The organism is Carboxylicivirga linearis (genome assembly GCF_018271995.1).
Taxonomy (GTDB): domain Bacteria; phylum Bacteroidota; class Bacteroidia; order Bacteroidales; family Marinilabiliaceae; genus Carboxylicivirga; species Carboxylicivirga linearis.
In genome coordinates this window covers 57,672-109,653 of sequence record NZ_JAGUCO010000018.1, presented here as the reverse complement: position 1 = coordinate 109,653, position 51,982 = coordinate 57,672, and the positions used below count along the sequence as shown (strand labels likewise).

The window sequence follows — 51,982 nt, the reverse complement described above, 5'->3', positions numbered from 1 at the left end:
TGAACTCGCTACGCTCAAACAGCACCGATTTTAACGGCAACTTCACCTTGCTTTATGGCTCACCAGACAAGGCCGATCTAGGGCTAACTTTTACCTGAGAATTTTCACCCATTCAATTTCATATTGAACCATTTTTTAGTAATAATAACAGATAGTGGAGTGTTAAAAAAATGTAATGTGAGAGGCATTTATTAATTGAATGGAGGAGGGCAAGTGTCAGAAATATAATGGTTGAGGCTGATATTGTTGTTTTGCTTTGAGTAGTGGTGATATTAAAAGATATGGCTCGGAGCGTGGGGTTTGTTACCTTTGTATGGTCAATACTATTGTGTATTAGTAGTAGAACTTACTCAGCGTTTATTAAAGAAAATCTATTTGTGGTTGTTAAATATGCATTATAATAATAACTTACCTAAATGTTGTTATAATTGTATGTTCTAGTATTAGCATATCATTTTATCATGAATAAATATACATATCCTTTATTGTTTGCATTCATCATCTTCAATGGATTTAAAGCTAAATCGCAAGAGTTGAATTTAGAATTAAGAGATTCGCTTAAGTTAACACCTTACGATTTAATGTCGAATTACTATACCAATGATTTTAGTCCGTTTCAAAGAAAAAACATCTATATAGGTCTGGACTTTACGGTTAAAGATAGGCAACAAACCAATGTAGATCAGATTTTACAGCGCGTAATAGATGGTCAGCAGCTCGACTTTAGTATTCGTGTTAAAGGTGGGTATTACATTGGTGATTATGCAATGGTGGGGCTTGATTTTGAATACTATCAGGAAAAGTTTGAGGGAAAGATATTTCGTGATCCCGATACGCTGATGTCTAATAGTATTAAGCGAGGTTATGAATTTACCCCTAATATACGCTCTTCGGTGCCGCTTACGCGTAACGAAAGATTGAGTTTTTATACACAGGTAGGTATAACGGCTGGTGTGGCTAATTCATTAAGTCGTGAGATAAAAAACAATGATGAGATTAGTAAAGTGTATACTACCGACTATAACTTTCGGGTTGGTATTAGTCCGGGTATGACATTTTTTGTAATGGAGAACTTTGCTTTTGAAGTACAGTTAGATGTGTTGGGGTACGAAATGAAAGTAAGAGATAAAACAGTTGATGGGGAAGATGAATCGCGGGTTGTGAGGCAGAATGTAAACTTTAATATCGATCTGCTTTCATTAAACCTGGGCTTATCGTATTACATTGGAAGGGGTAAATAATAGAAAAAGATTTAGAAATGAAACGATTCATATATATCATTGCCATTTTATTATTCGCATCATGTGTGGAGGAAGATTTTTTCGGACTGTCGGATTACGGCCGTATCAAAAATATTGTTGTGAGTAATCAGGCCAGCAACGCAGTAATCGATAACAGTAACTTTCATATCACCCTTGAAATACCCGGTGGTATTGATTTATCAGCGATTACTATACAGGAGATGAGTTTGTCGTCTTTTGCCGTTGCAGATAAAAAAGTGGGTGATATTCTCGATTTAACTGCGGAAGAGCAAATTAAAGTAACTTCAGAAAGTGGAAAGGAATATATTTGGACTGTAGAATCGTATGTGGCATCTGCAACTCCGCAAATTACTAATTGGCAATTAAACGATTGGTATCAAACCTCAAAGGGATACTACGAACCCGGAGCGGATGCTGCCAGCACAGTGTGGGGAACCGGTAATCCGGGATCGGCATTGGTAGGCAAATATGCAACTGTTCCCGAGGATTTTGGGAATGATAACTACGGAGCCCGTATGGAAACACTCGATAACGGATGGGCAGGAATACCATTGAATACACCCATTTCGGCGGGTGCTATCTTTACAGGTTATTTCGATACGGATAAACTTGACCCTACTAATCCTGCTGCTGCCACCATTTTTGGAACTTCCTTTTCAGGAAGACCCGATATGCTTCGTTTTAAATATAGTTATAAGGCTGGTGAAGTAAATAAAGACCGACAAGGGAATGTATTGGATTACCCGGATGGATGCGACATATATGCTTTGCTTGAAATAAGAAAAGACGGAAAGAAAGAGCGACTGGCTACTGCCTGGTTCCGAAGCAGTGATACACAAGAAGAAATGAAGACAGTGGAAATGCCGTTTTACTATGGAGAACTGGATAATTCATTTCCGGATTATATGATGCCTGTTGATCATGACTTTGTGAGTGCTGATTCATCCAGCTATGCTTTGCCAACACACATCTCACTAATTGCCACATCGAGCTTTGGTGGCGATGCCTTTGAAGGAGCCATAGGCAGTACTCTAATTATCGATGATTTGGAAATGGTTTACGAGGAAGAATAGGACAAGGCAAAAGTATCAAGCCCAAAGTCCAAAGTCCGCAAATTGCAATGTTAGAGCTACCAGTATTTCCAATGCTGCCTCGCGAATCTTTCGCGAGGTTATACTAACAATAAAAAGCCACGCAAAAAGTACGTGGCTTTGTTATTGAGTGTCTGTAAAGCTAATTGCCTGCTGCAGTTAGCAAACTTTATTTTACTTGCAATATAAATGCAATTAGTGCTTAGTTGGAACGCGATTGCACCTAAAATTAGACATGCGAATTTTAGGTGCAATCGCGCACTAGCGTGTGAGCTGGGAATCGTAATATTATAAACCTTCAACATAAATTATAAGTTGAATGATTAATGTCAAGTCTATCAATAAGACAGTAGCTAATAGTGTATTAAATACTTTTTGATAGATACCTAACCTTTGACTTCCATACATTTTAATCAATTTAGTTTCCATAACATTGACACTAAATTTAGAATAGAAAATCATACAAGAAATAAATAATATTGTAACAAGTACTATATATATTATAAGATACTTAATAAAACCTAATTCCATACTTAAAACATAATCAAACAAACATAACAATAGCACAATAATGTTGATAATTAAATGACTGGCATATGATACGCTACTTGCACCTTTAAATCCAAATTTTAATCTCTTTAATAACTTATAAAATAAATAAATTAACAGCTTCATAGTATTTACATTTTAAAAATTACATACCAGAATAATATAATCCTATACTGATAGTATACCCTGCTCGGCGAAGTTTGTAACTTCGTCGTATCTAAAAAGTAGTCTGAGACTACTTTACCGTAACAACAGGGTAGATACAATCTACGCCGAGCTGTTTGGTGCTTATTAGCTTAGTGGGGTATTAGCGTGGAAGTTCCGTCCATCCATTATAAGGAATACTATCAATAGCAGAGATAATCCCTTTATCTATTAATAATTTACTTATCTTCGGTTTATTAGATTGAAATATAACATAGTAATTTTCTCCTTTCTTAATTTTAGTCTGTTCATATTCCTGCGTGCATATGTATTCTTTACCTTCAACAGAATATTTATAATCAAGAAAGCTCTGGCCAAATCGATTATATGTCCTTCTTACTGTTGTGCCAATGGTATATCGAGAATTTTTATATAATTTTCTATTATTTCTTTCTGTATTTATTGCCATAGCTAAAATGACTAACAGGATTAAAACAACAACAATGTCTGTTTTTGTAATTCTATTCATTTACTTCAAAATTAAGCTCATTTATATAATCAGTTAAAATGACAGTTTCAATTTTAGTAATCTGAGTACCAAGACTTATTCCAAGATAATTGATGCTACTGTCAATAAAATCTGATAATAGGACTTCCTTAAACAACCTATTCATCTGCATTTGATAATATTTACCTCCTCCTTCTTTACCCGTTTGGTGCATACTTAGCTTAGCGGGGGGCTTACATCCCCCTTAAAGTAGATTCTTTAAAATAATACACATGTTCTTTAACTAAAGAATCATTTATCGAATAACTTTGCGTTATTTCACCTGATATTAAATTATTTGTATCACAGATTGCATAAAACTCAGATCTTAAATTCTCATCTAATCTATAAATTAAACAACTATCATTATCATGAGGCAGATGGATCATAATCAACCCCATGTAACTTATGGTGTCATTTGGCACATGAAGACTCAATCTTACTTTTACAGTATCTTTTGGTTCGTTTTCTGGAAATGAAAACTTAAAAAAATAACTTTTAGAATAATCGATTTCTCCATCTTTTTTATAGAATATGATTTGATTTAAATAACTAGTATCTTCAATAATAATATATTGATTTTTTTGATCTATGTAATTGTCCTTATTGTAATATTCTATCCATCCAATAGGTAATCCATTCTTATATTTACCCTTTTCTTTTATACTACCGTTTTTATATAGTAATTTTTAAAATCCATTAAGTGTGTCGTTTTTAAATAAAGCTATACGCATAGTATTTCCTTCTGGATAATATTCTATAAATTCCCCTTCGCGTAATCCTTGAGAATTAATTTCTACCAAACTCCTTATACTACCGTCTTTATAATATTCTATTTCTTTATCATTTGATGAATTTTTACAACTAAAGAGTATGATAGAATAAGTAGTTAATATAACTAATCTAATAAAATGAAATTTGCATTTTTGTAACATAATTTTCTATTCTTGCATTCTTATAATGTTCTACTAAACTATTTTTTGCATTTTCTCCGCCAGGCGAAGTTTATAACTGCGTCGTATCTAAAAAGTAGCCTGAGACTACTTTACCGTAACAGCAGGGTAGATGCAATCTACGCCGAGCTGTTTGGTGCATACTTAGCTTAGCGGGGGTAAAAAACTTCTTTAACCAATTTTTCTGCTTTATACATTTCTTCTAGCAAGGGATTGTTATAGTCATTATAACTATCAGTATATGCTCTTACTCCACCGTTAATATGTAAATTATCTTTATTTGCCATATTGTTTTCAAGGAGTCTTAATGCATTTCTATACCTCATATAAATTAATTCAAGGATTTTGGTTCTTTCTCTTTCTTGATATGTTACTTCAAGATAGTTTATTACAATTTTTATTTGGTTTATTAACTTATTTTTAGCATTCATTTTTTCTTTTATCTTGATGGTACAACTCTAATCTCTTTTATCCATTCTTATGGCCAATTCTCAGATAATAATATTTGGTCAGTATTTACATTTTAAAAATTACATGCCAGGATAATATAATCCTTTACTGATAGTATACCCCCTCGCTCGGCGAAGTTTGTAACTTCGTGGTATCTAAAAAGTAGTCTGAGACTACTTTATCGTAACAACAGGGTAGATGCAATCTACACCGAGCTGTTTGGTTACTTACTCCTCTGCACCATAACATTTAAGAAGTTCTACAATATCATCATAATTCATTGATTTAGCTTTTTGCAAGGCAGTAAAGTTATGTCGATTACAGATATTAGGATCTGCACCATGGCTTAATAATAGTCTTACAACATCAATGTGATTTAAAGCTGATGCTTTAATTAAAGCAGAATCAAAATTTGCTTTATTTTCCTTCTGGTTTGGAGATACATTGCATTCGAGTAAAAACCTTACTGCATCTATTGAGCCTGTTTTACTTGCAATTACCATTAGACCTTCAGAACTTGCATTATTCGAGATACAAAATTCTAACACATTTACTTTATTTTTTAAAGCAGCTATTTCTGCCAAAGGTTGATCATACTCATTAGTTATTAAATTAATGTCACCTAGCTCATTAAGAATTCTTCTAAAATATTTAACATTCTGAATGTTCAATGCAATATCAAATTCAGAGAAGTCTTTTTCAGGTTCAAATAATGATCCCATAAATTCCTTAAAGCTACCACTTAAATAAAATAAATCCTTTTTAAGTTCACCAGCATCATGGCTCCAAAACATTATTTGATTATAATTATCTTTTCCGACACCAACTCCTATTATATTTCCTCCTGAATCACAGGCGATAGGTAAAATATTTTCGGGTATTCTATTTTTAAAAGCTAATTTTACTTGCTCTATATCATAATTCGTATGTTCAGTAAATCCAAATAAAAATTGAATATCAGAGGAGATCTCTCCATTTCGAGACATAAATACATTTGGAATAACACGTCCTCCATTATTATTCACTAAAAAATCTCTATAATCTTTCGGTAATCTGAGTGTATATCTACTTTCAAACTCTTCAATTGTTTTGGAACTAAGTGTTCCAAAACCTTCATAAATTTTAGTAATCTTCATAAAAGTATTTCTTATTTATTAGTTGCTATTCCTCCCGTATGTCTAACTGCATTGTGTAAATCCCCCCCGCTCGGCTATGTTCCAACTTCGTCGTATCAAAAAAGTAGTCTAAGACTACTTTACCGTAACAGCAGGGTAGATGCAATCTACGCCGAGCTGTTTGATTCATACTAAGCTTAGCGGGGTATACTAATTTTAGCTTCTGATTTAGATAAGGGGTTAATCATTGAAAAACCAATAGTCTCATTAAATTCCCTGGTGATGTTGAGGATTTTTAAGCTCCTTGTTTTTAGCCATATCAAACTTGTTTATTAGGTTAGCATAATAAATGTAATTAAATAATTTATATATAGTGATGATAATGGATGTTTTTAATGATAAGTAAGTATTTGGGGCTTTATAAATAATGAGATTAAATGAAAGGTTTTCTGTGTATATTGCACACTAGATAGCGTATTTAAATAAAATAGTCCTTGCTTTATCTTATGAATACTAAAAAAAGAAATTTTTGGAGCATGCTAGTGCTTGCTTTTATTTTTTCGTCATGCTTGCCTCAGACTCATTTTACTGTTAAAGAAGGTTTGTTTGATCAAGAGCAAACCAACGATTTAGGATTGCCCGAGGTGATTGAAGCCGAAACTTTTACCATTTATACAGCTACTGATTCAACCGATAAATATGTGAATGGTGCTGTAATGACTTCTTTTAAAGGGAAATTGTATTGTATGTGGCAAAGCTCTGAGAAGGATGAAGATTCAACCGATACCTGGGTGGCATACAGCAGTAGTAATGATGGAATTAATTGGGAAACACCTAAAGTGTTTGAGACTAGTCCCGAAAATGCATATTGTACTTCAGGTGGTTGGTGGGTAAAGGGCGATACTATTATAGCTTTTATCAATGAGTGGAGTTATGATGAGAGTCCTCGGTTTTGTAAGGTAAAATACAGGATGTCTACTGATGGTGTATTATGGTCAGATAAAGAATCTGTCACATGGGCCGATGGCAGTGAGATGATAGGAGCATTTGAACAAGATCCTCATCAGATTACTTCAGGTAGAATTATTAATGCTGTGCATATTTCTCCGGGATTGCATGTAACTCCTGTTTTTACCGATGATGCTTATGCAATAAGCGGCTGGCAAAAAGGCGACATGATTAATATGGAATATAGTGGTGATGTAACGCGTGAGATTGAACCCAGCACTTATCAGCGTAAAGATGGAGCTTCGGTAATGGTTTTTCGCGATCAGAAAAGTTCGTTCTGCAAATTGGCATCTGTAAGTCTGGATGAAGGACGAAGCTGGTCAGAGCCAATGCTAACTAATATGCCCGATGCCCGAACCAAACAAAGTGCAGGTAATTTACCCGATGGATCGGCGTATTTTGTTGGTAATCCGCTCACTAATAAAAGCCGTATGCCTTTGGTGCTTACCTTAAGTGAGGATGGGCATGTATTTAATAAGGCATTTGTGTTGCGTAAAGCCAGCGATTTACCGCAGTTAAAATACGAGGGAAAATACAAACGTCAAGGATATCATTATCCCAAGTCGATGGTTGCTGATGGTTTTTTATACACTTCCTACACAACCAATAAAGAACGTGTTGAGTGTACCCGAATCCCACTTCATACATTGATGAAGTAGGAACAGGAAAACAAGAGTTCTTTGTTATAGTATGTTAAATAGTTTAGGGTTATTATGGTTAATTACTATATTTAGAGGGTAACCTTAACCTTGTAATATGAATAAAACCTCCATTAAAGCGTTCTTCAATTATTACCGCCAAATTGTAACTGTTAATCTGGTAATATCGGGTTTGGGTAGTTTCATTCCCATTGGTTATGCTGGCATCAAAGGACATCTAACCACATTTATGCTTGTGTTTTTTATTGTTGGCTTAATAGGTGCTTTTTACATCTTTGAGTGGCGCCATAAAAAAACATACTTCTTCTATTTTAACCTGGGGCTAAGTCGATGGCATCTTTACATTGGTGCCTTCTTAATTAATACCGGTTTTTATATTCCACTTTTGCTAATCTGGAACACATTATGAGTAAAAGTCATTTATTGGAAATAGATAGTGTTATGATTGATTTTAAAGGTAGATCAATCCTATCTGATATATCCTTGCGCTGCCATACAGGCCAAATAGTTGGATTGTTGGGAAGTAATGGATCTGGTAAATCTACCTTACTGAAGATCATCTTCGGTATTCAACATACATATGATAAAAATATTAGGGTTGATGGTAAAGTTTATCAAAAGCCTTATCTCGAGAATAATCTCATAGGTTATTTGCCTCAAAATGGATTTTTACCTGCTAATCTATCACTCAAAAAAATAGTAAAGCATTATGTGAAAGGTAAAAAAATGAAGGATGATATTTTAGGCCATTCGTGTTTTAAGTATCATCATTCCAGTAAAGTAAAATATTTGTCTGGCGGAGAGCGCAGGTTGTTCGAAGTGATGTTTTTATTAGGGCAGAATTTTAAATTCATACTTCTTGATGAGCCTTTTTCTGGTATTGAACCTAAATACCGTGAGGCTATTATCGAATTGCTTAATGAACACAAAGCCGATAAGGGATTTATTATTACTGATCATTATTACAGGGCTATACTGAAAGCTTCAAATGAATTGTTTTTGCTTCATGGAGGCAGGGTTATTGGCATAAAGGAATGGAAAGAGCTGGAGAACTATCAATATGTACCGGTAGGAACCTTTTCAAAACAAAAAAGTTTAGCAATTGATAATACGGTTCCTTTTGAGGTGGATAATCAAACTCTAAAGGACCTTGAAATTATTGATAAGGGGCATTCCGGGTTGATTATGCAACTTTTTAGTGTTGCCCAGAGCAAGGGTGGTAATACGTTGATAAGATCCTGGTTGAATCAACCGACCAATAATTTGCAAAAACTGACCAGACGAAGAGATGCAATTGATTTTTTTATGAGGAATGATGCTTCTTTTGATATACCGATTAAGCAAATAGATTTTATTCATCATTATCTCGAAGCCGGACTATCTGTTATTGCTGATCATCCTGTTGACGTAGTTTTATGGTCTGTTAAGGCAAGGGTGAAGGATACAAATGATAACTATTTAATAAAGCATGGTGTTTCGTCGGTAATGTATTTGGTTGAAAGCCTTAATAATTTGGCAGATCAGCTTAAGATAAAACAAGTTCCCGATGAATTGAATCGGATTGTTTTTGAAGTAAAGAATTTAGTTCAGAATCCTGTCTTCCAGAAAAGAGGGCACCATTACTCATTGTCAGATATTATTCGAATTCATAATTATTTTAGCCAACGAGGACGAGAACAGGTGGAGCAGATTATGCATCTGTTTTATGAGGTAGATGCTTTGCAGGCAATAGCAAAAGTTTCTTTAGAAAGGAATCTGAATTTTGCTGAATATTTGGAAACTGATGAAATGTACTACGAAGCAAATGGTTTATTTCATCCTTTGGTAGAGAAGGCTGTTCCCAATTCCATTGTAATGGATAAGGATAGTCATTTGTGTTTTCTTACCGGAGCTAATATGTCGGGTAAGTCAACTTTTTTGAAATCAATAGCTTTAAGTACCTATCTGGCACATGTTGGATTTCCGGTTCCGGCTTTATCATTAAAAATATCACTTTTAAATGGTTTGCTTACCACAATTAATCTCACCGATGATTTATCAATGGGGTATAGTCATTTTTACAGCGAAGTTAAAAGGGTAAAAATGGCTGTGGAGAAGATTAAAAATCAAAAGCGCATATTGGTCATTTTTGACGAATTATTCAGAGGTACCAATGTTAAAGATGCTTTTGATGCATCGTTAATGATCACCTCTGAGTTAGCAACCATTTCTGATACCTTTTTTATGGTCTCCACTCATATTGTTGAAATTGCTGAAGAGTTGAAAAAGTATAACAGTATCCAGTTTAATTGTTTTGAAACCCTGTGGGAGAATGAGGCTCCCAAATATAATTATCAAATAAAAAAGGGTGTATCAAAAGAGCGATTAGGTTTGTACATTGTTCAGCAAGAAGGCATTTTTGAGTTGTTAAAAGAGTAGATGATTGATAGTAGTTTCTAGAAATCTATGGTCATTTTGGTGTTTAGCATGTTTATAGGCTTGAAGCTTTGTTTTTGAGAACCATAAATACTGCGAAAGCCAATATCTAATTTTGCATTATTGTATTGGGCTCTTATGCTTATCATTGTCTCAGTCTGCATAAATAGCGGGTTGCCGTAAAATAAGCTGCCATTATTTTTATTGAATTTATAAACAGGGTTGCTTACATATTGTGCATTGGCAAAAGCGCTTAACCAGTTATTTATAGGTTGAGTAATCTCGAGGTTGCTTGTGATTTGATATTGAGTAGAAGTTGGATCCATAAATGAATAGGTTTTTAATAAACCAACACCAAAGGTAGCTGATGTATTATCCCATAGTTCATAGGTTTTTTCGGCATTGGTCCAGTCATAGCCACCTATTGTTACAAAGGTTTCTACTTTTTGTTTATGGTATAACCCTAATTCTTCAATATACCTTCGGCTTTCTTTCTGAATAGTAGGGAAGACATTCAATGTGTCGTTGGCTTTATTAAAAACCAATGGTTTCGATAATTCCAATTCAACCAAGTTTAGCTGAAATACTGGACTAAAATCCATTTCAATAGGTTGAAAATCAAGGTGGATGTTTAAATTGTTTTCTAATTGGGCTTGTAACGAGCTTGTTATAAGAAATATCCCAAAAGAAATAGTAACATACTTTTTAGAGATCATATTGTTAAGGTAAAGGTTGATAAGTAAAAATATGAAAAGTATTTGGTTGGTGGAAAGTTTTTTTAATATTGTTTCATTCAGGATTATAATTCTATTTGATAATTGCTATTTGAATCTTAAAGCATTCTCATTGTTATTGAATATCATAGATGTATAAATAAACAGTTCATAGAAACCATTCGTTAATAGCTTTTTATTTTCTTTTTACTTTCCACTTTAACCTTTATCCTTTTTAAAATCCTTATATTTGCGCCAAATTTTAGAATTCTAATTTAGTCATTGTTGGTTTTTGGTTGATTGGTAATTAACTAATTGCTAACAGCTAAAAACTAATAACTATTTAAAGGTTAAGGTTGATGCAAGAAAAAATCATCATTCTGGATTTTGGATCTCAGTACACGCAGTTGATTGCCCGACGTGTAAGAGAAATAAATGTGTATTGCGAAATTCATCCGTTTAACAACTGTCCCGAATTTGACGATTCCGTAAAAGGAGTCATTTTAAGCGGTAGTCCTTACAGTGTAAGAGATGAAGATGCTCCGGTTCCTGATTTATCAGAAATAAAAGGTAAAATGCCTTTATTGGGAGTTTGTTATGGAGCGCAGTTCTTATCACACAACTATGGTGGCGAGGTGTTACCATCAGCTACACGTGAGTACGGAAGAGCTAACCTGGAGTTTGTAGATTCTGAAAATGTTATGATGAAGGAAGTAAGTCATCATTCACAAGTGTGGATGTCACATGGCGATACCATTGCCAAGCTTCCTGAAAACTATAAAATAATTGCCAGTACCAAAGATGTTAAAGTTGCTGCCTACAAAATAGAAGGCGAAACAACTTTTGGACTGCAATTCCACCCTGAAGTATATCATAGTACCGAAGGAACACAAATATTAAAGAATTTTGTGGTTGATGTTTGTGGGTGTGCTCAGGACTGGACACCTGATTCTTTTGTTGAAACAACTGTAGCCGAATTAAAAGCTAAGTTAGGAAACGATAAAGTTGTGTTAGGCTTATCCGGAGGTGTTGATAGTACAGTAGCCGGTGTGCTTTTACACAAAGCCATTGGCGAAAATCTAACTTGTATTTTCGTTGATAACGGATTACTTCGTAAGAACGAGTTCGAAGCTGTGTTGGATTCATACAAACACATGGGATTAAATGTGATTGGTGTGGATGCCAAAAAAGAATTTTTGGGTGAGTTAGACGGAGTTTCTGATCCTGAAACAAAACGTAAGATTATTGGTCGCGTATTCATCGAAACGTTTGATGTGGAAGCACACAAAATACAAGATGTAAAATGGTTGGCTCAGGGAACTATCTATCCTGATGTGATTGAGTCTGTTTCCGTAAACGGACCGTCAGCAACCATTAAATCACACCACAACGTGGGAGGTCTTCCTGAGAAGATGAACCTTAAAATTGTTGAGCCATTAAATCTGTTATTTAAAGATGAGGTTCGCAGAGTAGGTAAAGCTTTAGGTATTGATGATTCTTTATTAGGTCGTCACCCATTCCCGGGACCAGGTTTAGCTATTCGTATCTTAGGTGATATCACTGCTGAAAAGGTAGCTTTACTTCAGGAAGTGGATTATATTTTCATTCAAGGATTAAAAGATAGCGGATTGTACGATCAGGTATGGCAGGCAGGTGCTATGTTATTACCTATTCAATCGGTGGGTGTAATGGGCGATGAGCGTACTTATGAGCGTGTGGTTGCTCTACGTGCAGTAACATCAACTGACGGTATGACAGCTGATTGGGTACATTTACCATACGATTTCTTAGCTCGTATATCAAACGACATCATTAATAAAGTTAAAGGAGTTAACCGCGTAGTTTACGATATCAGCTCTAAGCCGCCTGCAACTATTGAGTGGGAATAGGCCTTGACTTATAAGATATTAAAAGCCGGAAGAAACTTTTTACTTCCGGCTTTTGTTTGTTTATAACATTAGCATTTATATTTTCGTAAGGGGAATAGGTAAACTTTAAAGCAAATTAATATGAAATTAAAAACCGGAATAAGAAAACTGATAATTGCGTTGATAGTGATTAGTGGAGGATGGGTATCAGTTAGTATTCAGGCTCAATCGTTGGATAAAAACCTTCAGAAACTGCAATTAACTTACCAGCTAATCAATTCGTTATATGTAGATACCGTAAATGATACTAATTTAGCTGAAGAGGCAATTGCTGGTATGCTAAAAAGTTTAGATCCGCATTCTGTATATATATCAGCCGATGAGGTAGCTGCCATGAATGAACCTTTGGATGGTAGTTTTGATGGAATAGGTATTCAATTTAATATTTTGGAAGACACCTTAATGGTGGTTACTCCATTAATTGGTGGTCCATCTGAAAAGGTTGGGATTGTTGCTGGAGATCGTATTGTGACTATTGATGGTGATAATGTTGCCGGTATTGGAATTAAAAATAGCGATGTATTTAAATATCTGAGAGGAAAAAAAGGAACTAAGGTGAAGTTGGCCATCAATCGAAAAGGTCAGGTCTTGGATTTTACTGTGGTACGAGATAAAATTCCAATTCACAGTGTGGAAGCTGCTTATATGGCTGACCCCAAAACAGCCTATATTAAAATTACACGTTTTGCTTTAACTACCCATAAAGAATTTTTGGATGCTTTAAATAAGCTGGAAGATGAGAATTATGAAAATATGATCATTGACCTTCGTGGAAACGGTGGTGGTTATTTAAAAGCAGCTATTGATATTGCTGATGAATTAATCGGTTCAGATAAGCTTATTGTATATACGCAAGGTTTAAATAGTGAACGCAGAGAGCATCATGCGAAAAAAAGAGGTCGATTTGAGAAGGGTAAATTGGTTGTATTGATGGATGAAGGTTCAGCTTCTGCCAGCGAGATTGTTGCTGGTGCTGTTCAGGATTGGGACCGTGGAATTGTTATTGGTCGCCGTAGTTTTGGAAAAGGATTAGTGCAACGTCCGTTTGATTTTCCTGATGGATCGATGATTAGACTTACTATTGCTAAGTATTACACACCCTCAGGTAGATGTATTCAAAAAGATTATAGTGGAGGAGAAGAAGAATATCGATACGAAATAGGAAATCGTTATTTGCATGGTGAGATGGCTAATGTAGATAGTATCCACTTCGACGAAACTCTGAAATACGAAACAAAAGTTAGTCATCGCACAGTATACGGAGGAGGTGGTATTATGCCTGACGTTTTTGTACCAATGGACACAACTATGTATTCCGATTATTATCGCGATTTGGTTGCATCAGGTACGGTTAACAGGGTTATCCTGACTTATGTAGATAACAACAGAGAATTACTAAAGGCAAGTTATAGTAGTTACGATCAATTCAATAGTGACTTTGAAGTGTCAGAAACTTTGGTGGAAGAGCTTATTAAAGAAGGCGAGGAAGAAGAAATTGAGCGAAATGATGAAGAATTGGCTGCGTCGGAAAAGTTAATGATGACACAGTTAAAAGCATTGATTGCACGAGATTTGTTTTCTACCTCAGAATACTTCGAAACTATCAATAGCCTATCAAGCGATTATACTAAAGCATTGGATATTTTATCCACTAAAAAAGATTACGCCCAGCTGTTAAAATAAAATGTTAGAATATATTAAGATGTATGGAATGGGAGCGGCCGGAACTCTGGCTTCTCTCATTTATTTGTATTATTCAATTCGTGAAAAAGTTTGGCTTTGGCCCTGGGGTATAATTGCCTCTGCATTATCTATATGGGTTTTCTTTAGCACTCGACTTTATGCCGATATGAGTCTGCAATTTTATTATTTAATTGTCAGCTTCTATGGGTGGTGGTACTGGACATCTTCTGCCATGCGTAAAAATAAAGAGGAAGTACCTATTAATAAAGTAAGTAAAAAGCAAGTGCTTCATCTATCATTGATTGGCTTGGGTATATACCTGGTTCTTTTGGTAGCTTTGTTAAAAATACCATTAATGTTGGAAATTGCCGGATCGGAAATGCCATACCTTGATGCAGCAACAACGGCAGCTTCATTTATGGCTACCTGGATGCTGGCCCGTAAAATAATTGAGCATTGGTTGATATGGATCGTTGTTGATTTGGTTTCAATGGTCATGTATTTATATAAGGCCAGTGTTTATGGAAGTTCCACAGATTTGTATTTTTATAGTTTCTTGTTTTTGATCTATACAATTGGAGCATATTGGGGCTATAAACAATGGCAAAAAATAATGGTAAGTGAGAAGAAAGCCTGAAGATAAAATATTTGTGGTAATGACAGGTCCGGAGTCATCCGGCAAAACATTTTTGTGCGATGAATTATCAAAACACTATAAAACCTGTTGGAAGCCGGAATTTGCACGTGAATATGTAGAAAACTTAACCAGAAACTATACTTTTAAGGATGTAGAGATAATTGCCAGAAAGCAAATAGATCAATATAATGAAGCCATTGATGAAGGGCAATCCATAATTTTTTTTGATACGTTTTTGATCATTACAAAAATATGGTTTACCTATGTTTATAATCAATGTCCAATGTGGCTGCATCGCAGTATTAAAAATCTTAAAATAGATTTGTATTTATTATGCAGCCCCGATATCCCCTGGATAAAGGATGGAGTAAGAGAAAATGGCCATGTAAGAGAAGAATTATTTCAATTATATAAACAAGAACTGGAGTATTATGGTTTTAATTATGCCATAGTTAATGGGGCAGAAGAAAGTAGAAAAAAATTAGCAATTCAGCATATTAACCGTATTTTAACACAAACCGAGGTATGACAAATAATCAGACATCAGCCATTGTAAAGAGAGCCATTGATGAATTGTCAAAAGAGCAGTCGTATAAATCAGTCTGCCATCAGAAGGTACAAGAGCATCGGATGCCATCTATTAATTCATTGGCTCAGATTGTTAATTTAGCCAGAGAAATTATTTTTCCGGGTTATTTTGATGATACTGCAATGAATTCAAACAGTATTGGGTATTACATTGGTGTGAATACCGAAAAACTGTATGCTTTATTGGCAGATCAAATTATGGCTGGTTTATGTTTTGAGTGTGCAGGGGCTGAGCCTATGGATGAAACAGAGGTGCATAAGATATCTCATCAGCTGGCGGCTGAATTTGTAGCTCAATTGCCAGAAATTCGTCGCATATTGGCCACAGATGTAGAGGCTGCCTTTTTAGGTGATCCTGCCGCTAAAAGCAGGGGTGAGGTTATCTTTTGTTATCCGGCTATCAGGGCTATTTCAAATTATAGAATTGCCAATGCTCTGGTAAATATTGGCGTTCCTCTTATTCCTCGAATTATCTCGGAAATGGCACATAGTGAAACTGGTATCGACATACATCCAAAAGCCGTTATAGGAGAATACTTCTCAATTGATCATGGTACGGGTGTTGTGATTGGTGCTACATCTATTATCGGCAAAAATGTAAAACTTTTCCAGGGGGTTACCTTAGGTGCTAAAAGTTTTCCATTGGATGATGATGGCAATCCAATTAAAGGAGTACCCCGACATCCAATTATTGAAGATGATGTGGTTATTTATGCACAGGCCACAATTCTTGGACGAATTACGGTAGGAGCTAATTCTGTAATCGGAGGTAATGTTTGGGTTACTAATTCTGTAACTCCCAATTCAAAACTGGTGCAGTTTAAACCGCGAGACCTTCTATATTCAGAGGGTGGAGGGATATAGATATGTAAATGAATAAAGCTTTTATCAGTAATATTTGCAGCTTAATCATAAAATAATCACTGCCTCAGGCAAATTGTGTAAGTTTATTAAATTAACAAAGGCGAAGTCTTTGGGTTATTTTTTTATATTTGTAAGGGTAATTGACCAAACAGAATGGGGTTCGAACTGAAAAATTGGTATACAGAAAAAAAACAAGGTGAAGTGGTGCTTGAATATAATGGCAGCATTACCTCCGAGTTGATTTCGGAAGCCTTAGATTCTATTGAGAATAGCCTCAATTTAAAGAATGAGAAGAACAGGGTTCGAAAAAAGGTGTATAATGTGTTTGTAGAGTGTTTGCAAAATCTTTATCACCATGTAGATTACCCGCCATTAACCGCTCCTGTAGAGCAAGAAAGTAATTTTGGGATTATTATATTAAGCAAGGATGGTACTTTTTACAGAATATCAACGGGTAATTTTGTTAAAAAGGAGAAATTAAATTATATTAAAGATCGGATTGATCAAGTTAATTCGCTTTCGGACGAGGAAGTGCGAATGTTGTACCGTGACATCCTTAGCAACGAGGAATTTTCTGACAAAGGAGGTGGAGGTTTAGGAATGTTGGATATTGTTAGAAAAACCGGAAATAAGTTAGAGTATTATTTTTATGAATTTGATGATGAATACATCTTCTTTTCGTTAGATGTATACATTAGTTAAACCGTTTAATTGCCAATATGGAAACAATTATTCGTGAGGGGACACCGAAAACACCTTATGTAAGACTGGATGGAGAGAATGGCTTAGTTGAAATAAAAGGCCGTTCAATTCCTGAGAATTCAGTTGAGTTTTATAAGCCTATTATTGATTGGTTAGAGAAATTTGGAGATGAACCTGCTGAAGAAACAGGGGTGAATATACAATTAGAGTATTTTAATACGAGTTCTTCTAAATGTATACTCGATATTTTTAAGCGCTTGGAATTAATTCATAAAAAAGGCAATAGAGTAGAGATCAACTGGTATTACGAAGAGGATGATGAGGATATGTTTGAAGCTGGTGAAGATTATCAGTCAATAATCAACATACCTTTTAAGATGATTGAAATGGAAGAGTAATTCTTTGAAATGAATAATGTCAAAAGCTGGTGGATAAATTTATTCATCAGCTTTTTTATGCTTCTCAATGTAGGTATTAAACTTGTCTTTAAAATATCCCCCTAATTGAAACAAGCGAGGTAAAGTTCGTACATATAAGCTCATAAACAGTACTACATTAATAAGCCATATGATTATTAAATTGGCATTAAAAGTGTCTATTTTCCAATTGCCTAACTTTTTACTTGGGGCTAAAAAGTGAGCCTTTAATAATGGTTTTTCCGGATCTTGAAATATAGGATCTACCTTTTGCCATAACTCACCTTTATATTCTATAATTTTATTGGCAAAAAACTGGTTGGTGTTACGCACAAAACGTTCCAAATCTTCATTGTGATTTTCATTTTTTAAAGCAATAAACGCGGCTCTTTTCTCAGGATCAGAGTTTAATTGATGCTTTTTTAAATCTTGTTGTTTATCTGCTGTGTTATATAAATTCTTATAAAAGACTTTTAAAGCATCAAGCTGTTTCCGGGCTTGCAGTAAAATTGAATCGTTTAAATTACTTAATTCCGGTATCAGTAATGACTGATTTCTTTTTGGATAAAGACTATTGTGCTTAGTTAGTTCCGTATTTATAATTTCTAACGAGTACTCAGCTTTCTCTTTCTTTTCACTATTGTTTAATGAGCGCTCAATGGTGGATAGGTGGTTGTATAGTGCTGGTAACCAGTATTCTTTTCTGTAATTGGCCTGGCTTTTGAGTTTGTCGGTTGTATAAAAAATACTTTCATAAGCATTATCCTTAAATTGGGCAACAGCAAGGGCCTCAAAGCTCCATCGTGCAGTTATTAATTCACCGTAAAAAGGAATTTTTTCCGGAGTACTCAGATTTGGGTTTAAGCGGTCAAAGCTAATAAAAACACCACTTAAAATAAGTTGTGGAATAATCAGGAAGGGGATGGTAATATATACATTCACGGTTTTCTTAAACGAATCAGATATATTTAACCCCAGTAAGTTTGCAAAGGAGGCGGAACTAAAGAATATCAACCAGTACTCCCAATACATGCCTTTTAACTCAATGATGGTGTTGGCTATTAAAACAAACATTAATGACTGAATAGCTGATAAGCCTCCGAGTAATATGAATTTCGAAAACAGATAACTTGAGCGACTCAGGTTAAGAAAAGATTCACGTTTTAGTAACTTTCTATCGTTGATGATTTCCTCTGCACTTACTGTTAATCCTACAAAAATGGCAATGATAATTGCCATAATGATGTAAATGGTTATGTTGGGATTATTGGCAAAGGTATAACCGCTTGTATTGCTGCTATCAACATTATGGTATTTGATAATGCTTGATAATATTAATGCTAATATCGGTGTTTCAAGTAGGTTTATAATCAAGTATTGTCGATTAGCAAACTTTGACAATAAGTCTCTTTTTAAGAAGATAAAAAGTTGCTTAAGTTTTCCCGGAATCCTGAATGATATGCTTGGTAATGATATTGGTTTTTCAAAATGGTTAGAATGGTTCAATTCTGATCCTTCGTGAAATAGGTGATACCATTCTGAAGGTTCTATTTTTCGGGTTGATGTAAAGTTGCCATATTCATCAAGGATACGTGCATTTACTATGTTTAAAATTTGCTCTGAATTAACATTACCACAGGTTGGGCATTCACTTTCATCGCGATTGACATGGTTAATGCAGGCTTTAAAATAATTGACACTTTCAACCGGATCGCCATCATAAATGAGGTAGCCGCCCGTATCCAATACCAATAATTGGTTGAACATTTTAAAAATGTCGGAAGAGGGTTGATGGATAACTACAAAAACCAGTTTTCCTTTGATGGAAAGTTCTTTTAGCAGATCCATAATGTTATCCGAATCCCTTGATGATAAACCTGAAGTTGGTTCGTCAAGGAATAGAATAGCAGGTTCTCTGATTAATTCCAGAGCTATATTCAATCTTTTACGCTGACCGCCGCTGATTTTCTTGTTGAGAGGGCTGCCAACTTTCATAAAACGAATATCGTATAGGCCTAAGGCTCGTAATAACTTTAGTACTTTTCGTTGAATTTGAAATTCAGGTAAATCATCAAAGCAAAGCTTGGCATTGTAGTATAAGTTCTGATAGACTGTTAACTCCTCAATCAAAAGGTCGTCTTGAGCTACATATCCAATTAAACCTTCTATTTTGGATTTTTCTTTATGTATATCAATGTCATTTATCAGAACCTGACCTTTTGTGGGCTGATTGATTCCACTTAAAACATTAACTAACGTACTTTTCCCGGCTCCACTGGCTCCCATAATTCCAACCAGCTTACCTGAGCGTGAACTGAAATTGGTTTTTTGAAGTCCAATACTGGTTTTGTTAAAATGGTATTCTACATTCTTACAAGAAAATTCAATGGGAGAATGAATACTATCATCCACAAACTGACCAATCACATCGCTATAGAATATGGGTTCAATACGTTTGTTGCGTAAAGAACTGCCAGGTCGTAAAATTTGAACTCGTTGATCACTTACCAGCTGGCCATTCATATATAAATCATGACTTCCTTTGAACTTAAAGACAAAGAGGCTCACTGATTTAACATGTAATATGCGTAACTCACCTGTTAAATTCTCCCAGAATAAATGACGGTGATGCTCATTGTTATATTGTACTTTGTTGTTTACTATAACAACATCTTGCGAGTCAGGAGTTTCTTCAAACTGGCTGGTGATAAAACCTATGATGGAATCGTATTCTTCCTCGGGTAAGTTAAATGTTTGAGCAACAGTTTCAATAAACTCACGCTCATAATCACTCATTCCAAAATCAATGTTCAGGAACTCGATAAGTTGAATGAATACAATTATTTTTTGATAGTAAGTTAAGGCTTCATTTATTTCGGTAGCAATTTTTAAGACCTTAACGGAGCTGGCAGAGTGCCTTTTTCTGAATTTTTCTTTATCACTTAATCGTTGTTCATGCTCTTCGTATAATTGATCGTAGAGCTTGAGGTACTCTTCAATTAATTGCTTGTTGAGCTGTTGACTAAGAAATGATTTTACAATGAAGCGTCGGGACTGGCTTTCCGTACGAGGGAATGCTATAAGTGCAAATAATTGTATTAAAGCTTTTAATATTTCTTCACTCATACAACAAGCCTACTTCAAAAAAAAACTGCCTAAACAGGCAGTAGTGAATATTTTATTGCTCTAAACTTTTGAAGCCTACCATCATTAAAGCAATGCCTGATGTGGTTTTTTCTGTATCTAATCTAGCTTCTACAATGCATTCAACCGATCCCTCAATTTTAAAATCCCAATAACTGGAAGAATCGTAATTTTCATTACTGAATAAAAGGTTTCGTTCTTTATCGTAGACAGAAAATAAAATGGTTCCCTCTTTATGGCTGCTGGTAACTACTCTGTACAAACTGCCAGCAAAGAAAGTTGTATGAAACTCTGCAACTTCATCGCCTGTTAAAAAGGCTTTAAAAGGCTGGCCGCTAGCAATAAATGGCGACTTAAGCTGATTAAGGCAACTTGTGAATAATACGTCTTCCTGAGAATTTAACTTAAACGGCAACAACACCAAAGTTGCAATCAGGAAGAGAGTAGTTAGGCTTCGTTTCATTTTTGTGTTATTTAATGAGGTTGTTTCGTTAATATACTAATTTTGATAGAACGAATTTTTCCGAAATATATCTAAAAGTTTGTAAAAAGCCCAACATATCTGTAATAAAACATCAGATGGTGGTTGTTATTTTTTATTATTAGTGCCATAATTTTAGATGTTTATAGCTGTTTTCTCCTTTTTTACTTAAACACTAAGGTATCTCATTGTTTGTTTCACATATTTTCTGCAATTATGCATTCCTGAATAAATGGATCAATCGTTAAATTATTAATATAAACTATGAGAAAGGTATTTTTATTGCTTTTGTTGGCGGTAGTTACTGTTAATTTATCGGCCCAATTAAGCCTTGAAGATGTAATATCCGGAGGAAAGAATTTCTATAAATACTACATGTTTTCCTATAATGCCAAGTTTAAAGGAGAAAGTAATGATTTGGTGTTTCAACAGAAAGACAGTGTTTTTTTTCAACCGATTAATAAGCAAGAAAGAGTTTTTGGATTTGACCGTGTTGCACTAAATGAGATTTTGGTTGAAAATGGTTTGGATGAAATAAAATATTTGCCAAGTGTTAGCTGGGAGAGTTCATCTGAAATTAGCTTTGCAACCCGCGAAGGGTATTATTATCTGAATCTTGATTCAAAATCAGTTAATTATATTGCAAAGCCCGAGGATGCTGATAACGTTGATTGGTTAACTATTAAAAAGCAATTAGCATACACAAAGGGTAATAACTTATATATATATGCCAACGGATCAGAACAACAAGTGGCTGTTTCGAATGAAGAAGGTATTGTATACGGGACATCGGTGCACCGAAACGAGTTTGGTATTCATAAAGGAACATATTGGTCGCCCGATGCTTCAAAACTAGCTTTTTACAGAAAAGATGAGACAATGGTTTCTGATTATCCATTGGTGAATGTAGAAGAGCGTGTTGCTGAGTTGGAAAATATAAAATATCCGATGGCAGGAATGACCAGTCATGAAGTAACCATTGGTATTTATGATTTAAGCACTAAGCAAACTATTTATTTAAATACAGGAGAACCAAAAGATAGATATTTTACTAATGTTTGTTGGTCGGCTGACGGTAGGTTTATTCTAATAGCCGAATTAAATCGCGGTCAGAATCATATGCACCTAAATAAATATGATGCTTCAACCGGTGAGTTTGTTTCCACCTTATTCGAAGAAAAAGATGATAAATGGGTGGAGCCTCAACATCCTGCATTATTTATTCCGGGTAAAAATGATCGATTTATCTGGCAAAGTGTAAAAGGTGGTTACAATCATTTGTATGTATATGATTTAAATGGTAAGCTGATAAAACAACTTACCAAAGGCGAATGGGAAGTTACAGATGTTTTGGGGTTTGATGATAAAGCCAAAAATATTTTTATCACCTCAACCAAAGAAAGTCCATTGGAAAGTCATGCTTATAAAGTGAGCCTGTCATCCGGTAAGATGAATAGAATAACTGCTGCTGAAGGAGCACATAGAGTGCTTATAAGCAAGGATGGTAAGTATGCTATTTCAAACTACAGTTCACTTGATCAACCTATGAGAACAGTACTGTATTCAACCAATGGAAAGGAATTGCAGGAATTACACCAAGCTAAAAATCCATACGAAGAGATGGAGGTTGGTGACATTAAGATGGTTGAATTATCAACCAAAGATGGAGAAACTCCCTTGTATGGACGAATGGTTTTACCAACTAACTTCGATCCATCTGAAAAATATCCTGTAATTGTTTATGTGTATGGTGGGCCGCATGCACAAATGGTTCAGAATAGATGGCAAGGTGGAGCGCGCGGCTGGCAGCTGTATATGGCTCAAAAAGGATACATTGCGTTTACACTGGATAACAGAGGAACTCCATATAGAGGAAAAGATTTTGAACAGGCTATTCATCGTCAGTTGGGAACTTTGGAAGTGGAAGATCAGATGCAGGGAATTGAGTATTTAAAATCCTTACCTTATGTAGATGCTGATCGTATTGGTGTACACGGCTGGAGTTATGGTGGTTTTATGACTACAACACTTATGACTGAGCATCCTGAGGTATTTAAAGTGGGAGTTGCCGGTGGACCGGTAATTGATTGGAAGTATTATGAAATTATGTATGGCGAGCGTTATATGGATACGCCTCAGGAAAATCCGGAAGGATACGCAAAAGCCAATCTTAATAATAAGGTAAATCAGCTGGAGGGACGTCTTATGATTATTCATGGAGCAATTGATCCAACTGTAGTTTGGCAGCATAGTTTAACATTTGTTCGCGAATGTGTAAAAAATGGAGTACAGCTTGATTATTTTGTTTATCCCCGTCATGAGCATAATGTAAGAGGACATGATCGCATTCATTTGATGGAGAAAGTGAGTCGTTACTTTGAGGATTTCTTATAAAGAAAAATAAAAAACAACTTAAGAGAGGTGATTGAATTTCAATTACCTCTTTTTTATTGGAAAGAATTCATTCTTCTATTTAAAGGTATCTTGTTTAGGTGCTTCGGGAATAAAATCATCAAAGCGAGGAATGGATTCTCCACTAATTCTCAGGTCAAAAGGAAATTCTCCTTCCGGTAATAATGGAAGCCAGGCTAAACGAATTTCAATGGAATTAAAAACCAGTTTATTATTAATGAATCGGATGGCACCTCCTAAACTAGCCTGATAGTTTTGTTTGAATAAATTACTTCCATCACCAATAATACCAAAATCGGCAAAATTCAAAAACATAATATTAAACCCCATAAAACGATGCTGCGTAAACAACACGTTTTCGGTCTTGATTATTAATCTTTCTACTCCTTTGATTTCTTTATCTCTAAAACTGTTTATACCGCCTGCTTTTTCGGTAAGTAGCAAGTATTCATTCGGGTATCGATTAAAACCTTTTATGTATTTAACTTCAAAAAAGTTCCTGAACTGATTCACACCCATGTCAAACAAACGACTAATGTATTTACCTCTAATACTTACTTCTCCCTGCTCGCTTCTCCCTGCATTAAAAAAAGAACCGGCTCCAAAGCTACCATAAAAATAGCCCTTGTTAGGTATAATGGCTTTTCCAAACGAAAACTCACCTCTAAAATAAGGGCGATTCTTTGAAGGCATCTTATTAATACCATAGGTTAGGGTTGTCATAAATCCATGCGGAACGTCTTCTGTACGATCATAATTATAAATCTTATTATTCTGATAATAATTACGTTTTGAAAAGGTAACAGAACCAAAATAAAAATAATTGGATGCCAGTGGGGCATTGTGAGATAACGAATCCGGGACGTCGTAAAACTCAGAGTGCGAATATTGCCCAATGAGATAAAGGTGTGATCGGTCGAAATAATTATCGGTATTAATTTCAAAGGATCGGCCTAACCAAAGATCAGTAAATTGATAGTTCAGTTCGTTTTTCCATTCAGTTTGAGTATAGGCCGGATGGCGATTATTTCGAAAGGAGCGATTGTATAATATTCCACCTGCATATTTAATATCAGAGATATAAAAATTCCGATCAGCTCTGAAAGATAAAGAATGATCTTCTATCATATTGGAATAATTCGCTTCTAAGTCAATTCTGGATCGATTAAAATTATTAATGCTCAATTGCTCTTTGTTACCAACCCGTTGCCCAAAATCGTAGGCAGAAGTATGTGAAAAACCAACCCCATTACCCGTAAGGTTTCTAGAGTAAAGAGTAATCTCCGGAGATGACAGATTGCCTCCTGTAGAAAATGCGTGAGGGTATCGATCGCGTGTTATTACTTGTAAATCAACCTTTGTAGTGTCATCTTTGTTGAGGAGGACCACAATTCTTGAATCAGCAATAAAATTAATTTGGCGCAGCACACGCTCACTTTCAAACACATCCCGGGGATCAAAAGGAGCCCCAGCCACCATGGTCAGATTTTTTCGGATAATACGTTTTGAAGTTGCAAATCTTAAATTGTTACCTGTTCGCTCAATCCACTGCTGTGCTTGTCTTGTTGTATCATAGATGGAAGTTCCAAACGGGTCAAGACGAGTAATGTGAATATTGGCTATAGTTTTTTGGCTAAGTCGTTTGTATTCCTTAAGGTAATCAATGGTGTTATCGTTCGAGCTTGAATCTTGTTCGTTTCTAATTAAAAGGCCGCCTACCCATTCATTAAATTTGTTTTTCGTTCTGCGTTGATTGATGTAATCCAAAATAGGATCCGAATTTCTTAAGGTATCGGATTGTTTTTCGAATGATAGAGGTAAAACAGTAATTATGGTATCGCTTTTAACCGTATCGGTCGGAAATAATTCAATGTGCCGGCCCCAAGCTTCAGTTTGCGGAATACAAAGTATAGCGACTATTATATATAGGATGAGCCTTTTCATTGGTTAGAATTACTATGTAAAAATACGTCTTCCTTTGGAATTGCGTTTCTATTTTCTGACAATTCGTCGTGTGTTTTGTTGTAAACCTGAAATAATGACCTTGTTTTGAGTTGGTTAAGTGCCATAATGACTTGAAATATAGTTTGGTAGAAGTTTTGATAGTTGTTGGGAAAACAGACTAATTATGAACTTGAAGAATTTTACAATAAAAGCTCAGGAAGTTATTCAACAGGCAGCACAAATAGCCGTTGGAAAACAGCACCAGGCAATAGAACCTGGTCATTTGCTGATGGCTGTTCATCAGGTTGATCAGTCAATAATTGATTTCCTGGTTAAGAAAAACGGATTGAATGACTATACTAATGTCTTAAATTCGGTAATTGAATCCTATCCAAATGTTGCGGGAGGAGAGCCTTATCTTTCCCGTCAATCATCTGATGTATTGCAAAAAGCTACAGACGCATCAAAAAAGCATGGTGATCAGTTTGTGAGCCTTGAGTTTTTGCTGCTGGGATTGTTGCAAGTGAAGAGTGATGTTTCGTCAATGTTGAAGGATGCAGGTTTGACCGAAAAAGGCTTGATTGCTGCCATTGAAGAGTTACGACAGGGAGCGAAGGTAAACAGTGCAACAGCAGAAGATACCTATCAGACATTAAATCGTTTTGCCATTAACCTGAATGAGCGTGCGCGAAACGGTAAACTTGATCCGGTTATTGGTCGTGATGAAGAAATTCGCCGTGTTCTTCAAATTCTATCACGAAGAACAAAGAACAATCCTATTTTGGTTGGTGAGCCTGGTGTTGGAAAAACAGCCATTGCCGAAGGTTTGGCGCAACGTATAATCAATGGCGATGTACCCGAAAACCTGAAAAGTAAAGAGATATTCTCCTTGGATATGGGAGCGCTGGTGGCCGGAGCAAAATACAAAGGTGAGTTTGAAGAGCGTTTAAAAGGAGTAGTGAAAGAGGTTGAAAATGCCGATGGTGAGATTATCCTTTTTATTGATGAGATACATACTTTGGTAGGTGCAGGTAAAGGAGAGGGAGCGATGGATGCTGCTAATATTCTAAAACCAGCTTTGGCACGTGGTGAACTACGAGCTGTTGGAGCAACTACTTTAGGAGAGTTTCAGAAATTCTTTGAAAAAGACAAGGCTTTGGAACGTCGTTTTCAGATGGTAATGGTGAATGAACCCGATGTGTTGAGTTCTATTTCCATTCTTCGTGGTTTGAAAGAACGATATGAAACTCACCATAAGGTTCGGATTAAAGATGAGGCAATAATATCTGCAGTTGAGTTGTCTGACAGATATATTTCAGATCGCTTCTTACCAGATAAAGCCATTGATTTGATGGATGAAGCTGCCAGTCGTTTGCGATTGGAGATGAATTCGGTTCCTGAAGAGGTTGATGAAGTGGAACGACGTATCAAGCAGTTGGAGATTGAGCGAGAGGCTATCAAACGAGAGAACGATAAAGTGAAGCTGGAATATCTTAATCGTGAGATTTCAGATTTGAAAGAAGAACGTACGGGATTGCGCGCTGCATGGGAAGCAGAAAAAGCCTTGATTGATAAGATTCAGCAAAATAAAAGTGATATAGAGCATTTTCGTTTTGAAGCCGACAAAGCAGAGCGCGAAGGTTTGTATGATAAAGTGGCTGAACTTCGTTACGGACGTATAAAAGAAGCCGAAGAGAATATAGATAGGTTAAAAGAGGAGTTGGCTGATCTGCAGAAAGAGAATGTGATGATTAAAGAGGAGGTAGATGCTGAAGATGTAGCTCATATTGTTAGTCGCTGGACAGGTATTCCGGTATCAAAAATGGTGAAGTCTGAGAAGATGAAGTTATTGGTATTGGAAGATGAATTACATAAACGTGTTATAGGTCAGAATGAAGCTATTGATGCTGTGGCTAACGCTGTTCGCCGCAGTCGTGCTGGATTACAGGATGCCAACCGGCCAATCGGATCGTTTATCTTTCTGGGTTCAACAGGAGTGGGTAAAACCGAGCTGGCAAAAGCTTTAGCGGAGTTTCTGTTTGATGATGACAATCAGATGACCCGTATTGATATGTCGGAATATCAAGAGCGTCATTCGGTATCGCGTTTAATTGGAGCGCCTCCCGGATATGTGGGTTATGATGAAGGTGGTCAGCTAACCGAAGCAGTTCGTAGAAAACCTTATTCGGTGGTGTTGTTAGATGAAATCGAAAAAGCGCATCCCGATGTGTTTAATATCTTGCTTCAGGTATTAGATGATGGTCGATTGACGGATAATAAAGGGCGCGTAGTCGATTTCAAAAATACCATTGTAGTAATGACATCCAATACAGGATCGCATTTAATTCAGCAGCGATTGAGCGATAACACAGAATTATCGCACGATAAAATAGAAAGCACTAAAAACGAAGTGTTTGAATTGTTGAAACAAACTATACGACCCGAGTTTTTGAACCGTATTGATGAGGTGATCATGTTTACACCTTTATCAAAAGAGGAGATTACCCAAATTGTTGAATTACAGTTTAAATCACTGAAAAAGCGTTTGGCAACCATGGATGTGTCAATCAACATGACGGATGCAGCCACAGATTGGATCGCCTCAGCAGGTTATGACCCATTGTTTGGTGCCCGTCCAATAAAACGTGCTTTGCAGCGTTATTTAGTCAATGATCTTTCTAAAAGCCTATTGGCTGACGAGATTAGTAAGGATGCCGAAATTGTAGTTGATGTGGATAACGAAAAATTGGTGTTCAAGAACAGAGGTTAATAGAAAAGGCATAGTTTGAAAAACGCAATATGTTGTTTAAAGGTCGGTTAGCGAGAGTTAGCCGACCTTTTTTTATGGGGATAAATACTAACGTGTAATGTAGCTTAGTAATTAATGAGAAAAATCATGAATATTGTAATTGTCACAAAAACAGTTGTTAACGGCGTGTTTTCTTGAGAATTGTAAAAAACATGTTGTATAATATATGCTTGGAAGGCTTGATTTATAAGAGAAAATTTATATTTGAAGAAATATTTCTTTAATTAATATCTATGGAATTGAAAATAAAGGCTCAGGCAGGAAGTTTTGAGTCGAGTGATGTTCTGATTATGGTAGAGCCACAGCCAACAGGTGTTGGACGTAAAATTGAATTGGAGTCAATTGTTATGCAGCAGTTTGGCGACGATTTGCTTAATCAGATTCATCGCGATTTGGATGCTTTGGGCATTGATGATATCAGAGTGATTATTAATGATAAAGGAGCACTTCCTCCAACCATTTCGGCTCGTTTAGAAACAGCATTGAAACGATCAGCAGGTTTGCAAGCCGGTACCTTAACCTAATAAATAATGGAACAAAAAATTAGAACCTTTAAACGTCGGACTATGCTGTATATTCCGGGTAATAATCCGGCAATGCTTCAGCAGGGAAGTGTATACGGCGCCGATGGTGTTTTGCTGGATTTGGAAGATGCAGTGGCTCTGAACCAAAAAGATGCCGCTCGTATTCTGGTTTCTCATATGCTTCAGTATGTATCTTACGAAGGTTGTGAGGTTACCGTACGCGTCAATCATATTGATACTCCATTTGGAGAAGAAGATTTAAAACAAATTGTTCCTCTTCAACCCGATGCTATACGTTTACCTAAAGTAGAAACGATTGACGAAATTAGTCGCATCATTCAATTAGTTGAAGATATTGAGAATGCTCATGAATTACCTCATGATAAAATGAAAATTCATGTGATGATTGAAACGGCTTTAGGAGTTCAGAATGTATATGATATTGCCAATTATTCGTCTCGTATTGATGCTATTTCAATTGGTGGTCAGGATTTGGCTGCCGATATGCAATTGGTAAAAACCAATGATGGTATTGGTATTGATTATGCCCGAAAGCAAATTGTAATGGCTGCAAAAGCATGTAAAATTGATGTTTTTGACACCGTTTATGTTGATGTTGAGAATGAAGAGGGCTTAAGAGAAGAAGCAGAATACATTAAGAAGCTGGGTTTTACGGGTAAGGCCATTATCAATCCACGTCAGATAGAGATTGTGAACGAAGTGTTTACACCTACTGAAAAAGAAATACGAAAAGCAGCTAAAATAGTAAAGGCCTTTGAGCGAAATAAAAAAGAAGGTATTGGCGTTTTTGCAGTGGATGGAAAAATGGTGGATGCTCCGGTAGTGCAGCGTGCCCTCAGAGTTTTAGAAATGGCTGATATTGATGTAGCCGATATTTAACTTTTAAACCAATCATTGTGAAAAATATATTGCAAAGAGAAATACCTGAAACACTTGAAGGAATAGGGGAGATAGAACCCTTTCAGGGGGCATTTACAAAATTACGAAAAGGATGGATGGAAGAGGAAACGGTTCCACCACCCAATAAAGCAAAGATGCCGCACTCGAGTAAGATGTGTAGTAATCTTAAGGAAGCTGTTATTCGCACCAATCCCCGTAATGGAATGACGGTATCTTTTCATCACCATTTACGAGGAGGTGATAGTATTTTAGTTGAAACGATTAAAATTCTGGCTGAGCTTGGTATTAAAGATATTACTTTGGCATCAAGTAGTTTAACCTCGGCTCACGAACCCATTTTACCTTATCTGAAAAATGGTACCATTACTCAAATTTATTCAAGTGGTATTCGTGGCGAAATTGGGGAGGCTGTTGCCAAAGGTGTAATGCCAAAGCCTTTTGTGATTCACTCACATGGAGGACGCGTACGAAGTGTTCATACTGGTAAAATCAAAATTGATCTAACGGTAATTGCGGCATCAGCTGCCGATATTGAAGGTAACTCTACCGGAGCGCATGGTCCATCGGCTTTTGGTTCAATGGGATATGCAGTTATTGATGCTCGTTATGCTCGTCAGGTGGTGGTAGTAACCGATAATATTGTTGATTACCCTTGTGTTCCACAGGCTGTTACTCAAAATTTTGTTGATTATGTAGTGAAGGTGGATTCAATTGGTGATCCATCCAAAATTGCCGGAGGAACCACACGTATTACCAAAGCTCCAATGGATTTGCAAATAGCACGCTTGGCAGCTCAGGTTATTGAGCATTCTGGTGAATTAAAAGAAGGTTTTAGTTTTCAGGTGGGTGCTGGAGGTGCTTCTTTGGCTGTGGCTAAATACATACGTAAAATAATGAAGCAGAAAGTTATTAAAGGGAGTTTCATATTGGGAGGTGTTACTTCTTACGGTGTTGATATGTTGAACGAAGGATTGTTTAAATCTATTTTTGATGTTCAGTCGTTTGATGCAGCAGTTAGTACTTCTTTAATGACTAACCCTTATCATATTGAGATCACTGCCGGTTTATATGCTAATCCGTTTAACTGTGGTTGTATGACCAATAAGCTGGATATTGTGGTGTTGGGTGCTTTGGAGATTGATACTGATTTTAATGTGAATGTGATAACCGGTTCTGAAGGCTATGTTCGCGGTGCCTCAGGTGGGCATAGTGATACGGCTTCTGGTGCAAACTTAACAGTGGTGGTCTGTCCATCATTCCGTGGACGAATTCCTATTGTGAAGGAAAAAGTTCATACTATTGTAACACCTGGTGAAAGCATAGATGTGTTGGTAACAGAGAGAGGTATTTGCGTCAATCCCAATCGCCCTGAATTGAAAGAAAACCTGATTAAAGGAGGGATTGCGGTTAAAGAAATTAAAGATTTGGCAGCTGAAGTTGAGAAGATAACCGGCGTGGCAAAGCCTATTCAAAATGAAGAGCGCATTGTAGGAATAGTTGAATATCGCGATGGAACTGTTATTGATGTAATACGTCAAGTAAAATAGCCTATGCACAATATCCAACCCAACCCAATTATTCAATCACTGTTAAAAGCCAGAGAAGAGCGGTGGCTCAATAAATTAGCACTGGCCAAACATGGTTGGCATGTGGTTAGCCTGCAACTGAATTTGCCCGGATATCCTAAAAATAATGAAACCACCGATCTGTTTGTTAAGCTGATTGATAAGCAGTTTGTACGATTTCTGAAGGCTAATATACTTGGCAAATACAAAGAAGAAAAAAAGAGTTTTATAGATAAGGCAGGTGATTGCGTTTTCTATTTGATTCCGGCTAAAGGAATCGAATCACAGGAGCTTAAGGAGTTGACTGAGCGTTTTGAAGAACGTCATCGATTGGGACGAATTATAGATTTAGATGTATTAGATACCAAGGGAAAGCTAATTAGCTCAGGAAAATCTAAAAAATGCTTTATCTGTGATGAGCCGGCCCATTTTTGCAGAAAAGAAACGAGGCATCCACTTGAAGAGGTGAGGAAGGCGATGTTGGAAGCTATTAGCGCATATCTTGAAAAAGAAAGAATGCAGAATTGCATCAAACGGTTTTCATCATGGGCTGTTAAGGCTTTGCTTTACGAAGTAACTTTAAGCCCCAAACCTGGGTTGGTTTGTCGTTCATCAACTGGAGCTCATTCCGATATGGACTTTTTGAGTTTTATCAATTCAATTTCCGCTCTTACTCCATATTTTCAAGAGCTGGGATGGATGGCTGTTGATATGCAAGGAAATGATATGAGCCAGATACTTCCATTGATTCGTGAGGTTGGATTAAAGATGGAAGAAGCTATGTTTGAGGCCACCGAAAAGGTGAATACTCATAAAGGGGCAATATTCCTGATGGCTTTAAGTATGTTTTCCGCCATAAGAGTTATTTATAAAAAGCGGAAGTTTAAAGCAGGTATTTTTGCTGGAACAGTTCAGCAATTAACCAAAGGTATGATACAGCGCGAGCTGTGTAGTGTAGAGGAGGGCAGTCGTATGACGCATGGTGAATCCTGCTTTTTGCAATTTGGTCTGAAAGGATCAGGAGCTCGTGGTGAAGCCGAGCAAGGTTTACCAACCGTTATGCATCATGCTATGCCATTTATTAAGGAGGCTGAAATATCAATTGAAGCCATAAATGATAAAAACATGTTTGCCATTTTGGCGCCTGTATTGTTAAAGATAATGTCGGTAAATAACGATACCAATGTACTATTTCGTCATGGCGAAGAAGTGTTGGAAGAGTTAAAGAAAAAGTCTGTGTCGGCACTTCTTGAAATGCAGCGGGGAGATCAAATGAAGTATAATGAATTGGTAGAGTGGTGTAATTCAAGTAAGATATCGCCCGGAGGATCTGCCGATTTATTATCAGTAACGCTGTTTTTAAATTTTTGTCAAACAGATAAAGGTTTGTAGTATATATGCTTGAAAATTCAGATTTTAGAATAGAAGAGCCGGATTTAAGCAGTAAGTATGATGTGGATCTGATAAGGAGATTTCTATCTCCTTTAGGGTTTAATTTTGATGCAAGTGCGGTTGATTACTCAATCATTCTATATAATTTAAATGATGATATTGTAGGGGTAGGTTCGTTTCAGGGTAAAGTACTAAAATATTTGGCAGTAGCTCCTCATTTTCGCGAAACAGGTGCTTTTGCTCATATTGCTACCTATCTGACTGAAAGGGTGATGATGGAGCATCAGCAAGCATTTGTTTTTACCAAACCTGAGAATATTAGCCGTTTTGTTGGTTTAGGTTATCATCATATTGCTTCGGCAGAGCCTTTAATAGCAGTGCTGGAGTTTGGTTATTCTAATATTACTAAGTACTGCGAGTATTTGAAGAGTATTAAGAAGCTAAATATTTTAGGTAGAACTGCGGCTATAGTAATGAATTGTAATCCTTTTACGCTTGGTCATCAATATCTGGTGGAAAAAGCAGCTGATGAAAATGAGTTGGTTTATTTATTTGTTGTTGAGGAGGATAAATCAACGTTTTCGTTTGTTGATAGATGGAATATGATACAGGCAGGAGTACAGCATCTTTCAAATGTAATTATGGTAAAAGGCGGAGAGTATATGGTTTCTGAGGCCACTTTTCCTAATTATTTTTTAAAGAATGAATCACAGGATTTAGTAACTCAGAAACAGGCTGAATTAGATATTACCATCTTTTGTAAATATATCGCACCTGTTTTAAATATAAACACTCGTTATGTTGGAACAGAGTGTTATTGTTCTACTACAGAGCAATACAATAATGCATTGAAACATTTGTTGCCCAAGTATGATATTGAATTATACGAAGTGACTCGAAAATCTATTCAATTGAATGATTGTAAAGAATGGGTAAGCGCTTCAAAAGTACGCGAGGCTTTAGCTAAAGGAGATACGAATCGAATGGAGCAGTTTCTTCCAGAAACTACTATTCAGTATCTGCAAAATGGATTGCAGGAACGTGTGAAAGAAAAACTTGAAGTTTGTCAGTTAAGGCATTAAAAAAACCGCTCTAAGGCGGTTTTTTTATTTTATTTCAGATTCGTTATCGTAAATATCAAAAACCTTATCGAGCTTCATTAATGATAAAAGGCTCATAACATCTTTTTGAATTGCACAAAGTTTAAAAGAACCATTGTGCTGTCTGGCAGTTTTTAATGCACTTATCAAAACTCCAATTCCTGTACTGTCAATAAATTTGATGTTTGATAAATTTACCACAAGATTGGCGTTGCCACTTAACTGATCAGTTAATTCGCTTTTAATTTCTGATGCAACAGCAGCGTTAAGTCTGTCAGTGTCTGCCAAAGAGGCAATCAGATGTCCGTTTTGTTCTTTAACTTCCAACATATTTTTGTAATTTCAATTTTCTAGCACTTGATTTAATTCTTTAACAGCTTCATCAACCACCTTGTTGAATTTAACTATTAAATTCTTAATAACCTCTTCATTTTTATTGGATGCGATCCATTCTCTTTTCTCTTCCGGGTAACTTTCAAGCGTTTTCTTTAACTGATCCATTTCCGAAGTTGATTCACCGGTTTCGGTCAGTTTGTCTAAACGCATCTGTTTAGCTACCAGCTCAAGATTTTTAAGATCTATATTACCAAGTTCACTTATTCCCATAGATAAAACTGATGATTTGGCTTTATGGGCAGCTGCTGCAATTTTTTTCCAGTCTTTTTCAGCTAAACCATTGTCAAAATCTTCAGTAAATTCAGGGATTTGCTCAATAAAGATATTTATTAACTCTTCAATAATCTCTTTGCTACCATCGGTAATACTTTCGAGGTAAGCTAAATCAATATGCTTATAGTTTGTGGGCATTTTTGGATAATAATGTTTTGACGCTGAAAAATACAAAATTTTAAACAAAAGTAACTTATTTTGCTAAAATATTAGTTTGTCGTGATAGTTTGGTAGGTATTGATAAATCATTTCTCACTCTGTTAAAAATATGATTTATTTCACTTACGGAGATAAGTTAAGTTAAATATTATCCTTGGTGCTCGAGCTTTACATTTGATTTTAAAACGGATTATTATTTGAGCATACTTATTTCTGATGGCTGTATTTAATGTATTGGATATTAATATATATATGAATGTATTTGTGAATGCTGACAGGTAGTTACTTTACATCCATTTTAATTAGAATTGAAGCTCAAGAAAGTGTAAAAAACATCATAAATTTATATTGACTCGAATCCTTTTTAAGGCAAAAGTTTTTTGTTCATGCGAATAAGCAATATATATCATTTTTCTAGGGTGATTTATTTTTTACATTTGTTCAACAAGCAATAAAATCAAGTGTTGACTTATAGTATTTAACTCTTGTAATAAATAGTAATAATAAGCCATTTATAAATAATAAAAGGATGAAAAAAACTGCCTTTAATGAGTTTCATAAGAATCTGGGTGCCAAAATGGTTTCCTTTGCCGGATATGAAATGCCAATAGAATATTCTGGAATTAATAACGAACATATAACGGTTCGGAATGGTGCAGGCGTATTTGATGTTTCGCATATGGGTGAATTTTGGGTGAAGGGCCCCAATGCTTTAGAATTGGTTCAAAAGGTTACCTCCAATGATGCTTCAAACCTTCAAATCGGGCAGGCTCAATATTCTTGTTTACCCAATGGGAAAGGCGGTATTGTTGATGATTTATTGGTTTATCGTTACGACGTAGAAAAGTACTTGTTGGTTGTAAATGCTGCCAATATTGATAAAGATTGGGCCTGGGTGAATGAACAAAACACGATGGGAGCTGAACTTGAAAATGCATCAGACGAAATATCTCAGCTGGCCATTCAAGGGCCCAAGGCAACTGCAATACTACAAAAGTTAACAGATATCAACCTTTCTGAAATTGAATACTATACTTTTACAATTGGAGCATTTGCCGGAGCCGAAGAGGTAATTATTTCAAATACTGGCTATACCGGTTCAGGTGGCTTTGAATTATATATTTATAATAAGGACGCTGAAAAGGTATGGAAGGCTATCTTTGAGGCAGGTGCCGAAGAAGGAATTTTACCTATAGGTTTAGCGGCTCGTGATACTCTTCGTCTTGAAAAAGGTTTTTGTTTATACGGTAATGATATTGATGATACAACTTCACCAATTGAGGCCGGTTTAGGATGGATTACTAAATTTAATGAGCAAAATAACTTTATCGACAAGGAATATTTACTTAAGCAAAAAGAGGAAGGTGTTTCTAAAAGACTAAGAGGTTTTGTGTTAGAAGATAGAGGTATTCCACGTAAGGATTATGAAATTGTAAATGAAAACGATGAAGTAATCGGACGAGTGACTTCAGGTACCATGTCGCCAATGCTGCAAAAAGGTATTGGAATGGGGTATATCAATAAAGGGTTTACAAAGTTTGACACTGAGATTTTTATAAAGGTTCGAAATCGAAAACTGAAAGCTAAAGTGGTTAAATTACCATTTGTGTAGTGCAGATATGGTTATCGAAATGAAAATCTTAAAAAAAATACTGATATTTGTCAGTATTTGAAAGTAAATGAATAAAATGTATTAAAAGGTTGATATTGTTATTGGTAGGTGGTGAAGAAATGATGTTTTATGCTTCTTGACTTGAAAATCAGATGGTTTTTACTTATAATTTGTAAGTTAATATCTGCTTATTTTTGTAGTCGATACAAGAGATATTTCATAATTTTAGCGCCTCAAAACATTATCCAGATTAAAAATCAAGTTTAAGTAAAATAACTCGTAAGATGAAGATTCACAACTTTTCAGCAGGGCCATCTATTTTGCCTGAGTCAACTATTAAAAATTCGGCTGATGCCGTGCTTAACTTTGCAGGAACAGGTTTGTCGCTTCTTGAAGTGTCGCACCGTAGTAAAGAGTTTGTTGCTGTAATGGACGACGCTATTGCTTTAGTAAAAGAGCTTTTGGATCTACCTGCAGGCTACGAAGTAGTATTTGTAGGAGGTGGTGCAAGTACTCAATTTTGTATGGTTCCTTTTAACTTATTAGCTAAAAAAGCTGCTTACCTTAATACAGGAGCCTGGGCTGCTAAAGCTATTAAAGAAGCAAAGGGATTTGGTGAAGTTGTTGAGGTAGCTTCGTCAAAAGACGCTGTTTATAATTACATTCCTAAAGGTTATGAAGTACCTTCGGATGCTGATTATTTCCACATCACAACAAACAACACTATTTACGGTACCGAAATTCGTAAGGATTTAGATGTTAGTGTGCCTTTGGTAGCTGATATGTCATCAGACATTTTCTCTCGTCCGATTGATGTATCTAAGTACAACATTATTTATGCAGGTGCACAAAAGAACCTTGCTCCATCAGGTGTTACCATTGCAATTGTTAAAGAAGATGCTCTTGGTAAAATGGATCGTCATATTCCAACTATGTTGGATTATCGCACTCATATCGATAAAGGATCTATGTTTAACACCCCTCCAGTATTTCCAGTTTATTCAGCCCTTCAAACATTAAAGTGGTTGAAAGAAAATGGAGGAGTAGCTGCTATGGAGAAAATCAATATTGAGAAAGCAGGTATTTTGTACGATGAAATCGATCGTAATAAATTATTCAAGTGTACAGTAGAGGCTGCTGAAGATCGTTCTATTATGAATGTTTGTTTCATTATGAATGATGAATACAAGGAATTGGAAAAAGATTTCTTTGATTTTGCTACATCAAAAGGCATGAGTGGAATTAAAGGACACCGTTCAGTAGGTGGTTTCCGTGCTTCTATTTACAATGCAATGCCAAAATCAAGTGTTCAGGCATTGATTGATTCAATGAAAGAATTTGAAGCTAAGCACTAATTAAGTGAATAAATAATAGTCTGAGCCCCAAATTAAAAGGGGCTTAGGTTTTATCACCCCAATAAATATCAATTATCATGAAAAAAATATTGGTGGCAACAGAAAAGCCTTTTGCAAAGGCTGCTATTGACCAAATCAGACCAATTGTAGAAGGAGCCGGTTATGAATTCGCTCTTTTAGAAAAATATACAGAAAAAGCTCAGCTGTTAGATGCTGTAAAAGATGCTACTGCTTTAATTGTACGTTCAGATAAAGTTACTCGTGAAGTAATTGAAGCTGCACCAGAATTAAAGATTGTTGTACGTGCGGGTGCAGGATACGATAATCTAGATTTGGAAGCTTGTACAGATAAAGGTATTGTGGCAATGAATACACCTGGACAAAACTCAAACGCAGTGGGTGAGTTGGTTTTAGGTATGATGGTGTTTATGGCTCGTAACAGCTATAACGGAACTGCCGGAACGGAGTTAAGAGGTAAAAAAATAGGTATTCATGCTTATGGTAATGTTGGTCATTATGTGGCTGAGATTGCTAAAGGTTTTGGTATGGAAATTTATGCTTTTGATCCTTTTGTGGCGAAAGAAAAAATTGAAGCAGCTGGAATTAAAGCTTTAGATACTGTTGAAGAGTTATACTCAACTTGTGATTATGTGTCGTTGCATATACCAGCAACTGAGCAAACTAAAAACTCAATTAATTACGATCTGTTAAACAAAATGCCTAAAGGAGGTACTTTAGTTAATACAGCTCGTAAAGAGGTAATTAATGAAGAAGAAATATTGAAGTTAATGGCTGATCGTCCTGACTTTACTTATATTTCTGATATTGCCCCTGATTGTAAAGCTGATTTCGAAGCTAAATTTGAAGGACGCTTCTTCTTTACCCCTAAGAAGATGGGTGCTCAAACAGCAGAGGCAAACATCAATGCAGGTGTGGCTGCTGCCAATCAAATCATTGGTTTCCTGGAAAACGGTGATGAAACCTTCAAGGTAAACAAATAAAAAAAATCCACTAAAGGCCTGTTATTCTCTTATAGCAGGCCTTTTATATGCTTACCCAATCATTATTTAACAAAATTAAATTCAAGAAATGGCTATAGTTAAACCTTTTAAAGGCCTGAGACCTCCCCAAAATATCGCTCAGGACTTGGCTTGCTTGCCTTACGATGTGATGAACAGCGAAGAAGCTGCTCGTATGGCGCAAGGAAAAGAATGTTCTTTGTTGCATATAACTCGTGCAGAAATTGATTGTCCGGCAGGTACCGATATTCATTCTGATGAAGTGTATGAAAAATCGGTTGCTAATTTAGAAATGTTTCAGGAGAAAGGCTGGTTAGAGCAGGAGAGTGAAGCTAAATTCTACATTTATGCCCAAACAATGGATGGTCGCACACAGTATGGTATAGTTGGTGCCGCAGCTTGTGAAGATTATGCTAATGGTATCATTAAAAAACATGAGTTAACACGTCCGGATAAGGAAGAAGATCGTATGATTTTAACGCGTTACCTGGATGCCAACATCGAGCCTGTATTTTTTTCATATAAAGCAGTTCCTGAAATTGATGAGATTGTAGAAAAGATTGTCAAAAATCAGAAAGCCGATTATGATTTTACCGCAGAAGATGGTTTTGGTCATCATCTTTGGGCAGTTAACGATATTGCAACAAATGCCCGTTTGGAAGAGTTGTTTCGTATAAAAGTACCGGCGACCTATGTGGCTGACGGACATCATAGAACAGCCGCTGCTGCCAGAATAGGAGAAGAGAAAAAGGCTCAGAATCCCAATCATACCGGCAATGAAGATTACAATTTCTTTATGGCTGTTCACTTTCCTGATGATCAGTTGAAAATCATTGATTATAACCGTGTGGTGAAGGATTTAAATGGTCTTTCTGCTGATGAATTACTTAGTAAGTTAGGTGAGGTTTTTGAAGTTGAATGTATTGGTGAAGAAATTTATCAACCGGCTCAGTTACATGAATTCAGCATGTATCTAGAAGGTAGCTGGTATAGATTAAATGCCAAAGAAGGAACCTATAACGATGAAGATCCAATAGGAGTCTTAGATGTTACTATTTTATCGGAGCATGTGTTGGATAAAATGTTGGGCATTGAAGATTTGCGTCGATCAAAACGTATTGATTTTGTTGGAGGAATCAGAGGATTAGGTGAGTTGAAGAAGCGTGTTGATTCTGGCGAAATGGCAGTTGCATTCGCACTGTATCCTGTTTCAATGCAGCAATTGATTGATATTGCTGATACAGGTAATATAATGCCACCAAAAACCACCTGGTTCGAACCCAAACTTCGTTCAGGTTTAGTTATCCATAAGTTGGAAACAAAATAGAGTAAGTATAGACAATTAGAAAGCCTTCTGTTTTTGCAGGAGGCTTTTTTGTACATCAAAATGCATGATGTAAATTTGTAGTAAAATAACATGGTATGTCAATCAAAGAGAATCTTCAGAAGATAAAAAATCAGATAGGAGACAGGGCTTGCTTGGTAGCTGTTTCAAAAACAAAACCAAACGAGGATTTAATAGAAGCATATGATGCCGGTCAGAGGATATTTGGTGAAAACAAAGTACAGGAGCTGGTGGCTAAATATGAAAGTCTTCCCAAAGATATTGAATGGCATATGATTGGTCATATGCAATCGAATAAGGTTAAATACATAGCACCTTTTGTGGCTCTAATTCATGGTGTAGACTCTATTAAGTTGCTCAAAACAATCAATAAGGAAGGTGTAAAATGCAATCGTAATATTCCTTGTTTATTGCAGATGCATATTGCTGAGGAAGATACAAAGTTCGGATTTTCGAAAGAAGAGATTTTTGAATCAATAAATGAACAACTTTTAGCAGATCTTAGCCATGTTACCATCAAAGGTTTAATGGGAATGGCCACCTATACCGATGATGAGAATCAAATAAGAAAAGAATTTGCTTCATTGAAGTCATTGTTTTTAGAATTAAAAGAAGGAATATTCGCAACCAACAAATCTTTTAATGAAATAAGTATGGGCATGTCAGGCGATTTCCTATTGGCCATTGAAGAAGGCAGTACAATGGTAAGAGTTGGAAGCTCTATTTTTGGAGCTCGGAATTACCTAAAATAACTTGCTTGAAAGCAGTCTAATTAATCTTACAATTAGGATAAAATTAAGAATTCAATTTTTGACTGTGTCAGATTTATTTATATTTGTTAGGTTGTAAAAACGCAATAATATATTTCCTAATGGCAAAATTAGAAACTAAATACCTCGGATTAAGTTTAAAAAATCCTATTGTTGTTAGTAGCTCAGGCCTGACTAACAGTATTGACAGAATTGCTAAAGTGGTTGAGGCAGGTGCTGGCGCAGTTGTCTTGAAATCATTATTTGAAGAGCAAATTAATTACGAAATTAATAGCGCAATTTATAAAGGTGAGGGGTTTGATTATCCCGAAGCTATGGATTATATAAAAGGATATACGCGTGACAATGCAGTTGGCGAATATCTTAAGTTAATAAAAGATGCAAAGGCAAAATTTGATGTGCCTGTTATTGCCAGTATTAACTGTTTTACGGCTGATGAATGGGTTGATTTTGCTCAACAAATAGAACAAGCCGGAGCGGATGCTATGGAGCTGAATGTTTTTATGGTTAACACCGATAAAAACAGCGACCCGGCTGAATACGAAAAGCTTTATTACGATGTTGTAAACAATGTAAGTAAAGTAGTTAGTATTCCTATTGCAATAAAATTAGGTTCTAACTTCGCCAATTTGGTAAATGTGGTGAATAAGATATCTGTTTCAGGAGCCAAAGGGGTAGTGATGTTTAATCGCTTTTATGAGCCTGATATTGATATTGATAAGATGAGTATCACTTCTTCGGAAGTATTTAGTTCCCCAAGTGATATACGTCGTACTTTACGTTGGGTGGCTATTATGTCTGATAAGGTTGATAACATTGATATTTCGGCTTCAACAGGTATACATGATGGTGAAGCTGTTATTAAACAGTTATTGGCTGGAGCTACAACCGTGCAAGTGTGTTCAGCTGTTTATAAAAACGGAGCTCAGGTAATTGCACAAATGAAATCTAAATTAGAAAGTTGGATGGATGAAAAAGGTTATTCAAGCATTGATGATTTTAGGGGGAAAATGAATTACGGCAAAATTCCTGATCCACAACTATACGAAAGAGCTCAGTTTATGAAATATTTTTCGAAATATGAGTAAGATATAATCGATATTTTCAGAAAGCCCTTGACTATTTGAGTCTGGGGCTTTTTTATTATTGTAAATGCCTAGCATGCAATTTCTTTTCTAAATATTGTTGATAAATTAAGTGATTTGGGTTAAAAAAAATATATTCAAATCCTTTGTTATTGTGTTATAATTGGAATTTTTATAGTAATTTTCGAAAATTGATGTTTTTTAATATAAATTTAGTATAAGAATAAAAATAAATATTTCATCATGAGAAGTAAGTTGACCAGACCATTCCTTTATTTCTTTTCGATATTATTATCTGTTTCCATAATTAGTTCTTGCGGATTAGGGTCTAAAAAAGACAAAACATCAGAAGAAGACAAGATTGTGGAATCGGTTAGTGCCGATGGAAAAGTATTGGATGACTTTAAAAAATCAAAACTGATTTTTTATTCATTACCATCGCCTTTAGAAACTGCCATGCTTATTAAAAGAGCAGGTGCAACTTATAACGAAGAGTTATTGAATGATCTGGAAAATATTGATAAGTATGTAACAAATAAGCAAATGGCTTTGAATTTGGGAGTATATTCTGCCGATTTAAGTTATACCAGTCTGTTTGATCAAACTCAAAGTTCGATTAAATATATGGCTAACACCAAAAAACTAGCTGAAGGTTTAGGTATCATGAATGCCATTGATGAAGAGACCATGAAGAAGCTGGAGAATAATATGAATAACCGTGATGTTATGATGGATATTATCTCTGAAACTTTCATGACTTCTAATGCATATTTAACCGAAAATGATCGCCCTGCAATTGCCGTTATGGTATTGGTTGGTGGCTGGGTTGAAGGTTTGTACCTGGCAACTCGCTTAACTAATGGTTCATTAGAAAATAATAAGCGCTTAATTGAAAGAATTATCTATCAGAAATTAAGTTTATACACGGTTATTAACCTAATGGAAGAGTATAAGTCAAATGAAGAAATTGCTTTACTTCTTGATAAGGTTAATGAGTTAAAAGTGATTTTTGATCAGGTTAAAATTGTAAATACATCTAAGGTTGAGGCAAATACCGATGAGGCTAGTAAGGTTACTACTATCAAAGCCGATTCTGAAACCTATATTTCAAAAGATGTATTTGAGAAGCTTTTAGATAAAGTGGAAGAAATAAGAACAGAATTTATTTCTTAAATAAAAGCCTGTTATGTTAGCCCTAAAGCGAGTAATCCTATTCTTATCCATTGCCTTTTTTGCAAGTACTGTAAGTGCTCAGTGTTTTAGCTTTGCTAAAAATATTGGAAAATCAAAATTGGGTGATTTTGTTCACGATGGAAACTACAATGCAACTATTTTAAGTGAAGGTGAGAAAGCTGAACTGTTCAAAACCTTTTTTGAAGGGCAGAAATACAGAATTAGTATTAGTAAAATAGAGCAACTTCCTCCCATTCATTTTAAGCTGGTTAATAATGATGGTGTAGTATTATTTGATAATAAAGATCATGATTATAGCTTGTCGTGGGATTTTGAAGTGAAATCGACACAGATGTTAATTGTTGAAATGGAAGTGTTGGAAAGGCAGACTGAAGATATTATTTCGGGATGTGTTGCCGTTCTCTTTGGGGTTGAAGTTGAAAAAGATAAAAAGAAATAAGTGATATAGATATAAAATTAAAGGCTGATGATGATTCATCAGCCTTTTTTATTGATGTATGGTGTTAAGTACTTTCCGGTATATGACTGCTTATTATTTATTAAATCTTCCGGAGTTCCTGCAAATACAAGGTGTCCACCTTCATTTCCTCCTTCAGGACCCAAGTCTATAACCCAGTCAGCCGATTTTATTACTTCCATGTTGTGTTCAACCACAATTAAAGAGTGACCTTTCTTTACTAAGGCGTTAAATGCATCTAAAAGTTTTCTTATATCATGAAAATGCAGTCCGGTTGTTGGCTCATCAAAAATAAATAAGGTGGGTTCGCTTTTCTCGTTGGCTAAGTAGAAAGCTAATTTTACTCTTTGACTCTCTCCACCACTTAATGTGCTTGATGATTGGCCTAACTTGATATATCCTAATCCAACATCCGCCAAAGGCTTTAATCGATTCACAATGCGTTTGGCAGGAGTAAGTTTTGATTGTCCGAAAAAGTCAATAGCTTCTTCCACCGTCAGCTCCAGAATATCGTATACATTTTTATCATGAAATTTAACTTCCAGTACTTCATCTTTAAAACGTTTGCCGTGGCAGCTTTCACATTTTAATACAATGTCAGCCATAAACTGCATCTCAACCTTTATGGTTCCTTCTCCCTGACATTCATCGCAACGACCACCATCAATATTAAATGAAAAATGTGATGGCTTAAATCCGTTTAGTTTAGATGCTTGTTGATCTGCCATTAGCTTTCGTATTTCATCCCAGGCTTTAAGGTAAGTTGCAGGGTTCGATCGAGAGCTTTTTCCAATTGGATTCTGATCAACAAATTCTACATCAATAACTTTTTTGATGGCTCCGTCAATCATATCAAACGAACCTGTTTTATCGGCATAACCGCCCATTTGTTTCTTGAGGGCCGGATACAGAATTTTACGAACAAGAGATGATTTACCACTCCCTGATACACCTGTTACAGCACAAATTACATTTAAAGGAAATGATACATCAATATTTTTAAGGTTGTTTTCGCAGGCTCCTTTAATGTTGATTGATTGGTTAAACTTTCTTCTGCCTGTCGGTACCGGAATTTGTTCTATTCCTTTTAAATATTTTGTTGTCAAGCTTTTTTCTGAGGCCTGTAGCTGTTTAAAATCACCTTGAAAGACCAGTTCTCCACCTAATCGGCCAGCTAGTGGCCCTATATCTATAATTTTGTCTGATGATCGGATTATGTCTTCATCATGTTCAACAACAATTACTGTATTACCCACTTTTTGAAGGTTGCGCAATACCTTAATTAACAAGTGTGTGTCTCTTGAGTGTAGACCGATACTTGGCTCATCTAAAATATAAAGTGAACCTATTAAGCTGCTCCCCAAACTGGTAGCTAAATTTATTCTTTGACTTTCGCCGCCGGATAAAGTAGAGGATAGGCGGTTAAGAGTAAGGTAACCTAATCCAACATCATTCAAAAATTGTAATCGGGTTTGAATTTCAGTTAAAAGTCTGCCACCTACTTTTTGATCATGTTCTTTAAGCTTAAGATTGGCAAAAAAAGCATTCAATTCCGAAACGGGTTGATTTACCAGTTGATGTATGTTTTTATCATTGATTTTAACCCAACCGGCTTCTTTTTTCAAGCGTGCCCCGTTACATTCCGGACAAATAGTTTTGCCTCTGTAGCGCGACAGCATCACCCTGTATTGTATTTTGTATTGTTGTTCTTCTACATGCTTGAAAAACTGATTAAGGCCATAGAAATATTCATTGCCTGTCCAAATTAAATTCTTTTCTTCCTGACTCAATTCAAAATAAGGCTTATGAACCGGGAAATTAAAATGATGTGCATTTTTTACAAGTTCATCTTTCCATTCACCCATTTTTTCACCTTTCCAGCAGGCTATAGCTCCTTCATATATCGATAAGCTTTTATTGGGAATTACAAGGTCTTCATCAATGCCAATTACATTTCCAAAACCTTCGCAACGAGGACAGGCACCAACTGGATTATTGAAGGTGAAAAGATGTTCGGTTGGTTCTTCAAAGGTAATACCATCCAACTCAAACTTATTTGAGAATCTAATAGAATTGGTTTTTTCTTTCTCAAATGTTTTAACGAGGCATTCTCCTTTTCCTTCGTAAAAAGCTGTTTGAACAGAATCGGCAATTCGACTTAAGGTATCTTCATCATCAGACGCAGAAAGGCGGTCAATAACCAGATTGAATGTTTCGCAATTAAGTACCGTTTGCTCTGTATTAGTTAAAAGTTCATCAATTCTTAAAAACTCATCATTCTTTTCTATTCTGCTAAATCCTTGTTTAAGCAGAATTTCCAGTTGTTGATGGCAGTTTCGGTCCGATAAGCTATGAACGGGAGCCAATACTGCTAATTTTGTCCCTTCCTTTAGGTCTTTTACAAAATCAACTACATCGCCCACATATTGCCGTTTTACTACATTTCCACTAACAGGAGAGATTGTTTTTCCAACACGAGCAAATAATAGCTTTAAATAATCATATATTTCAGTGCTGGTGCCAACTGTTGACCGTGGATTGCGTGTGTTAACCTTTTGCTCAATAGCAATAGCAGGAGGAATACCCTTTATGAAATCAACCTCCGGCTTATCCAGCCGGCCAAGAAACTGTCGGGCATAACTACTTAAACTTTCCACGTAGCGTCTTTGTCCTTCAGCATACAACGTGTCGAAAGCCAAGGATGATTTTCCACTACCCGAAACGCCGGTTATCACAATGAACTCATTTCTAGGAATGTTAAGGTCTATATTTTTAAGGTTGTGAACTCTCGCACCTTTAACAACAATTGATTTCTCCTGCATTCTGGTCATTCTTTTCTTAATCAAGCACAAATATAGCTATCGCCACACAGTATGTAAAACATATATGAAAATAGTGTGGTGACTATTGTAGCTTTCAATTCATTTTTTAGAATTGTAAAACACCCATTGTCAGATAGAAGTTTTATAAAATCAAATTTTATTTTTTTTGATTTCGTTTATATTATTGAAAACTACTCACTCATGATTAGGTAACTGCTCAGAGCATTAACCGATAAAAGTTAAAAATTTGTTTTTAAAAGGTTTTTTTACTTTTTTTAACCCATCAAATACAATATCTAAAAACACTGCCTATAGAAGAACCTTTACAAGACTTTAAAAAAATAGTAGTATGGATAAGCAAACAATGCTTTCTGATGAAGAACTTGTGAAGAACTTTATTGCAGGCAATGTAACATGTATCGATGTTCTAATCGATCGTCACAAAGCCAAGGTATTTTCATATATAATGATGTGTGTAAAGCAGCAAGAATTAGCTGAAGATATTTTCCAGGAAGCTTTTATAAGAGTAATTAAAACATTGAAGAAAGGCAGATATTCCGATTCGGGTAAGTTTTCTTCGTGGGTAATGCGTATTGCGCATAATTTAATCATCGACCATTATCGCAAGCAAAAAAATCAAGTGATGGTATCGAATGATAACTATGAATTTGATCTTTTTAATTCAGCTCGTTTTTCTGATAAATCGGTGGAAGAAAAACTAGTACATGATCAGATATTGAGTGAAGTGGGTATGTTGGTTAAAATGTTACCTGATAATCAGAGAGAAGTTGTAGAGATGCGTCATTACAAGGGATTAAGCTTTAAGGAAATTGCTGAAGAAACCAATGTGAGTATAAATACTGCTTTAGGAAGAATGCGATATGCATTAATGAATTTACGTCGTATGATGGAAGAGCGTAATCTTTCACTTACATTATCTTAAGGTTAAAAACAATAAATTTTTATGGGCTACGTTCTTTAGGTAAAGAATTAATAAAATAGCCTATGAAAAAATTGTTTACTCAAGATTATTCAAGATTAGAAAAAGAGGCAGGTCGTTTATTAGAGATATACGAGCGTATGCCTGATGAATACTTTGTAAATCAGAAAAGTTCGGTTGAACTGATTGTACGCAAATTAAAAGGATTCGCCAGAGTATATAATAATTATAGCCTCAATGGTACTGACGCTGAAATAATAATAAACTAAAGCAATGTTATTAGTCGTAGAATGATTGGGCAAAGCTGTGAAAACTTCCTTTGCCCCTTATTATTCTTACCCAAAAAGCGTTGATAAAACCGTATCCATAACCAAATAGCTGCACTAATGATGCCATTGAACAAAGAATGGCAACGTTAAATTGTTTGGTTCTCGACCAGGCATCTGCAATTACTATAAGTGGAAATAGGAAAATTAGCAGCCAGATTAAGGGACTTAAAAATAAAGCTCCTAAAACAAGAAGTGGATAGCCTATAGCAAATAAAGAAGGTAAAAGATGAACTATCTTTAGTGTTCCCGGATGCATAAGTGATAAATCAATTCGTGCTATTCCGGAATTGAAGACCTGTTTGTAAAAGGCTTTAAACTTAGTTCTTCTTTTATGGTAAACATATGCGTCTCTGATTAGCTTAATATCATATCCGGCTTTATCGATTCGCATGCTAAAGTCTAAATCTTCACCAAATCGCATGGTACCAAACCCCCCTAGTTCATTAAAAACCTTTTTGCTTATACCCAGGTTGAAACTTCTCGGGTAAAATTTATCAAGTTTTTTCTTTCCGCCTCTAATTCCTCCGGTTGTGATTGGAGATGTCATTGAATAGCTAATAGCTTTTTGAATAGGGGTGAAGAATGGATGTGAGCTGTCAGGACCACCATAGCATTCGATTTGCTCCTTTTCAAATTCATCTATTATAACATTGAAATAATTAGATGGTATAATGCAATCGCTATCAAAAAAAACTAAAAAATCATTTTTAGCCTTAGAGGCACCAAAGTTACGAGCCAGGCCCGGACCTTGATTTTCTTGATAATAGTAGTGCAGATCCAGTTGATGAAAGTAAGGATCAATAACTTCTCGTGAGCTAATAGATGATCCGTCTTCAACAATAATAACTTCAAATTCAGATTTTGCAGATTGCAGCGTCAATGACTCTAACAATTCAACAATTTCTTCGGGGCGATTGTAAACTGGAATTATAACTGAAAATTGCATTTGGTCCTACTTTGGACTCAAAGATAACAAATCTTGTAACCTATTATAGTTAATCAAATGTTTAGATGTTTTAATAAAGCTTAAAATCTGTAGCTATTTCCTATTCTTTTGTTAAAATCATCATTGGATCACCAATAATATTTGAATAGATAGGTCGATAGCGATTAGTGTCGTAAAACTTAGCAACATTCACTTTTTTTGTACTTTCTCCATGGGCGTCTTTTTTCACAGCTTCAATACTTATATGATTGTATTTGCCATCGTTAATGCAAACCATCTGACCACTATTATCTTTTATTATTAGATCCATTGCTAAGTTGGCATAAGCTGTTGGAACTATTGAATCTAAAGCATCTGGCTCGCCAGAACGAACTAGGTAACCAAGTTTTTGATTGATTACATTGATTTCTTTTCCATTGTTGAATTTGGGAGAAATTTTCTTTAACTGCTGACCAATGGTTTCACCAATTCCACCAAGTTTTTTATGACCAAAAGCGTCAGTTTCAGAACTGGTGTATACAATTTGGCCTCCTTCAAAAGTAGCTCCTTCAGAAACCAGAACAACTGAATATTTACTTGGATTGTTATTTCTGTCTTCCACCATTAAAGCGGTAAGTTGTTCGATATTGAATTCATGCTCCGGAATTACACATCTGTCAGCTGCTCCTCCTACCGTGGGTAATAATGCTGAAAAGCCTGCATTTCTTCCAAACACCTCTAAAACCAGAAAACGCTCGTGAGAGCCAGCGCAAGTTCTTAATGCGTGAGTTAATTCTATTGTGCGCGTTACGCAGGTACTAAAACCAATACAATATTCAGTACCGGGGACATCTCCATCCATGGTTTTAGGGATGGCAACTAACTTAATTCCTTCGTGGTGAAGACGTACTCCATAGCTCAATGTATCATCACCACCAATTGGAATAAGATAATCAATACCCAAATATTTTAAATTGGTAACTGCAGCATCTGTTAAATCATTGAATTCATCACTATACATTGGTTTTAAGTGATCTGGTACATCAGAAATATGGACTTTATTTGCTTTGGTTCTGCTTGAGTGAAGAAAGGTACCGCCAGTGCGCCCCAAACGATTTACCATATTTTCGCTTAACTCTACACAAAATTCCTGATCTTCAATTGGAAGTGATGGGTTGATGGAAATTACTCCTTTCCATCCATTGCGGATGCCAATAACTTTGTAGCCTTCGTGAATAGCCCTTATTGTGACTGCCCTAATAGCTGGATTTAATCCTGGAACATCTCCACCACCTGTTAGAATACCAATTGTTTTGCGAGTTCGCTTTTGAAGTATCATAAAATTGAGATTTAGTTTGATTGTATTGCACGATTATGAAACTGAATGCCAAGTGATAATCGTCCTTATAAATTTAATAAAATTATTTGATAATTAATTGTTTAGTTAATTCAATATTTGGTATTTGTGTAGTCAAAAATACAAGGTGAGAGGCTTAGTGTATGTCTAACTAATAGATAATTGATATAAATAAGTTAATGATTGTAAATATTAAGGGCTTAATATTTCTATTTTGAAAAAATATCAGCAAATTTGCAGGATTATTACGAATAGAACTTTCTTGAAATAGAAATTACCTAAGTGTTATCATAATATCAAAAGAAAAATGATTAAGAGTCCACTTCAAATTGCAAGAGAAAGCTACGCTCCAAAAATGCCAAAAGCTTTAAAAGGAAGCGTTAAAATTGTTGAAGGAAAAGAAACAGAATCAGTTGCTGATCAGGCGGATATTAAGAAGATGTTTCCGAATACCTACGGAATGCCTTTGTTAACGTTTGAACCAGGGGAAGCTGCTCCAACAGCTGCTCGTAATGTAGGTGTGATTTTGTCTGGAGGTCAGGCTCCTGGAGGTCACAATGTGATTTCAGGAATCTACGATGGATTGAAAAAATTAAACCCAGAAAACAAATTATATGGCTTTTTAGGTGGCCCTGGTGGTTTAGTAGATAATGAGTATGTTGAATTAACAGCTGACATTGTTGATCACTATAGAAATACTGGTGGTTTTGATATTATCGGTTCTGGTCGTACAAAACTAGAAGAAGAAGACCAGTTCGAAAAAGCTTTAGTTAACTGCAAGGATTTAAATATTACTGCCTTGGTTATTATCGGTGGTGATGACTCAAATACCAATGCATGTGTGTTGGCTGAATATTATAAAGCAAAAGGTGCAGGTGTTCAGGTGATTGGATGTCCTAAAACCATTGACGGTGACCTTAAAAACGAAATGGTAGAAACATCATTTGGCTTTGATACCGCTTGTAAAGTGTATAGCGAGTTGATTGGTAACATTCAACGTGATGCCAACTCAGCTAAAAAATACTGGCATTTTATTAAACTAATGGGACGTTCAGCTTCTCATATTGGTTTAGAGTGTGCTTTACAAACTCAACCAAATATTTGCATTGTTTCTGAAGAAGTAGAAGCAAAGCAAATGACTTTAGATGATGTTGTAACATACATTGCTGAAATAGTTGCAAAACGTGCAGAAAAAGGTGAAAACTTTGGTACTGCTTTAATTCCTGAAGGATTGGTTGAATTTATTCCAGCCATGAAAAAGTTGATTGCTGAGTTGAACGACTTGTTGGCACACAACGAAGACAAAGTGAATGCCCTTGAAGGAAACAAAGAAAAACGCGAATTTGTAGCAGATCTTTTATCTGCAGATTCAAAAGAAGTTTTTGTATCTCTTCCAAATTCAATTGCTAATCAGTTGATGGCTGATCGCGATCCACACGGAAACGTGCAGGTATCATTGATCGAAACAGAGAAAATGTTGATCGATATGGTGAAAGCCAAATTGAAAGTATGGAAGAAAGAAGGTAAATTCAAAGGTAAATTTAAAGGTCAGCCTCACTTCTTTGGTTATGAAGGACGTTGTGCTGCACCATCTAACTTTGATGCTGATTATTGCTATGCTTTAGGAAACACTGCATCAGTATTAATCGCTGATGGTAAAACTGGTTACATGGCATCAGTTCGTAACCTTACAGCTTCATCAGATGAGTGGATTGCTGGAGGTGTACCAGTAACTATGATGATGAATATGGAAAAACGTCATGGTGAAATGAAACCAGTAATTCAAAAAGCATTGGTTCGTTTAGATGGAGCTCCTTTCAAGAAGTTTGTTGAGAAGAGAGATGACTGGGCAGAAAATACTAAGTATGTTTACCCAGGTCCAATTCAGTATTTCGGACCTTCTGAAGTATGTGATATTACAACAAAAA

43 protein-coding genes (1 of these 43 running past the window's edge) are annotated in these 51,982 nt (G+C 35.8%); 30 read left to right on the top strand and 13 right to left on the bottom strand.

Going from position 1 to position 51,982, the window contains the following annotated elements:
- Positions 1-461: 461 nt before the first annotated feature.
- Entirely contained in the window at positions 462-1,241 is a 780-nt protein-coding gene (locus KEM10_RS17670) for an outer membrane beta-barrel protein (protein ID WP_212217416.1), read from the top strand.
- A 17-nt stretch (positions 1,242-1,258) separates the two neighbouring features.
- Positions 1,259-2,335, top strand: coding sequence for a PCMD domain-containing protein (locus KEM10_RS17665; RefSeq protein ID WP_212217414.1), 1,077 nt, complete (start codon positions 1,259-1,261; stop codon positions 2,333-2,335).
- An 874-nt stretch (positions 2,336-3,209) separates the two neighbouring features.
- Here the strand turns inward: KEM10_RS17665 and KEM10_RS17660 are convergent.
- From KEM10_RS17660 to KEM10_RS17645, 4 genes are all read right to left on the bottom strand, one after another.
- Positions 3,210-3,575, bottom strand: coding sequence for a hypothetical protein (locus KEM10_RS17660; RefSeq protein WP_212217412.1), 366 nt, complete (start codon positions 3,573-3,575; stop codon positions 3,210-3,212).
- On the bottom strand, positions 3,568-3,768 hold the full coding sequence (locus KEM10_RS17655) for a hypothetical protein (protein WP_212217410.1): 201 nt from the start codon (positions 3,766-3,768) through the stop codon (positions 3,568-3,570). The genes KEM10_RS17660 and KEM10_RS17655 overlap by 8 nt, the downstream gene beginning before the upstream one ends.
- A gap of 927 nt (positions 3,769-4,695) precedes the next feature.
- Entirely contained in the window at positions 4,696-4,977 is a 282-nt protein-coding gene (locus tag KEM10_RS17650; protein WP_212217408.1) for a hypothetical protein, read from the bottom strand.
- A gap of 246 nt (positions 4,978-5,223) precedes the next feature.
- On the bottom strand, positions 5,224-6,132 hold the full coding sequence (locus KEM10_RS17645) for an SMI1/KNR4 family protein (protein WP_212217406.1): 909 nt from the start codon (positions 6,130-6,132) through the stop codon (positions 5,224-5,226).
- Positions 6,133-6,647: 515 nt separating this feature from the next.
- On the opposite strand from KEM10_RS17645, the gene KEM10_RS17640 reads away from it, so the two are divergent.
- From KEM10_RS17640 to KEM10_RS17630, 3 genes are all read left to right on the top strand, one after another.
- Positions 6,648-7,778 carry an exo-alpha-sialidase gene (locus KEM10_RS17640; RefSeq protein WP_212217403.1) on the top strand — a complete coding sequence of 377 codons (1,131 nt, stop codon included), beginning with the start codon at positions 6,648-6,650 and terminating at the stop codon, positions 7,776-7,778.
- 97 nt (positions 7,779-7,875) lie between these two features.
- Positions 7,876-8,187 (top strand): hypothetical protein, encoded by a 312-nt coding sequence (locus tag KEM10_RS17635; protein ID WP_212217400.1) that lies wholly within the window; start codon positions 7,876-7,878, stop codon positions 8,185-8,187.
- Positions 8,184-10,196 (top strand): MutS-related protein, encoded by a 2,013-nt coding sequence (locus tag KEM10_RS17630; RefSeq protein ID WP_212217397.1) that lies wholly within the window; start codon positions 8,184-8,186, stop codon positions 10,194-10,196. Before KEM10_RS17635 ends, KEM10_RS17630 begins: the two co-directional genes overlap by 4 nt.
- A gap of 17 nt (positions 10,197-10,213) precedes the next feature.
- Here the strand turns inward: KEM10_RS17630 and KEM10_RS17625 are convergent, their stop codons facing one another.
- Positions 10,214-10,795, bottom strand: a complete 582-nt coding sequence (locus KEM10_RS17625) for a hypothetical protein (RefSeq protein WP_212217394.1) — start codon at positions 10,793-10,795, stop codon at positions 10,214-10,216.
- 470 nt (positions 10,796-11,265) lie between these two features.
- Here KEM10_RS17625 and guaA point away from each other — a divergent pair, with 470 nt between their 5' ends.
- From guaA to KEM10_RS17590, 7 genes are all read left to right on the top strand, one after another.
- A complete protein-coding gene (gene guaA / locus KEM10_RS17620) occupies positions 11,266-12,795 on the top strand; it encodes a glutamine-hydrolyzing GMP synthase (RefSeq protein ID WP_212217391.1) in 1,530 nt (509 codons plus the stop codon).
- Positions 12,796-12,915: 120 nt separating this feature from the next.
- Positions 12,916-14,517 (top strand): S41 family peptidase, encoded by a 1,602-nt coding sequence (locus KEM10_RS17615; RefSeq protein ID WP_212217388.1) that lies wholly within the window; start codon positions 12,916-12,918, stop codon positions 14,515-14,517.
- Position 14,518: 1 nt separating this feature from the next.
- On the top strand, positions 14,519-15,154 hold the full coding sequence (gene pnuC / locus KEM10_RS17610) for a nicotinamide riboside transporter PnuC (protein ID WP_212217386.1): 636 nt from the start codon (positions 14,519-14,521) through the stop codon (positions 15,152-15,154).
- Positions 15,138-15,683, top strand: a complete 546-nt coding sequence (locus KEM10_RS17605) for an ATP-binding protein (RefSeq protein ID WP_317196686.1) — start codon at positions 15,138-15,140, stop codon at positions 15,681-15,683. Before pnuC ends, KEM10_RS17605 begins: the two co-directional genes overlap by 17 nt.
- On the top strand, positions 15,680-16,606 hold the full coding sequence (locus KEM10_RS17600) for a serine O-acetyltransferase (RefSeq protein WP_212217383.1): 927 nt from the start codon (positions 15,680-15,682) through the stop codon (positions 16,604-16,606). The genes KEM10_RS17605 and KEM10_RS17600 overlap by 4 nt, the downstream gene beginning before the upstream one ends.
- A 153-nt stretch (positions 16,607-16,759) precedes the next feature.
- Positions 16,760-17,308, top strand: a complete 549-nt coding sequence (locus KEM10_RS17595) for a SiaB family protein kinase (protein WP_212217380.1) — start codon at positions 16,760-16,762, stop codon at positions 17,306-17,308.
- A 17-nt stretch (positions 17,309-17,325) separates the two neighbouring features.
- Positions 17,326-17,706, top strand: a complete 381-nt coding sequence (locus KEM10_RS17590) for a DUF1987 domain-containing protein (RefSeq protein WP_212217378.1) — start codon at positions 17,326-17,328, stop codon at positions 17,704-17,706.
- A gap of 39 nt (positions 17,707-17,745) precedes the next feature.
- Here the strand turns inward: KEM10_RS17590 and KEM10_RS17585 are convergent, their stop codons facing one another.
- Both KEM10_RS17585 and KEM10_RS17580 read right to left on the bottom strand, forming a co-directional pair.
- Complete coding sequence (locus KEM10_RS17585) at positions 17,746-20,850, bottom strand: ATP-binding cassette domain-containing protein (protein ID WP_212217376.1); 3,105 nt, start codon at positions 20,848-20,850, stop codon at positions 17,746-17,748.
- Positions 20,851-20,902: 52 nt separating this feature from the next.
- Positions 20,903-21,331, bottom strand: a complete 429-nt coding sequence (locus tag KEM10_RS17580) for a hypothetical protein (RefSeq protein ID WP_212217374.1) — start codon at positions 21,329-21,331, stop codon at positions 20,903-20,905.
- Between the two features lie 282 nt (positions 21,332-21,613).
- Between KEM10_RS17580 and KEM10_RS17575 the strand changes: the two genes are divergently transcribed.
- Positions 21,614-23,743: a S9 family peptidase gene (locus KEM10_RS17575; RefSeq protein ID WP_212217372.1), complete on the top strand. Its 2,130-nt coding sequence runs from the start codon at positions 21,614-21,616 to the stop codon at positions 23,741-23,743.
- A gap of 75 nt (positions 23,744-23,818) precedes the next feature.
- Here the strand turns inward: KEM10_RS17575 and KEM10_RS17570 are convergent, their stop codons facing one another.
- Positions 23,819-25,705 carry a BamA/TamA family outer membrane protein gene (locus KEM10_RS17570; RefSeq protein WP_212217370.1) on the bottom strand — a complete coding sequence of 629 codons (1,887 nt, stop codon included), beginning with the start codon at positions 25,703-25,705 and terminating at the stop codon, positions 23,819-23,821.
- A gap of 184 nt (positions 25,706-25,889) precedes the next feature.
- On the opposite strand from KEM10_RS17570, the gene clpB reads away from it, so the two are divergent.
- The 6 genes from clpB to citC all read left to right on the top strand — a co-directional run bounded on the left by clpB (position 25,890) and on the right by citC (position 33,998).
- Positions 25,890-28,475, top strand: a complete 2,586-nt coding sequence (gene clpB, locus KEM10_RS17565; protein ID WP_212217368.1) for an ATP-dependent chaperone ClpB — start codon at positions 25,890-25,892, stop codon at positions 28,473-28,475.
- A 272-nt stretch (positions 28,476-28,747) separates the two neighbouring features.
- The gene (gene citD / locus KEM10_RS17560) at positions 28,748-29,038 is read left to right on the top strand and encodes a citrate lyase acyl carrier protein (protein WP_212217366.1); all 291 of its coding nucleotides are present in this window, start codon (positions 28,748-28,750) and stop codon (positions 29,036-29,038) included.
- A 6-nt stretch (positions 29,039-29,044) separates the two neighbouring features.
- Positions 29,045-29,938, top strand: coding sequence for an HpcH/HpaI aldolase/citrate lyase family protein (locus KEM10_RS17555; protein WP_212217363.1), 894 nt, complete (start codon positions 29,045-29,047; stop codon positions 29,936-29,938).
- A 17-nt stretch (positions 29,939-29,955) separates the two neighbouring features.
- Positions 29,956-31,506, top strand: coding sequence for a citrate lyase subunit alpha (gene citF, locus KEM10_RS17550; RefSeq protein ID WP_212217360.1), 1,551 nt, complete (start codon positions 29,956-29,958; stop codon positions 31,504-31,506).
- Between the two features lie 3 nt (positions 31,507-31,509).
- Positions 31,510-32,916 carry a triphosphoribosyl-dephospho-CoA synthase gene (locus KEM10_RS17545; RefSeq protein ID WP_212217357.1) on the top strand — a complete coding sequence of 469 codons (1,407 nt, stop codon included), beginning with the start codon at positions 31,510-31,512 and terminating at the stop codon, positions 32,914-32,916.
- 5 nt (positions 32,917-32,921) lie between these two features.
- Positions 32,922-33,998, top strand: a complete 1,077-nt coding sequence (citC, locus tag KEM10_RS17540) for a [citrate (pro-3S)-lyase] ligase (RefSeq protein WP_212217354.1) — start codon at positions 32,922-32,924, stop codon at positions 33,996-33,998.
- A 24-nt stretch (positions 33,999-34,022) separates the two neighbouring features.
- Here the strand turns inward: citC and KEM10_RS17535 are convergent, their stop codons facing one another.
- Complete coding sequence (locus KEM10_RS17535) at positions 34,023-34,346, bottom strand: STAS domain-containing protein (protein WP_212217352.1); 324 nt, start codon at positions 34,344-34,346, stop codon at positions 34,023-34,025.
- A 12-nt stretch (positions 34,347-34,358) separates the two neighbouring features.
- Positions 34,359-34,823 carry an Hpt domain-containing protein gene (locus KEM10_RS17530; protein WP_212217350.1) on the bottom strand — a complete coding sequence of 155 codons (465 nt, stop codon included), beginning with the start codon at positions 34,821-34,823 and terminating at the stop codon, positions 34,359-34,361.
- Between the two features lie 550 nt (positions 34,824-35,373).
- Here KEM10_RS17530 and gcvT point away from each other — a divergent pair.
- From gcvT to KEM10_RS17490, 8 genes are all read left to right on the top strand, one after another.
- Positions 35,374-36,456 carry a glycine cleavage system aminomethyltransferase GcvT gene (gcvT, locus tag KEM10_RS17525; protein ID WP_212217348.1) on the top strand — a complete coding sequence of 361 codons (1,083 nt, stop codon included), beginning with the start codon at positions 35,374-35,376 and terminating at the stop codon, positions 36,454-36,456.
- Between the two features lie 284 nt (positions 36,457-36,740).
- A complete protein-coding gene (gene serC, locus KEM10_RS17520; RefSeq protein ID WP_212217346.1) occupies positions 36,741-37,811 on the top strand; it encodes a 3-phosphoserine/phosphohydroxythreonine transaminase in 1,071 nt (356 codons plus the stop codon).
- Between the two features lie 77 nt (positions 37,812-37,888).
- Complete coding sequence (locus KEM10_RS17515; RefSeq protein ID WP_212217345.1) at positions 37,889-38,812, top strand: 3-phosphoglycerate dehydrogenase; 924 nt, start codon at positions 37,889-37,891, stop codon at positions 38,810-38,812.
- An 88-nt stretch (positions 38,813-38,900) separates the two neighbouring features.
- Positions 38,901-40,157 (top strand): DUF1015 domain-containing protein, encoded by a 1,257-nt coding sequence (locus KEM10_RS17510; protein ID WP_212217343.1) that lies wholly within the window; start codon positions 38,901-38,903, stop codon positions 40,155-40,157.
- Positions 40,158-40,252: 95 nt separating this feature from the next.
- Positions 40,253-40,927 carry a YggS family pyridoxal phosphate-dependent enzyme gene (locus KEM10_RS17505; protein WP_212217340.1) on the top strand — a complete coding sequence of 225 codons (675 nt, stop codon included), beginning with the start codon at positions 40,253-40,255 and terminating at the stop codon, positions 40,925-40,927.
- 119 nt (positions 40,928-41,046) lie between these two features.
- Positions 41,047-42,033: a dihydroorotate dehydrogenase-like protein gene (locus KEM10_RS17500; protein WP_212217338.1), complete on the top strand. Its 987-nt coding sequence runs from the start codon at positions 41,047-41,049 to the stop codon at positions 42,031-42,033.
- A 240-nt stretch (positions 42,034-42,273) separates the two neighbouring features.
- Positions 42,274-43,203, top strand: coding sequence for a hypothetical protein (locus tag KEM10_RS17495; protein ID WP_212217336.1), 930 nt, complete (start codon positions 42,274-42,276; stop codon positions 43,201-43,203).
- 13 nt (positions 43,204-43,216) lie between these two features.
- On the top strand, positions 43,217-43,663 hold the full coding sequence (locus KEM10_RS17490; protein ID WP_212217334.1) for a hypothetical protein: 447 nt from the start codon (positions 43,217-43,219) through the stop codon (positions 43,661-43,663).
- 38 nt (positions 43,664-43,701) lie between these two features.
- On the opposite strand, the gene uvrA is transcribed toward KEM10_RS17490, so the two are convergent.
- A complete protein-coding gene (gene uvrA / locus KEM10_RS17485; RefSeq protein ID WP_244825976.1) occupies positions 43,702-46,503 on the bottom strand; it encodes an excinuclease ABC subunit UvrA in 2,802 nt (933 codons plus the stop codon).
- A gap of 349 nt (positions 46,504-46,852) precedes the next feature.
- Here uvrA and KEM10_RS17480 point away from each other — a divergent pair, with 349 nt between their 5' ends.
- Together KEM10_RS17480 and KEM10_RS17475 are read left to right on the top strand one after the other, a co-directional pair.
- Positions 46,853-47,446 (top strand): RNA polymerase sigma factor, encoded by a 594-nt coding sequence (locus KEM10_RS17480; RefSeq protein WP_212217326.1) that lies wholly within the window; start codon positions 46,853-46,855, stop codon positions 47,444-47,446.
- A gap of 62 nt (positions 47,447-47,508) precedes the next feature.
- A complete protein-coding gene (locus tag KEM10_RS17475) occupies positions 47,509-47,712 on the top strand; it encodes a hypothetical protein (RefSeq protein WP_212217325.1) in 204 nt (67 codons plus the stop codon).
- A gap of 10 nt (positions 47,713-47,722) precedes the next feature.
- Here KEM10_RS17475 and KEM10_RS17470 read toward each other — a convergent pair whose 3' ends face one another.
- Both KEM10_RS17470 and KEM10_RS17465 read right to left on the bottom strand, forming a co-directional pair.
- Complete coding sequence (locus KEM10_RS17470) at positions 47,723-48,718, bottom strand: glycosyltransferase (RefSeq protein ID WP_212217324.1); 996 nt, start codon at positions 48,716-48,718, stop codon at positions 47,723-47,725.
- A gap of 100 nt (positions 48,719-48,818) precedes the next feature.
- A complete protein-coding gene (locus tag KEM10_RS17465) occupies positions 48,819-50,036 on the bottom strand; it encodes a 6-phosphofructokinase (protein ID WP_212217323.1) in 1,218 nt (405 codons plus the stop codon).
- 325 nt (positions 50,037-50,361) lie between these two features.
- On the opposite strand from KEM10_RS17465, the gene KEM10_RS17460 reads away from it, so the two are divergent.
- On the top strand, positions 50,362-51,982 hold the 5' portion of the coding sequence (locus tag KEM10_RS17460; protein WP_212217322.1) for a diphosphate--fructose-6-phosphate 1-phosphotransferase. The gene runs 23 nt beyond the window's last position; 1,621 of the gene's 1,644 nt are visible here — the first part of the coding sequence; the start codon lies at positions 50,362-50,364; its stop codon lies beyond the right edge, outside the window.

What these genes read in the sequence shown, in the direction of transcription:
- KEM10_RS17670 (WP_212217416.1), top strand. Translation starts at nt 462, where the DNA reads ATGAATAAATATACATATCCTTTATTGTTTGCATTCATCATCTTCAAT.
- KEM10_RS17665 (WP_212217414.1), top strand. Translation starts at nt 1,259, where the DNA reads ATGAAACGATTCATATATATCATTGCCATTTTATTATTCGCATCATGT.
- KEM10_RS17660 (WP_212217412.1), bottom strand. Translation starts at nt 3,575, where the DNA reads ATGAATAGAATTACAAAAACAGACATTGTTGTTGTTTTAATCCTGTTA.
- KEM10_RS17655 (WP_212217410.1), bottom strand. Translation starts at nt 3,768, where the DNA reads ATGCACCAAACGGGTAAAGAAGGAGGAGGTAAATATTATCAAATGCAG.
- KEM10_RS17650 (WP_212217408.1), bottom strand. Translation starts at nt 4,977, where the DNA reads ATGAATGCTAAAAATAAGTTAATAAACCAAATAAAAATTGTAATAAAC.
- KEM10_RS17645 (WP_212217406.1), bottom strand. Translation starts at nt 6,132, where the DNA reads ATGAAGATTACTAAAATTTATGAAGGTTTTGGAACACTTAGTTCCAAA.
- KEM10_RS17640 (WP_212217403.1), top strand. Translation starts at nt 6,648, where the DNA reads ATGCTAGTGCTTGCTTTTATTTTTTCGTCATGCTTGCCTCAGACTCAT.
- KEM10_RS17635 (WP_212217400.1), top strand. Translation starts at nt 7,876, where the DNA reads ATGAATAAAACCTCCATTAAAGCGTTCTTCAATTATTACCGCCAAATT.
- KEM10_RS17630 (WP_212217397.1), top strand. Translation starts at nt 8,184, where the DNA reads ATGAGTAAAAGTCATTTATTGGAAATAGATAGTGTTATGATTGATTTT.
- KEM10_RS17625 (WP_212217394.1), bottom strand. Translation starts at nt 10,795, where the DNA reads ATGGATTTTAGTCCAGTATTTCAGCTAAACTTGGTTGAATTGGAATTA.
- guaA (WP_212217391.1), top strand. Translation starts at nt 11,266, where the DNA reads ATGCAAGAAAAAATCATCATTCTGGATTTTGGATCTCAGTACACGCAG.
- KEM10_RS17615 (WP_212217388.1), top strand. Translation starts at nt 12,916, where the DNA reads ATGAAATTAAAAACCGGAATAAGAAAACTGATAATTGCGTTGATAGTG.
- pnuC (WP_212217386.1), top strand. Translation starts at nt 14,519, where the DNA reads ATGTTAGAATATATTAAGATGTATGGAATGGGAGCGGCCGGAACTCTG.
- KEM10_RS17600 (WP_212217383.1), top strand. Translation starts at nt 15,680, where the DNA reads ATGACAAATAATCAGACATCAGCCATTGTAAAGAGAGCCATTGATGAA.
- KEM10_RS17595 (WP_212217380.1), top strand. Translation starts at nt 16,760, where the DNA reads ATGGGGTTCGAACTGAAAAATTGGTATACAGAAAAAAAACAAGGTGAA.
- KEM10_RS17590 (WP_212217378.1), top strand. Translation starts at nt 17,326, where the DNA reads ATGGAAACAATTATTCGTGAGGGGACACCGAAAACACCTTATGTAAGA.
- KEM10_RS17585 (WP_212217376.1), bottom strand. Translation starts at nt 20,850, where the DNA reads ATGAGTGAAGAAATATTAAAAGCTTTAATACAATTATTTGCACTTATA.
- KEM10_RS17580 (WP_212217374.1), bottom strand. Translation starts at nt 21,331, where the DNA reads ATGAAACGAAGCCTAACTACTCTCTTCCTGATTGCAACTTTGGTGTTG.
- KEM10_RS17575 (WP_212217372.1), top strand. Translation starts at nt 21,614, where the DNA reads ATGAGAAAGGTATTTTTATTGCTTTTGTTGGCGGTAGTTACTGTTAAT.
- KEM10_RS17570 (WP_212217370.1), bottom strand. Translation starts at nt 25,705, where the DNA reads ATGAAAAGGCTCATCCTATATATAATAGTCGCTATACTTTGTATTCCG.
- clpB (WP_212217368.1), top strand. Translation starts at nt 25,890, where the DNA reads ATGAACTTGAAGAATTTTACAATAAAAGCTCAGGAAGTTATTCAACAG.
- citD (WP_212217366.1), top strand. Translation starts at nt 28,748, where the DNA reads ATGGAATTGAAAATAAAGGCTCAGGCAGGAAGTTTTGAGTCGAGTGAT.
- KEM10_RS17555 (WP_212217363.1), top strand. Translation starts at nt 29,045, where the DNA reads ATGGAACAAAAAATTAGAACCTTTAAACGTCGGACTATGCTGTATATT.
- KEM10_RS17545 (WP_212217357.1), top strand. Translation starts at nt 31,510, where the DNA reads ATGCACAATATCCAACCCAACCCAATTATTCAATCACTGTTAAAAGCC.
- citC (WP_212217354.1), top strand. Translation starts at nt 32,922, where the DNA reads ATGCTTGAAAATTCAGATTTTAGAATAGAAGAGCCGGATTTAAGCAGT.
- KEM10_RS17535 (WP_212217352.1), bottom strand. Translation starts at nt 34,346, where the DNA reads ATGTTGGAAGTTAAAGAACAAAACGGACATCTGATTGCCTCTTTGGCA.
- KEM10_RS17530 (WP_212217350.1), bottom strand. Translation starts at nt 34,823, where the DNA reads ATGCCCACAAACTATAAGCATATTGATTTAGCTTACCTCGAAAGTATT.
- gcvT (WP_212217348.1), top strand. Translation starts at nt 35,374, where the DNA reads ATGAAAAAAACTGCCTTTAATGAGTTTCATAAGAATCTGGGTGCCAAA.
- serC (WP_212217346.1), top strand. Translation starts at nt 36,741, where the DNA reads ATGAAGATTCACAACTTTTCAGCAGGGCCATCTATTTTGCCTGAGTCA.
- KEM10_RS17515 (WP_212217345.1), top strand. Translation starts at nt 37,889, where the DNA reads ATGAAAAAAATATTGGTGGCAACAGAAAAGCCTTTTGCAAAGGCTGCT.
- KEM10_RS17510 (WP_212217343.1), top strand. Translation starts at nt 38,901, where the DNA reads ATGGCTATAGTTAAACCTTTTAAAGGCCTGAGACCTCCCCAAAATATC.
- KEM10_RS17505 (WP_212217340.1), top strand. Translation starts at nt 40,253, where the DNA reads ATGTCAATCAAAGAGAATCTTCAGAAGATAAAAAATCAGATAGGAGAC.
- KEM10_RS17500 (WP_212217338.1), top strand. Translation starts at nt 41,047, where the DNA reads ATGGCAAAATTAGAAACTAAATACCTCGGATTAAGTTTAAAAAATCCT.
- KEM10_RS17495 (WP_212217336.1), top strand. Translation starts at nt 42,274, where the DNA reads ATGAGAAGTAAGTTGACCAGACCATTCCTTTATTTCTTTTCGATATTA.
- KEM10_RS17490 (WP_212217334.1), top strand. Translation starts at nt 43,217, where the DNA reads ATGTTAGCCCTAAAGCGAGTAATCCTATTCTTATCCATTGCCTTTTTT.
- uvrA (WP_244825976.1), bottom strand. Translation starts at nt 46,503, where the DNA reads ATGCAGGAGAAATCAATTGTTGTTAAAGGTGCGAGAGTTCACAACCTT.
- KEM10_RS17480 (WP_212217326.1), top strand. Translation starts at nt 46,853, where the DNA reads ATGGATAAGCAAACAATGCTTTCTGATGAAGAACTTGTGAAGAACTTT.
- KEM10_RS17475 (WP_212217325.1), top strand. Translation starts at nt 47,509, where the DNA reads ATGAAAAAATTGTTTACTCAAGATTATTCAAGATTAGAAAAAGAGGCA.
- KEM10_RS17470 (WP_212217324.1), bottom strand. Translation starts at nt 48,718, where the DNA reads ATGCAATTTTCAGTTATAATTCCAGTTTACAATCGCCCCGAAGAAATT.
- KEM10_RS17465 (WP_212217323.1), bottom strand. Translation starts at nt 50,036, where the DNA reads ATGATACTTCAAAAGCGAACTCGCAAAACAATTGGTATTCTAACAGGT.